At 74.7% G+C, this 57,671-nt stretch carries 43 protein-coding genes (2 of these 43 cut by a window edge); 18 read left to right on the forward strand and 25 right to left on the reverse strand.

Annotated features, from left to right (window positions below; genetic code table 11):
* Window positions 1-1,534: the 3' portion of an alpha-galactosidase gene (locus ACIQOW_RS08970; RefSeq protein WP_401081533.1), read on the forward strand. 521 nt of this gene lie to the left of the window's left edge; the window shows 1,534 of its 2,055 coding nt (coding positions 522-2,055); its start codon lies beyond the left edge, outside the window; it ends in the stop codon at window positions 1,532-1,534.
* Between the two features lie 176 nt (window positions 1,535-1,710).
* Window positions 1,711-2,655, forward strand: coding sequence for an LLM class flavin-dependent oxidoreductase (locus tag ACIQOW_RS08975; RefSeq protein ID WP_401081536.1), 945 nt, complete (start codon window positions 1,711-1,713; stop codon window positions 2,653-2,655).
* Between the two features lie 81 nt (window positions 2,656-2,736).
* Here the strand turns inward: ACIQOW_RS08975 and ACIQOW_RS08980 are convergent, their stop codons facing one another.
* Entirely contained in the window at window positions 2,737-3,180 is a 444-nt protein-coding gene (locus ACIQOW_RS08980; protein ID WP_401081539.1) for a hypothetical protein, read from the reverse strand.
* Window positions 3,181-3,354: 174 nt separating this feature from the next.
* Here ACIQOW_RS08980 and sigJ point away from each other — a divergent pair, with 174 nt between their 5' ends.
* Window positions 3,355-4,278: an RNA polymerase sigma factor SigJ gene (gene sigJ, locus ACIQOW_RS08985; RefSeq protein ID WP_401081541.1), complete on the forward strand. Its 924-nt coding sequence runs from the start codon at window positions 3,355-3,357 to the stop codon at window positions 4,276-4,278.
* 50 nt (window positions 4,279-4,328) lie between these two features.
* Here the strand turns inward: sigJ and ACIQOW_RS08990 are convergent, their stop codons facing one another.
* Together ACIQOW_RS08990 and ACIQOW_RS08995 are read right to left on the reverse strand one after the other, a co-directional pair.
* The gene (locus ACIQOW_RS08990; RefSeq protein WP_401081543.1) at window positions 4,329-5,513 is read right to left on the reverse strand and encodes a saccharopine dehydrogenase family protein; all 1,185 of its coding nucleotides are present in this window, start codon (window positions 5,511-5,513) and stop codon (window positions 4,329-4,331) included.
* A gap of 6 nt (window positions 5,514-5,519) precedes the next feature.
* Window positions 5,520-6,557, reverse strand: a complete 1,038-nt coding sequence (locus tag ACIQOW_RS08995; RefSeq protein ID WP_401082846.1) for an alpha/beta hydrolase family protein — start codon at window positions 6,555-6,557, stop codon at window positions 5,520-5,522.
* Window positions 6,558-6,626: 69 nt separating this feature from the next.
* On the opposite strand from ACIQOW_RS08995, the gene ACIQOW_RS09000 reads away from it, so the two are divergent.
* Together ACIQOW_RS09000 and ACIQOW_RS09005 are read left to right on the forward strand one after the other, a co-directional pair.
* Window positions 6,627-7,475, forward strand: coding sequence for a PaaX family transcriptional regulator C-terminal domain-containing protein (locus ACIQOW_RS09000; RefSeq protein WP_401081546.1), 849 nt, complete (start codon window positions 6,627-6,629; stop codon window positions 7,473-7,475).
* A 165-nt stretch (window positions 7,476-7,640) separates the two neighbouring features.
* Window positions 7,641-8,384, forward strand: a complete 744-nt coding sequence (locus tag ACIQOW_RS09005) for an SOS response-associated peptidase (protein ID WP_401081549.1) — start codon at window positions 7,641-7,643, stop codon at window positions 8,382-8,384.
* Between the two features lie 137 nt (window positions 8,385-8,521).
* Here ACIQOW_RS09005 and ACIQOW_RS09010 read toward each other — a convergent pair whose 3' ends face one another.
* From ACIQOW_RS09010 to ACIQOW_RS09030, 5 genes are all read right to left on the reverse strand, one after another.
* Complete coding sequence (locus ACIQOW_RS09010; RefSeq protein WP_401081552.1) at window positions 8,522-9,433, reverse strand: phytoene/squalene synthase family protein; 912 nt, start codon at window positions 9,431-9,433, stop codon at window positions 8,522-8,524.
* 134 nt (window positions 9,434-9,567) lie between these two features.
* A complete protein-coding gene (locus ACIQOW_RS09015; RefSeq protein WP_401081555.1) occupies window positions 9,568-10,092 on the reverse strand; it encodes a hypothetical protein in 525 nt (174 codons plus the stop codon).
* A gap of 154 nt (window positions 10,093-10,246) precedes the next feature.
* Window positions 10,247-11,485 carry a styrene monooxygenase/indole monooxygenase family protein gene (locus ACIQOW_RS09020; RefSeq protein ID WP_401081558.1) on the reverse strand — a complete coding sequence of 413 codons (1,239 nt, stop codon included), beginning with the start codon at window positions 11,483-11,485 and terminating at the stop codon, window positions 10,247-10,249.
* A 274-nt stretch (window positions 11,486-11,759) separates the two neighbouring features.
* Window positions 11,760-12,410 (reverse strand): helix-turn-helix domain-containing protein, encoded by a 651-nt coding sequence (locus ACIQOW_RS09025; protein ID WP_401081561.1) that lies wholly within the window; start codon window positions 12,408-12,410, stop codon window positions 11,760-11,762.
* 206 nt (window positions 12,411-12,616) lie between these two features.
* Window positions 12,617-14,290: an FAD-binding dehydrogenase gene (locus ACIQOW_RS09030; RefSeq protein WP_401081564.1), complete on the reverse strand. Its 1,674-nt coding sequence runs from the start codon at window positions 14,288-14,290 to the stop codon at window positions 12,617-12,619.
* Window positions 14,291-14,581: 291 nt separating this feature from the next.
* Between ACIQOW_RS09030 and ACIQOW_RS09035 the strand changes: the two genes are divergently transcribed.
* On the forward strand, window positions 14,582-15,169 hold the full coding sequence (locus tag ACIQOW_RS09035; RefSeq protein WP_401081567.1) for a TetR/AcrR family transcriptional regulator: 588 nt from the start codon (window positions 14,582-14,584) through the stop codon (window positions 15,167-15,169).
* Here the strand turns inward: ACIQOW_RS09035 and ACIQOW_RS09040 are convergent.
* Window positions 15,162-15,854, reverse strand: a complete 693-nt coding sequence (locus tag ACIQOW_RS09040) for a TetR family transcriptional regulator (protein WP_401081570.1) — start codon at window positions 15,852-15,854, stop codon at window positions 15,162-15,164. The two genes, ACIQOW_RS09035 and ACIQOW_RS09040, sit on opposite strands and share 8 nt — an antisense overlap.
* A gap of 108 nt (window positions 15,855-15,962) precedes the next feature.
* Here ACIQOW_RS09040 and ACIQOW_RS09045 point away from each other — a divergent pair, with 108 nt between their 5' ends.
* The 3 genes from ACIQOW_RS09045 (at window position 15,963) to ACIQOW_RS09055 (ending at window position 21,112) form a co-directional block, all read left to right on the forward strand.
* The gene (locus tag ACIQOW_RS09045) at window positions 15,963-17,240 is read left to right on the forward strand and encodes an MFS transporter (RefSeq protein ID WP_401081573.1); all 1,278 of its coding nucleotides are present in this window, start codon (window positions 15,963-15,965) and stop codon (window positions 17,238-17,240) included.
* A 67-nt stretch (window positions 17,241-17,307) separates the two neighbouring features.
* A complete protein-coding gene (locus ACIQOW_RS09050) occupies window positions 17,308-19,548 on the forward strand; it encodes a glycoside hydrolase family 3 C-terminal domain-containing protein (protein WP_401081576.1) in 2,241 nt (746 codons plus the stop codon).
* A gap of 199 nt (window positions 19,549-19,747) precedes the next feature.
* The gene (locus tag ACIQOW_RS09055; RefSeq protein WP_401081579.1) at window positions 19,748-21,112 is read left to right on the forward strand and encodes an FAD-dependent oxidoreductase; all 1,365 of its coding nucleotides are present in this window, start codon (window positions 19,748-19,750) and stop codon (window positions 21,110-21,112) included.
* 149 nt (window positions 21,113-21,261) lie between these two features.
* On the opposite strand, the gene ACIQOW_RS09060 is transcribed toward ACIQOW_RS09055, so the two are convergent.
* Window positions 21,262-21,879, reverse strand: coding sequence for a TetR-like C-terminal domain-containing protein (locus tag ACIQOW_RS09060; protein ID WP_188296716.1), 618 nt, complete (start codon window positions 21,877-21,879; stop codon window positions 21,262-21,264).
* A 323-nt stretch (window positions 21,880-22,202) separates the two neighbouring features.
* Between ACIQOW_RS09060 and ACIQOW_RS09065 the strand changes: the two genes are divergently transcribed.
* Window positions 22,203-22,406, forward strand: coding sequence for a hypothetical protein (locus tag ACIQOW_RS09065; protein ID WP_188296715.1), 204 nt, complete (start codon window positions 22,203-22,205; stop codon window positions 22,404-22,406).
* A gap of 137 nt (window positions 22,407-22,543) precedes the next feature.
* On the opposite strand, the gene ACIQOW_RS09070 is transcribed toward ACIQOW_RS09065, so the two are convergent.
* The 6 genes from ACIQOW_RS09070 to ACIQOW_RS09095 form a co-directional block, all read right to left on the reverse strand.
* On the reverse strand, window positions 22,544-24,601 hold the full coding sequence (locus ACIQOW_RS09070; protein ID WP_401081583.1) for a histidine kinase: 2,058 nt from the start codon (window positions 24,599-24,601) through the stop codon (window positions 22,544-22,546).
* A gap of 146 nt (window positions 24,602-24,747) precedes the next feature.
* Window positions 24,748-25,425, reverse strand: a complete 678-nt coding sequence (locus ACIQOW_RS09075) for a response regulator (protein WP_401081586.1) — start codon at window positions 25,423-25,425, stop codon at window positions 24,748-24,750.
* Window positions 25,422-26,768 (reverse strand): sensor histidine kinase, encoded by a 1,347-nt coding sequence (locus ACIQOW_RS09080; RefSeq protein WP_401082849.1) that lies wholly within the window; start codon window positions 26,766-26,768, stop codon window positions 25,422-25,424. Before ACIQOW_RS09080 ends, ACIQOW_RS09075 begins: the two co-directional genes overlap by 4 nt.
* 236 nt (window positions 26,769-27,004) lie before the next feature.
* A complete protein-coding gene (locus ACIQOW_RS09085; RefSeq protein ID WP_401081589.1) occupies window positions 27,005-27,853 on the reverse strand; it encodes an ABC transporter permease in 849 nt (282 codons plus the stop codon).
* Entirely contained in the window at window positions 27,850-28,812 is a 963-nt protein-coding gene (locus ACIQOW_RS09090; RefSeq protein ID WP_401081592.1) for an ATP-binding cassette domain-containing protein, read from the reverse strand. The genes ACIQOW_RS09085 and ACIQOW_RS09090 overlap by 4 nt, the downstream gene beginning before the upstream one ends.
* A 252-nt stretch (window positions 28,813-29,064) precedes the next feature.
* Window positions 29,065-30,441: a hypothetical protein gene (locus ACIQOW_RS09095; protein WP_401081595.1), complete on the reverse strand. Its 1,377-nt coding sequence runs from the start codon at window positions 30,439-30,441 to the stop codon at window positions 29,065-29,067.
* A gap of 136 nt (window positions 30,442-30,577) precedes the next feature.
* On the opposite strand from ACIQOW_RS09095, the gene ACIQOW_RS09100 reads away from it, so the two are divergent.
* The 4 genes from ACIQOW_RS09100 to ACIQOW_RS09115 all read left to right on the forward strand — a co-directional run bounded on the left by ACIQOW_RS09100 (window position 30,578) and on the right by ACIQOW_RS09115 (window position 34,077).
* A complete protein-coding gene (locus tag ACIQOW_RS09100) occupies window positions 30,578-30,970 on the forward strand; it encodes a DUF302 domain-containing protein (protein ID WP_401081598.1) in 393 nt (130 codons plus the stop codon).
* A gap of 10 nt (window positions 30,971-30,980) precedes the next feature.
* Entirely contained in the window at window positions 30,981-31,826 is an 846-nt protein-coding gene (locus tag ACIQOW_RS09105) for a universal stress protein (RefSeq protein ID WP_401081600.1), read from the forward strand.
* 187 nt (window positions 31,827-32,013) lie between these two features.
* Window positions 32,014-32,826 (forward strand): NAD(P)-binding domain-containing protein, encoded by an 813-nt coding sequence (locus ACIQOW_RS09110; RefSeq protein ID WP_401081603.1) that lies wholly within the window; start codon window positions 32,014-32,016, stop codon window positions 32,824-32,826.
* Window positions 32,827-32,988: 162 nt separating this feature from the next.
* Window positions 32,989-34,077 carry a branched-chain amino acid aminotransferase gene (locus ACIQOW_RS09115; protein WP_401081606.1) on the forward strand — a complete coding sequence of 363 codons (1,089 nt, stop codon included), beginning with the start codon at window positions 32,989-32,991 and terminating at the stop codon, window positions 34,075-34,077.
* 39 nt (window positions 34,078-34,116) lie between these two features.
* Here the strand turns inward: ACIQOW_RS09115 and ACIQOW_RS09120 are convergent, their stop codons facing one another.
* Window positions 34,117-34,968, reverse strand: a complete 852-nt coding sequence (locus ACIQOW_RS09120; RefSeq protein WP_401081609.1) for a TetR/AcrR family transcriptional regulator C-terminal domain-containing protein — start codon at window positions 34,966-34,968, stop codon at window positions 34,117-34,119.
* A 208-nt stretch (window positions 34,969-35,176) separates the two neighbouring features.
* Here ACIQOW_RS09120 and ACIQOW_RS09125 point away from each other — a divergent pair, with 208 nt between their 5' ends.
* A complete protein-coding gene (locus ACIQOW_RS09125; protein WP_401081612.1) occupies window positions 35,177-36,775 on the forward strand; it encodes an MFS transporter in 1,599 nt (532 codons plus the stop codon).
* 9 nt (window positions 36,776-36,784) lie between these two features.
* Here ACIQOW_RS09125 and ACIQOW_RS09130 read toward each other — a convergent pair whose 3' ends face one another.
* The 8 genes from ACIQOW_RS09130 to ACIQOW_RS09165 all read right to left on the reverse strand — a co-directional run bounded on the left by ACIQOW_RS09130 (window position 36,785) and on the right by ACIQOW_RS09165 (window position 44,724).
* Window positions 36,785-38,365, reverse strand: a complete 1,581-nt coding sequence (locus ACIQOW_RS09130; protein WP_401081615.1) for a long-chain fatty acid--CoA ligase — start codon at window positions 38,363-38,365, stop codon at window positions 36,785-36,787.
* A 39-nt stretch (window positions 38,366-38,404) separates the two neighbouring features.
* The gene (locus ACIQOW_RS09135) at window positions 38,405-39,400 is read right to left on the reverse strand and encodes an alpha/beta fold hydrolase (protein ID WP_401081618.1); all 996 of its coding nucleotides are present in this window, start codon (window positions 39,398-39,400) and stop codon (window positions 38,405-38,407) included.
* Window positions 39,397-40,362: a beta-ketoacyl-ACP synthase 3 gene (locus ACIQOW_RS09140; protein ID WP_401081621.1), complete on the reverse strand. Its 966-nt coding sequence runs from the start codon at window positions 40,360-40,362 to the stop codon at window positions 39,397-39,399. The genes ACIQOW_RS09135 and ACIQOW_RS09140 overlap by 4 nt, the downstream gene beginning before the upstream one ends.
* Complete coding sequence (fabI, locus tag ACIQOW_RS09145; RefSeq protein ID WP_401081624.1) at window positions 40,359-41,171, reverse strand: enoyl-ACP reductase FabI; 813 nt, start codon at window positions 41,169-41,171, stop codon at window positions 40,359-40,361. The genes ACIQOW_RS09140 and fabI overlap by 4 nt, the downstream gene beginning before the upstream one ends.
* On the reverse strand, window positions 41,171-42,460 hold the full coding sequence (locus tag ACIQOW_RS09150; RefSeq protein WP_401081627.1) for a beta-ketoacyl-[acyl-carrier-protein] synthase family protein: 1,290 nt from the start codon (window positions 42,458-42,460) through the stop codon (window positions 41,171-41,173). The genes fabI and ACIQOW_RS09150 overlap by 1 nt, the downstream gene beginning before the upstream one ends.
* Window positions 42,457-42,711: an acyl carrier protein gene (locus ACIQOW_RS09155; RefSeq protein WP_188301678.1), complete on the reverse strand. Its 255-nt coding sequence runs from the start codon at window positions 42,709-42,711 to the stop codon at window positions 42,457-42,459. Before ACIQOW_RS09155 ends, ACIQOW_RS09150 begins: the two co-directional genes overlap by 4 nt.
* 126 nt (window positions 42,712-42,837) lie before the next feature.
* Complete coding sequence (locus tag ACIQOW_RS09160; protein ID WP_401081631.1) at window positions 42,838-43,956, reverse strand: radical SAM protein; 1,119 nt, start codon at window positions 43,954-43,956, stop codon at window positions 42,838-42,840.
* Between the two features lie 48 nt (window positions 43,957-44,004).
* Window positions 44,005-44,724 (reverse strand): Phenylacetic acid catabolic protein, encoded by a 720-nt coding sequence (locus ACIQOW_RS09165; protein ID WP_401081634.1) that lies wholly within the window; start codon window positions 44,722-44,724, stop codon window positions 44,005-44,007.
* Window positions 44,725-45,102: 378 nt separating this feature from the next.
* Between ACIQOW_RS09165 and ACIQOW_RS09170 the strand changes: the two genes are divergently transcribed.
* The 3 genes from ACIQOW_RS09170 to ACIQOW_RS09180 all read left to right on the forward strand — a co-directional run.
* Window positions 45,103-45,561, forward strand: coding sequence for a PaaI family thioesterase (locus tag ACIQOW_RS09170; RefSeq protein ID WP_401081637.1), 459 nt, complete (start codon window positions 45,103-45,105; stop codon window positions 45,559-45,561).
* Window positions 45,562-45,737: 176 nt separating this feature from the next.
* Window positions 45,738-47,069 (forward strand): MFS transporter, encoded by a 1,332-nt coding sequence (locus ACIQOW_RS09175; RefSeq protein WP_401081640.1) that lies wholly within the window; start codon window positions 45,738-45,740, stop codon window positions 47,067-47,069.
* Between the two features lie 214 nt (window positions 47,070-47,283).
* Window positions 47,284-57,671: the 5' portion of a MupA/Atu3671 family FMN-dependent luciferase-like monooxygenase gene (locus ACIQOW_RS09180; RefSeq protein ID WP_401081643.1), read on the forward strand. 2,800 nt of this gene lie beyond the right edge of the window; 10,388 of the gene's 13,188 nt are visible here — the first part of the coding sequence; it begins with the start codon at window positions 47,284-47,286; its stop codon lies off the right edge, out of view.

Genomic DNA, 57,671 nt, shown 5'->3' on the forward strand with positions numbered 1-57,671 from the left:
CACCTACCTCACCTGCCAGATGCACCCCGGCAGCCTCGGCCACGAGGGCACCGACGCGGCCGACTTCGTCTCCTGGGGCGTCGACTTCGTCAAGTACGACGACTGCCCGTACGGTCCGAAGATCACCGGCCCGGACGGCCACGACTACGGGACGCAGGGCGAGGGCAAGGAGCTGACCCGCTCGATCTACGCCCGGGTGCAGACCTTCCAGCACGCGCTGGACGCCGCCTCCGCCGCCCAGGGCAGGCCCAAGGTCACCCTCAGCGTCTCCGCCCAGCCCGTCCACACCGGTGCCCCGCCCCTGCTCGCCGCCGACGACCCGGCCCGCACCGACCCTGTGGTCCAGGCCGCCGGGACGGCCCCCTTCCACGCCCCCGGCTACGCGCCCACCGGCATCTGGTGCGGCCAGGTCGCCAACCTCTGCCGGATCGGCGGCGACCGGAGCAGCGATCTCGACGCGGTGCTCTGGAACGGGCAGTTGCCGACCGCGCTGGCGTACCCGGGCAACGTCCGCCCGGGCAGCTGGAACGACCTCGACCTGATGTTCACCGGCTGGCACGACGTCCACGGCCTGTGGGGCACCACCGACACCTGCCCCTGCCACAAGCCCTTCACCGACGACGAGTCCCGCACCGAGACCTCGGTCCTCGCCATGCTCGCGGCACCGCTGATCTCCAGCGCCGACCTGCGCACCGCCGCGCAGTCCCGGCGCAGCGAGGACGGCCACACCTGGTCCACCGGGATCGACGAGGCGAGCCTGGCGATCCTGAAGAACCGCGAGGTGATCGCCGTCGACCAGGACAGCCTGGCCAAGCCCGCCACCCTGGTCGGCGCCAAGCCGGCCGACGGGCACGCCCCGGTGGTGCTGAAGCGGCAGCTCGCCAACGGCGACACGGCCGTGCTGCTGGTCAACCAGGACCCCTCGGCCGGGCGTACGGTCGCCACCAGTCTCACCGAGCTGGGTCTCGGCGGCCCCGGCTACCGGGCCAAGGAGCTGTGGACGGGCGCGAGTTCGACCGTCACCGGCCCGCTCGGCGCCGCCCTCCCGCCGCACGGCGCGGCCCTCTACCGGCTCACCGCGACGTCGGCGGGCGGGCCGTCGGGCGTGGTCGACGACGGCGCGTACCACGCGCTGACCATCGGCGGCGGCCTCGCTCTCTCGCTGCTCGGCTCCTGCACCGCGCCGCTCGGCTCGATCACCGACCTGGAGCCGCGGCGCGGCGCCGACCCGGCGCAGCAGTGGACGTTCACCGGCAACCCCGACGGCACCGTCCGGATCAGCGACGACTGCGACACCCCCACTCATCGGCACACCGTGCTCTCCGCCGGAGCCTCCGCCGGTGACAGCGCCTACCTGCTCGACCTCGCGCCCGGAAACCCCTGGCAGGAGTGGAGGCTGACCCAGGACCCGGCCGGTTCCGTCACCGTGGCCAACGTCGCCACCGGCCTCGTCCTCGACGCCGGCCCCGGCACCGCCGGGACCCTCGTCACCACCCGCCCGGCCGCCGGCCAGAGCTGGGCGCTCGGGTCCTGAGCGGCCTCCCGTTCCCGGGGTCCGGCCGTCCGCCGATCGGTGCGGGCGGCCGGCACCTTCAGGTTCAGCCGCGTCGGAATCGGAATCGGAATCGGACTCGGGCCGAGGCGGGGGTAGGGAGGGGCAGGGAGGGGCGGGGCGACCGGCGATCCGCGATCAAGGTACCTTGACCGGTCATGACGGCCTTTCGTGTTGGTGTGATGTTCGACCGCTCCTGGGACCCGGCCGGGCTGCCCGCCTTCGCGCGGGAGGCCGAGGCCCTGGGGGCGGACGACCTGTGGGTCGTCGAGGACCTGGGATGGAACGGTGGGATCTCGGCTGCGGCGGTGGCCCTCGGGGCGACCGGGCGGATGCGCGTCGGCATCGGGATCGCACCCGCGCCCCTGCGCAGTCCCGCGCTGCTGGCGATGGAGGTGGCCACCCTGGCCAGGGTCTTCCCCGGTCGACTGGTGGCCGGGATCGGCCACGGTGTGCGGGAGTGGATGCGGCAGGCCGGTGTGGCCCCGCGGTCGCCGCTGGCGTTGCTGGAGGAGGCCCTCACCGCGGTGCGCGGCCTGCTGCGCGGCGAACGCGTCACCGTGGACGGGCGTGAACTGCGAATCGACGGGGTGGAGTTGGTCCACCCGCCGGCCAAGGACGCGATTCCTCCGGTGATCGCGGGGGTCGTCTCGCCCAAGTCCCTGGAGCTGGCCGGCCGGGCCGCGCAGGGCACGCTCGTGGCCGAGGGACACGGCCCGGAGGACCTGCGTACGGTCCGCGCCGCCGCGGAGCGCGGCGGCGCGGGCGTGGACCACACGATCACCGTCTTCACGTTCCTGGGCGTGGGCGACGCCGCGGCCCCGGCCCTGCGGGACGCCGTCGCCGGGCACGCGCAGTGGCTGGGGCGCGACGAGTCAGCGACGTTCGCGGCCGGCGGAACGGCGGCCGAGGCCGTGGCGGCGCTCGATGCGCTCGGGGAGGCGGGCGCGCAGACGGTGGTGCTGCGGATCTGCGGCCCGGAACCCCTCGTGCAACTGCGCGAGGTGATGCGGGCGCTCGGCAGGAGCGAGGACGTGCGGCACGGCCGGCTCCACGACTCCACCGCCGCGCCCTCACCCGTCGGGCGCCGATCCGCCGGATGATCACGGCGCCGGCGTCCGCCGCCCACCGACCGGATCCTCGACGGTTCGCGACCGGTGGGCCTGCCGGTCCCCGCGGATCTCTCAGCCCCGGGGTCCGGCCGTCCGCCGATCGGTGCGGGCGGCCGGCATCCGTGCCAGCACGGCCAGGCTGAGGCCGAAGATGAGCACGCCCAGCGGGACGTGGACCGACGGGACGTGCGCGACGCCCAGGACGACCTGCGCCGAGGCGAGCACCAGGAAGCCGGAGGCGTACAGGATCGGGCGGGGCGATCCGCCGCCCGGCCGCCAGGCCAGGACGGCGGCGAGCAGGTACAGCATCGCGGCGCCGTACATCACCCGGGCGCCGACGCTGTGCAGCGTCTCGCCGTAGGAGGTGGAGAGCAGCAGGCCGGCCGTGACCGCCTGGAAGAAGACCGCCGCGGTCTGGAGCGCGACGGTGACCCGCAGGTAGCCGCGGGTGCGCTGCTCCACCACCGCCTTCGACGACGCCTCCGGCGCTGCCCCTGCCGTGCTCTGGATGGCCATGGTGTGCCGTCCCCTCTTCTGCCTCGCGGCGGTCGGTCGGTAGTGTCCCGCTGATCCGACGACGCAGGCCCGCGAAGTGTGAGGCGGGGTTCCGCACCGAGCCGATGTCACACACCGGCGGGCCGAGTGGCCGGAGTGGCGACGGACGAGCAGAACCAGGGAGCAGCACCGACCATGGGCACCGAACCGGACCTGAGCGTGATCGTCGGCGAGCGGCGGCAGCTGGTCAACCTCGCGTACCGGCTGCTCGGTTCGCTGGCCGAGGCCGAGGACGCGGTGCAGGAGGCGTACGCCCGCTGGTACGCGATGTCGCGGCGGCAGCGGGAGGCCGTCGCCTCGCCGGGCGCCTGGCTGACCACGGTGGCCACCCGGGTCTGTCTGGACCTGCTCGGCTCGGCACGGGCCAGGCGGGAGCGCTACGTGGGCGAGTGGATCCCCGAGCCGCTGCCCGACCGCGCCGAGTGGATCGGCGGCTCGGCCGGCGGCGGACCGGCCGATCCCGCGGACTGGGTCACCCTGGACGAGTCGGTGGGCATGGCCTTCCTGGTCGTCCTGGAGGCGATGACCCCGGCCGAGCGGGTGGCGTTCGTCCTCCACGACGTCTTCCGCTACCCCTTCCCCGAGGTCGCCGCGATCGTCGGCCGCACCCCGGCGGCCTGCCGCCAGCTGGCCACCTCGGCCCGCCGCCGGATCGGCGCCGCGCCGGCCCCGACGACTCCGACGGGCGAACAAGCCGGTCTGGTGCGGCACTTCAAGGAGGCCTGGGAGGCCAGGGACATCGCGGCCCTGGTCGGCCTGCTCGCCCCCGACGCCACGATGACCACCGACGGCGGCGGCGTGGCGGGCGCGGCCCTGCGCCCGGTGGTGGGCGGCGAGCCGATCGCCCGGTACCTGGTCCACTTCGCCGCGAAGGCCCCCGGGCTGACGCTCCTCGAACGGTCCGTCAACGGCGGCCCCGGCCTGGTCGCCCAGCACACCGGCGTCACCGCGACGGTGGCGGCCTTCGCCCTGGCGGACGGCCGGATCACCCACATCTGGGCGGTGCGCAACCCGGACAAGCTGCGCCCGTGGACGGCGAGCGCCCCGCAGGGCGGCTGACGCCCCCACCGAGGGCCCTCGGTCGGCGGCCCCGCCCCGCACCGACGCGCCTACAGCTCCTCCACCACCTCCACCCCCGGGCACTCCCGGGCCAGCTCCCGGAAGAGCCGGTCCCCGTCGATCACGGCCTCCGGCGGGTGCACCCCCGCCGGCCCCACCGTGCCGTCCAGCAGCTGTGCCAGGCCCAGCCCGGCCGGGACGCCCGTCGCCTCCGCCATGTCGGCCAGCAGCGCGTCCGCCCCGCTCAGGTGGGCGAGGACCACCGCCGGGCGGCCGTCGCGGGTGCCGGTGGCGGTGGCGAAGAACGGCGGGAGGGTGCCGGGGCCGCGGAAGCGGGGGGCGCGGGCGGCGGCGCGCAGGGTGCGGCGCACGGAGGGGTGGTCGAGGTCGGCGGCGGCGCTCTCGTTGGTGAGCCGGCCGTCGTCGAGGTCCTCGCGCAGCACGTCCAGGTAGGCGGCCGTGCCGGCCCTGACCACCATCAGGTCGGCCGCGGCGCCGGCGGGCCGCAGGGTGCGGCGCAGGGTGACCGGTTCCGGGTGGCCGACGGTGTAGGCGGTGCCGCGGCGGCCGCCGGGCAGATCGAGGGTGACCGGGCGCAGCGGGGGCCGCCGGACGAACCGGCCGCTCTCCACCACCGCGACGGTGCCGCTGATCTGCTGCATCCAGTGCACGGCGGCGGCCGAGACCGCCCCGCCCGGGTCCCGGAGGGAGGTGTCGGGCTGAGGGCCGACGTCGACCGGCCAGGCGGTGTACACGTCCGTCAGGGTGTCGAGGCGGGCGGCGGCCCTGGCGGCGAGCAGGTTGCTGATGCCGGGGCTGGCGCCCATGCCGATGACCGCGCGGACTCCGGCGGCGCGGGCCTCCTCGTCCAGGTCCAGCATGGCGACGGTGGGTTCCCAGTCGTCGCAGATGTCCAGGTAGTGGGTCCCGGTGCGGATGGCGGCACGCAGCACGCCGAGGCCGTAGCGGTAGTACGGGCCGACGGTGTTGAGCACGGCGTCGGCGTCCGCGAGGGCGGTGTGCAGTTCCCGCTCGTCCGTGACGTCGGCCCGGGTCGCGCGCACGGGCACCGGTGAGCCGGCGGCGAGTGCGGCGGCGGCGCGGCGGGCGGCGTCGAGGTCGCGGTCGGCGATGACCAGTTCGTGGGCGCCGGGCAGCGCGGCCAGGACCCGGGCCGAGACCCGGGCGGCGATCCGGCCCATCGCGCCGGCTCCGCCGAGGGCGAGCAGCTTCATCGTGGGTCAGCCCTTCCGGTGGTCGAGCGAGGTCAGGAAGTCGCGGATGGAGTCGAGGTAGCCGGGGGTGAACAGGGAGCGCGGGGCGGCGATGGCGAGGACGGTGCTGCGCAGTTCCGAGTGCTCGACGTCCTCGGACACCATGGTGTGGGTGGAGTCCTGGAAGCGCCGCACCCGGAGCAGGCCGGGGGTGGTGATGGTGCGGCGGTAGCCGGCCTCGGTGTCGTCGCTGTCGACGTTGACGTCCCGGCCGCCGAGGATGAGCTGCACCGGGATGCGGAGGGCGGCGAGGTCCTCGGTGGCGTCGGAGGGGTAGTTGCGCTTGTTGAACGCCCACCGTTCGGGGGTGAGGCCCTCGGTGTCGCCGCCGGCGGCCCGGTACTGCTCGAAGGTGGTGCCGGTCCGCAGGGCGGCCTGGTTGCGGTCGCTGCGGGCGACGGCGGCGGCGGTCTCCTCGGGTGAGGCGTGCCGCTGCTTCAGCTCGGCGAGCAGGTTGTAGCGGCCCTGCTGGAGCCAGTTGACGGCGGGGGCGACAGCGATCACGAATGTGACGTCCGGGGACTGCCGGGCGGCCTTGGGCATCACCCAGCCGGCCTGGCTGGCGCCCCAGAGGCCGATCCGGTCCGGGTCGATGCCGGGCTGGGCCTTGGCCCAGCGGATGGCGGCGAGGGTCTCGTCGGCGCGGTCCTGCATGCTCTGGTCGAGCCAGTTGCCGGGGGCGTTGTTCACGCCGGGCTTGTCCCAGGAGAGCGACGCGTAACCGGCCTTCGCCATGGCCTCCCAGACCGGCCGGTAGAAGGTGTCGTGGGTGGCGTCGACCGGTCCGTCGCCGTGGACGAAGACCACCAGTCCGTACGGTCCGTGGCCGCCGGCCGGCCTGGCCAGGACGCCCTGGAGCGGCTGTTTCCCGCCGGTGACGGTGACCCGCTCCTCCGTCAGGTCGTACTCGTTCTGGTACACCACCCAGCCGCCCGCGCCGACCAGCAGCACGACCACGGACAGCAGCGACCCCCAGAGCCACCGGTGCCTGCCGAACATCTTCATATCGCTCACTCACTAGTCGATCGTTCTGAAAACGACCGTATCAGAAATGAACGCACTAGGATGATCGTCATGCAGGAGATCCCGACCCGGGTACTGGTGGACGCGCTGGTCCGCGCCGACGGCACGGTCGACTGCGGCGACCTCTACGCCGTGGCCGGTCGGCTCGGCATGAGCGACCAGCAGGTCCGGCTGACCATCAGGCGCCTCACCGCCGACGGCCGCTTCGTCCAGGAGGGCCGCGGCCGCCGGGCGCTGCTGCGCGCCACCGCCGCGACCCGGCGCGAGATCGAACCGGACGTCGGGTACCTGGCCCTGATGTACGCCCAGGACCGCGGCGAGGCCCCCTGGGACGGCGTCTGGCACCTGGCGGGTTTCGCCGTCCCCGAACGCGACCGCACCGCCCGCGACGGGCTGCGCGAGGCGCTGCTGCGGCTCGGCGGCGCCCCGGTGCAGAACGGGCTGTACGTCTCGCCGCACCCCTGGGAACCGGACGTCCGGGAGGCGGCCGGCGCCCTGGGCGTCCTCGGCAACCTCACCCTGCTGAGCACCCGCGACCTGCACACCGGCGACACCGCGGAGCCCCGGGAGCTGGCCCGCCACTGGTGGCCGCTGGAGGAGATCGCCGAGGGCCACCGGCGGCTGGCCGCCTCCGCTACCGAGAAGCTCACCCGGCTCACCGAAGGCGGCCTCTCGGAGACCGAACTGCTCACCGTGGCCGTCGAGTTGGCCGCCGTCTTCACCGAGGCCACCGAGCCGGACCCGCTGCTGCCCCCGGAGCTGCTGCCGCGGCCCTGGCCCGGCGCCGAGGCCCGCGCGCTGGTCGCCCGTTGCTGGGCCCTGCTGCTCGCCGACCCGTGGCCGGGCGCGCCGCGGCTGTTCGACGCCTACGCTGAGGTGGTCGCGGAGGTCACCTCCTGACCGCAGGGCCGCACCGGTGACGCGGGCGCGACCGGCTGGGCCTCGGCCGGCGCCTTCATCGACGTGTTCCGCCGCGCCTTCGGGCACGCGCCGGGCGGGCACGCGCCGGGCGGGCACGCGCCGCGCTGAACACCGTTGTCCGTGCGCCGTGGCAGGCTGGGGAGCATGTGCGGCCGCTTCGTCTCCACCACCACGCCCCAGGACCTCGTCACGCTGCTCGGAGAGCTCCGGTGGGACCCGGCCGAGACCTTCGCGCCGAGCTGGAACGTCGCCCCGACCGACCCCGTCCCGGCCGTCCTGGAACGCGTCGACCACGAGACCGGCGAGCTGCTGCGCCGGCTCCGGCCGCTGCGCTGGGGCCTGGTCCCGTCCTGGTCCAAGGACCCGTCCGGCGGCGCCCACATGATCAACGCCCGCTCGGAGACCGTCGACACCAAGCCCGCCTTCCGCAAGGCCTTCACCGCCCGCCGCTGCGTGATCCCCGCCGACGGCTACTTCGAGTGGCGTGAAGTCCCCGCCGAGGGCGACCGCGGGAAGTACAAGCAGCCGTACTTCCTCAGCACCGGCGGCGTGATGCTGATGGCCGGCCTCTACGAGTTCTGGCGCGACCGCACCCGCCCCGAGGACGACCCGCTCGCCTGGCTGGCCACCGCCACCGTCATCACCACCGACGCCACCGACTCCGCCGGCCGCGTCCACGACCGGATGCCCCTCACCGTCGCCCCCGACGACCTCGCCACCTGGCTCTCCCCCGCCCACGCCGACCCCGCCGAACTGCACCACCTGCTGCGCCGCCCCGCCGACGGCGACCTGCGCGTGCGCGCCGTCCCCACCACCGTCAACAGCGTCCGCAACAACGGCCCCGAGCTGCTCGACCCGGCCCCGGACCCACTGGGGCTGGCGGACTGACCCCGGCCCCAGGACGACCCCGACGTCGAGGCGATCACCGGGCGTGGTGCTGCCGAGGCCCAAGGCGGCGGTGAGCAGCGGGTTCCGGGTGAGGTGGCCGACCAGAACGGCGGGGGCGTGCTCGATGCCGCCGGCGGTCAGTCGCGGAAGCGGCGGGCCCTGAGGTACTCGCGGGCCAGCAGGCGCAGCGCGCCCGGTTTGCCGGGGCTCGCCGAGCGGCGCAGCAGGGCGCCGAGGTCGGCGCGGGCGGCGGCACTGGTGAGCTCCTCGACGCCGACGATGCAGCGGACCATCGGCCGGTGCGCGGGCGGCACCCGGTCGATGACGGCCCTGCCCTCGGCGAGGGTGCGGTCGGCCCGGTCCAGCAGGGCGCCGAGCAGCGCCCGTACGGCGGGCAGGTCGCGGGCCTGCTCCAGGTCGGCGCGGGTGACGCCGTGCTCGGCGAGGTCCTGCCCGGGAATGTTCAGCCGGCCGTCCGCGAGGTCCTCGGCGAGGTCGTTGACGAAGTCGAGGCGCTGGCTGCCGTCGATGAAGGTGCGGCAGGCCGCCCAGTACTCGCTCTGGTCGCCGTCCGGGCCGATCAGTGCGGCGACCACCATGAAGCCGGGCAGCGAGTACCCGTCGACGTAGGCCTGGTAGTCCTGCTCGGTGGCGAACCCGGTGAAGTCCAGGTCGGCGCCGGTCGCGGCGAGGAAGTCCAGCACCCGGTCCCGCAGGACGGGGTGGGCGTCGATGCTGTGCAGCAGGGGGCGCAGCTCGGGGTCGTCGGTGCGGCCGGTGGCGAGGCTGTCGGTGACCTGCCGCTGCCAGCGGGCGGACGCCGCCCGGCGTTCGGCGAGCGGGCCGCTGTCGAGCAGGGTGTCGGTGCGGTGCATGAACGCGGTGGCCGCGAGCACGTGCGGGACCATCCGCGCGGGCAGCAGCAGGTCGGCGGCGAGCATGGCCTCCCGCCGGTACCGGGCGACCTGCTCGCGCTGCCGGCCGTAGTCGGCCCGCAGTCCGGCCTCCCGCACCCCGGCCGCGTCCAGCGCCCGCTCCCACCTGCCCACTCGGTCCCACCCCATCGCTTGTTCGACGGGGCCGAGCGTAGCCGGTGGGAGCCGGACGGCCTATTCGGGGCCGAGGGCCCGATGTGCACGAACCCGAGGCGTCCAGCCCCGCGCCCTACGGACCCCGGCGCCGGTCAGCCCTGGCGGATGGTGGCGAACCCGCAGGCCGGGGTGCAGAGGGTGACGATGCCGCTGTAGCGGTGGGTGGTGCGGCCCCGGGTGACGCTGTGCGTCGTGTGCTTCTCGCGCAGGTTGGGCTCCCGGCAGCGCGGGCAGGCGGCGCCGACCGGCCCGCCCCAGGGGCGGTTCGGGTTGAGCTTGGCGATCGAGACGGCCATCAGGACGGCGCCCAGGCCCGCGGCACCGAAGCCGATCACCCGCCACACCCCGCTCCCGGACTCCCGACGGTCGATCATCTCGTCGTAGGAGTAGGTGCCCCCGCCGCCCCGGCTGGACCAGATCCGGCACTCGCTGTGCCGGGTCATGGTCTTGCCGTCGCAGGTCGGCGGGGTGTCCGGGTCCGCCTTGCCGACGGCCAGGGCCAGGAAGAAGCCGAGGGCGATCAGCAGGCCGAACAGGACCACGGCGACGGTCCGGCTACGGCCGCTGTGCAGCCTCCTGCGTTCGTTGTACGCCGTGTCGATCACAGTTTGGGCCATGCTGCCCCCGTCGACCGTCAACGCTCTGCTCCTGGTGTCCGTACCGCTCCCGCGGCCCGTCGTCGCGGGCCGGAGGTCTCCCTCGGCGAGGGAGCGAGAAGAACCCACCATGATCGACGGGCTTCCGTACCGGACTTGAGAAGAGTTTGACCATTCAGTGATCTGTCGTGACCGAAGCCAGGTACGCGGCGGCCTTCGCCGGGTCGAGGAACCAGTCGCCGAGGTCCGCCGGGTCGTCGAAGCCGTTGGCGAACCGGTCGGCCACGGCCTGCACCCGCCCTCCCGCGCCGAGGAGTCGGAGGACGTGCGGGGGCGGCGGGGCGAGCATCGCGTTGGTCCAGGTGGTGACGGGGCCGGCGATCCGCCAGAAGTCGTCGAAGGCGGCCTGCTGGAACTCCCGGTCGAAGGGCTTGTCGCCGTGGGCGAGGATCGCCTCCAGGTAGCCGGCCGCGCACTTGGCGGCGCAGTTCGACCCCTGGCCGGTGATCGGGTCGTTGAGCACGACCACGTCCGCGACGCCCAGCACCGCGCCGCCGCCGGGCAGTTCGCCGACCGGGTGACGTACCGCCGGGGTGAACCGCCCGGCCAACGTCGCCCCCGCGTCGGTCAGTTCGACGCCGGAGCGGGTGCGGTCGTACTCCCAGGGGAGGAAGGTCCTCATCAACTCCAGTGTCACCCGCAGGTGTTCGGCCGGGTCGCGGATCCCGTCGAAGGCGTCCACGGGACCACCGGGCTGGGCCTCCCAGAGCAGGATGTCGCACGGCCCGTCCGCGGTCAGCGCCGGCATCACGAAGAACTCCCCGACGCCCGGCACCACGTTGCAGCGCACCGCCCGGAAGTCGTGCTCGGGGCGCGGTCCGAGCCCGTGCACATAGGCGGCGGCCAGCGCGCGCTGCGGCCGCTCGTGCGGGGAGCGCACGAGGTCGCGCTCGAACAGCGAGGCCAGCGTGCCCTTCCCGGAGGCGACCAGCACCAGGTCGTACGAACCGGCCAGGTTCTGGAGGTCGGCGGCGGTCACCCGGCGCAGCTCGACCCGCCCGCCGCGCTCGGCGAACAGCTCCAGCCAGGTGGACATCTTCAGCCGCTGGTCGACGGACTGGGCGTAGCCGTCCAGCCGCCCGACCCAGTCGATCACCCGCTCCGAACCGGGCCCGGCGACCGACACCCCGACGCCCTCGATCCTGGGCGCCCGGTCGGCCCACAGGTCCAGCCCGAGGGCGCGCTCGGTGCGCAGCGCGGAGTCGAACATGCACTGGGAGGACATCACCCGCCCGCCGCGCACCTCCTCCGGGCCGCGATCGGTCAGCACCGTCACGTCGTAGCCGTGGGCCTGGAGCCCCAGGGCCAGTTGGAGTCCGGCCTGTCCGGCGCCGACGATCAGAACTCTGCGCATCGCCCCTGCTCTCCTGGTGGTACGTCCCGGACGGCGGCCCGTGCCACCCTGCCGCCACCGGCCTGCATACCAGGCATCACCGCTCCCGTCCACGGGCCGTGCCGACGGCCCGCCGACGCCGTCACGACCCCCCGCCACCGGGCCCTCCTGCCACCAGCCGATCGCCCAACGCACTACGGCGGTACAGCACATGGCGGCCGTCCCGGGCGCGGGCGAGCAGGCCCGCGGCGTACAGGACGCGCAGGTGCCGGGACGCACGGCGAAGCCGGCCGGCTCACCCCGTGACCAGCCGCCGGCCGCTGATCTCCTCCGGCCGGATCCGCACCCAGCGCGGCCGCTCACCACCGGCCCAGGGGGCGGCGCCGGGCAGGCCGCTCAGGCGGTCGAGCTCGGCGGGGTCGTCCACGTAGTGCGCCGGGCCGAAGACGAGCACGCTCCAGCCGCGGCCGAGGTACTCGTCGATGTGGTCGACCTGGAAGGAGACCGCGGCCCCCTCCTCCGGGGCGGTGGCGTTCTGCTCCCCGGTGCGGTAGGCGAAGGAGCCCCGGTCCACCACGTAGTTGACCGGCAGCACCACGGGACCGGGCTCGACCGGCAGGGCGATCCGGCCGATGCCGTGGGTGCCGACCAGCTGCCAGCACTCCGGCTCGGTGAGGTCGAGCAGCCGGGGCCGCGGGCCCGGGCCGCCCTGGCCGGGCGGGGCGTCGGCCCGGCCGGACAGCAGCTCGCCGCGGGTGCTGTCGAGCGCCGCGGCGATCCGGACGAAGCCCGCCGGGTCGAAGCCGGGCCCGGCGTCCAGCAGGCACCGCAGGTAGGTGGGGGCCATCGCGGCCCGGTTGGCCAGGGCCTCCTCGCTGAGGCCCAGCTGCTCACGCCTCTCCGCGATCCGGCGGGCCACGGCGGCGGGGTCGGGGGTGTCGTTCACGGTGGTGACTCCTCGGCTTGCCGGGGGCCGTCGGGCCGTGTCCGGGCGTTGACCAGGGCGGAGCCATCCAATCGCCCGCCCTGCGCCAAGTCGAGCAACAGCACGGCCCGTGCGTGTCGGTACGACCGGCCGGGCCGCCGCGGAGGCGGCCCCGGCCGGGCCGGAGACCGTACCGGCCCGGCTCGCCTTCGCGGACCACCCCGCGCTCAGGCGGTGGCCGCCGCCGCCGCGCGGCCGGCCACCCGGCCGGAGAACAGGCAGCCGCCGAGGAAGGTGCCCTCCAGCGCGTTGTAGCCGTGCAGGCCGCCGCCGCCGAACCCGGCCGCCTCCCCCGCCGCGTAGAGCCCCGGCACCGGCGTGCCGTCGGCGCCGAGCGCGCGGGAGGAGAGGTCGGTCTGGATGCCGCCGAGCGTCTTGCGGGTGACCACGTGCAGCCTGACGCCGATCAGCGGGCCCGCGGCCGGGTCGAGCAGCCGGTGCGGGGCGGCTGTGCGGCCGAGGCGGTCGCCCAGGTAGCGGCGGGAGTTGTGGATGCCCTGCACCTGGGCGTCCTTGCTGTAGGGGTTGGCCAGTTGCCGGTCGCGGGCCTCGATCTGGCGGCGCACCGCCGCGGCGTCCAGCAGCGGGGTGTCGGTCAGCGCGTTCATCTTCGCGACCAGTTCCTCCACGGTGGCGGCGACCACGAAGTCCTCGCCGTACCGCTTGAACGCCTCGACCGGGGCGGGCGCACCCTTGCCGAGCAGGCGCTCGCGCACGAAGGCGCGGCGGTCCCCGGCGGTGATGTCGGGGTTCTGCTCGGAGCCGGAGAGGGCGAACTCCTTCTCGATGATCTTCTGGGTGAGGACGAACCAGGAGTGGTCGTACCCGGCCAGCCCGGGGGCGGTGCGCAGGTGGCGCAGGGTCCCCAGGGTGTCGTAGCCGGGCAGGCAGGGCTCGGGCAGCCGGCGGCCGAGGGCGTCGAACCACATCGTGGAGGGGCCGGGCAGGATCCGGATGCCGTGACCGGGCCAGACGGGGTTCCAGTTGTGCAGGCCCTCGGTGTAGTGCCACATCCGGTCGCCGTTGACCAGCCGCGCCCCGGCGTCGGCGCTGATGCCGAGCATCCGCCCGTCGACGTGGGCGGGGACTCCGGTGACCAGGTGCCGGGGCGGTGTGCCCAGGCGGGCGGGCCAGTGGGCGCGGACCAGGTCGTGGTTGGCGCCGATGCCGCCGGCGGCCACCACGACGGCCTGCGCGGAGAGTTCGAAGTCCCCGGTCTCCTCTCGGGTGGTGGCCACGCCGCGCGCCGAGTCGTCCGCGGCCAGCACCCGGCCCCGTACGCCGGTCACCGCACCGTCGGTGACGACGAGTTCGTCGACGCGGTGGCGGTGGCGGAAGGTCAGCAGCCCGTCGGCGGCGGCCTGTCGGGCGTACCGGGCGAAGGGCTCGACCACGCCGGTGCCGGTGCCCCAGGTGACGTGGAAGCGGGGGACGGAGTTGCCGTGCCCGTCGGCCCTGAGGTCGCCGCGTTCGGCCCAGCCGACGGTGGGCAGGAAGCGCAGCCCGTGCCCGGCCAGCCAGGAGCGCTTCTCCCCGGCGGCGAACTCGACGTACGCACGCGCCCAGCGCACCGCCCAGAGGTCCTGGTCGTCCCGGCGGTCGAACTGCGCGCTGCCCTGCCAGTCGTTCCAGGCGAGGTCGAGGGAGTCCTTGACGCGCATCCGGCGCTGTTCCGGTGAGTCCACCAGGAACAGGCCGCCGAAGGACCACCAGGCCTGGCCGCCGAGGCTGGCGGCGTTCTCCTGGTCGACCAGGATCACCTTGCGTCCGCGGGAGGTGAGTTCGTGGGCGGCGGCGAGTCCGGCCAGGCCGGCGCCGACGATGATGGTGTCAGTGTCCATGGGTGTCCTCGGGTCGGTGCCGTCCCGGGCTCGGCGCGAGCGCGGGCGGGTGGGCGCGGGCCCGGCCGGCGGCCGTCGGGACGGGGGAGGTCAGGCTGCCGAAGGCGGCCGGCCACGGCGCCCTGCCGCCGTGCCGAAGGCCGTCCCGGCCCTCGTGATGCCGTCCTGGCGGGTGGACCGCGGCTCCGCCGTCGTGCTTCGGGGCGGGCGGGTGACCGGAACAGTACAGCGTTCGGTTTTTCGCGACAAGACCTCCCGAGGGGTCACCGGGCGGGGCCCTAGACTTCCCGGATGGCCAACCGCAGCTCGACGCCCAAGGGACGGGCGCAGCGTGACCGCGCCCTGGCGGCGGCGTTCGAGGTGTTCGCCCGCGAGGGCGAGCGCGGGACGTCCCTGCGGGCCATCGCCCGGGAGAGCGGAGTGAGCCTGACCGGGCTCATGCACCACTTCGCGTCCAAGGACGAGCTGCTCACCGAGGTCCTGCGCAGCACCGACGAGCGGGCGGCGCTGCGTTGGGACGCGCTCGCGGGGGACGCCGATCCCGGCGAGTTCATGGCCCAGGCCATGGCGGCCAACGTGGCCGACCCGGCGCGGGCCCGGCTGTACGTCCACCTCGCCGCCGCCGCGCTGGACCCCGGGCACCCCGCCCACGCGTACTTCCGTGAGCGGTTCGGGCGGTTCCGCGCCGCCGTACGCGGCCACCTGGAGGCCCGGCAGGCGGACGGCGCGGTGGACGCCGGTCTCGACGCGGACTTCACGGCCGCCGCCTTCCTGGCCCTCGTCGAGGGGGCGCAGTTGCAGTGGCTGAACGACCCGTCGGTGGACGTGCCGCAGCTGGTCCGGCGCGGGTGGCGGGCGCTGCTCGGCCCGGTCAGCTGACCGGACGGTCCTCGGGGCGGCCGGCCGGCCGGTCCAGCAGCGCGTCGGCGAGCCGGCGGATGTCGTCGGCCATGTCGATCCGCGGGTCGAGCAGCCACTGGAGCTGGAGCCCGTCCGCCGCGGCGATGAGGATGCGGGCCGCCCACGCCGCCCGTTCCCGCGCCTCGGTGCCCGCTCCTTCGGCGTCCGGCCCTTCGGTACCCACGGCTCCGCTGCCCACGGCTGCGGCATCCGGCCCTTCGGCATTCGGCCCCACGGCGCGCGCCGCTCCGGCGAGCTGCACGGCCAGCTGACGACGGTGACGGTCGTACCGGTCGCCGAAGTAGTCGTGGGCCGGGTGCTCCGGCTCGGCGGCGGCCGCGGCCAGGTCCACGAACAGCTTGACCAGGCCGGGAGTCGAGGCGTTGGCGGCCAGGATGCTCAGGTTCTCCTCGGCGCTGCGCTCCTCCAGCGCGCCGTAGCGCTCCGCGGCGGCCTCGTCCCTGGCGGCGAGGACCGCGGTGAGCAGCGCCTCCCGCCCGCCGAAGTGGTGCAGCACCCCGGCGTCGGTCATCCCGACGCGCTGGGCGATGTCCCGCACCGACACCTTGCGGCTGCCCGCCTCGGCATAGGCGGCGAGGGCCGCGTCGATGATCTGCCGCCGCTTCGCCGAGGTCTTGGCGTAGGGGCCCCTGGGCTTGGTCATGAGCGGATTCTACGAGCGCCCGGCGGGCCCCGGCTCCAAAACATTGAGCATCAAGGTTTCCAAGGCTATGGTGACCGCACCCCCACAGCCACGGCAAAGGAGCCGTCCGTGCGCCCCGCCCCCACCCACCTCCCCCCACCCGCGGACGCGGCCGGGCCACCCGCACCCCCGGCCCCGGCCCCCGCACCCCGTCTCGGCCCACTGCTGGGCATCGCCCACCTCGGCTGGATGCTGCCGGTCACCGCGGGCTGGACCCTGCTCCAGGCGCTGTTCGAACGCATCGACCCGGACACCAAACTCGCCCACTACAGCGCCGCCGCCACGGCCGGCGCCCTCAGTTCCACCCTCGCCGTGGTCGTCTTCGGCTTCCTCTCCGACCACACCCGCTCCCGCCACGGCCGGCGCAACCCGTGGATCCTGGCGGGCGCCGTCGCCTACGCGCTGTCCGTCTCCGCGATGTCCGCCGCCGGCGGCTTCGCCGCGCTCCTCGCACTGACCGTCTGCTTCCAGACCGGCCTCAACGCCATGCTCGCCGCGCTGTACGCGGTGCTGCCGGACCGGGTCCCCGCCGAGCGGCTCGGCTGGGCCTCCTCGTGGGCGGGTCTGGGCCAACTGCTCGGCCAGGGCCTGGGAGCGGTGGCGGGCGGCCTCCTGGTGACCCACCCGGAGCAGGGGCTGCGCTGGCTGCCCTGGCTCGCCGTCCTCGGCGCCCTGGCCTTCGTCCGGTTCGCCCCCGACCGGTCGAGCCTCGACGACGCCCCTGCGGACAGCCCCGCCGGACCGGTCCGCGGCGGCCTGCTGCGCTCGCTGCTGCCGCCCCGGGACGCCGACTGCTTCTGGGCGCTGATCAGCCGGCTGCTGGCGATGCTCGGCATCCACCTCGTACTGGTCTACCAACTGTTCGTACTGACCGACCACTTGGGCCTTTCCACCCGGGAGGCGGGCACGGTCGTCACCATCGGCGGGCTGATCATCGCCGTGGCCGCCGGCACGGCGGTGGCGGTGTCCGGGCCACTGTCGGACCGGGTGCGGCGCCGGAAGCCGTTCGTCCTCGCCGCCGCGGCGCTCGCCGCCGTCGGGCTCGTCCCGCTCACCGTGGCCCCCGCGCTGTGGTCCTTCCTCCTCTTCACCGTCCTGGCCTCGCTGGGCTTCGGCTGCCTCATCGCCGTCGACCAGGCGATCGTCTCCGAGATCCTGCCGAACGCGCACAGCCGCGCCAAGGACCTCGGGTTCCTCAACCTCGCCAACACCGTGCCCCAGGTGCTGGCGCCGATCGTCGCCGGGGCGGTCGTGCCCGCGTTCGGGTACTCCGCCCTGTTCGTGCTCGCCATCGCCGTCACCCTGGGCGGCGGCCTGGCCATCCTGCCCGTACGCCGCGTCCGCTGACGGCGGCCGCCGCCCTCCCCGATCTCCACCCCCACCCCTCATCCCCCAGCGCGAGAACAGGACCACCATGACCTCCGACCGGGTTTCCGCACTGAGCCTCGCCGAACAGGCCTCGCTCACCTCGGGCGCGACCGCCTGGACCACCACCCCGGTACGCGACGCGGTCCGCGCGCTCACCCTCTCCGACGGGCCGCACGGCATCCGCCGCCCCGCCGGGGACGGCCCCGGCGTCTCCTTCCTCGCCGCCAGCCTGCCCGCCACCTGCTTCCCGCCCGCCGTCACCCTCGGCTCCACCTGGGACACCGGCCTCGCGCACCGGGTGGGCGCGGCCCTCGCCCGGGAGGCGTCCGCCTTCGGCGTCGACGTCATCCTCGGGCCCGGCGTCAACATCAAGCGCAGCCCGCTGTGCGGCCGCAACTTCGAGTACCTCTCCGAGGACCCGCACGTGAGCGGAAGGATGGGCGCCGCGGTCGTCACCGGCATCCAGTCCCTCGGGATCGGCGCCTGCGTCAAGCACTTCGCCGTCAACAACCAGGAGACGGACCGGATGCGCGTCAGCGCGGACGTGGACGAGCGGACGCTGCGCGAGCTGTACCTGCCCGCTTTCGAACACATCGTCCGCGAGGCCCGGCCGTACACCGTGATGTGCTCCTACAACCGCGTCAACGGTGTCCACGCGAGCCGCCACCGCGGCCTGCTGACCGGGGTGCTGCGCGAGGAGTGGGGCTTCGACGGCCTGGTGATGTCCGACTGGGGCGCCGTCAACGACCGGGTCGCCGCCCTGGCCGCCGGGCTCGACCTGGAGATGCCGCCGACCGGCACCGACCAGGAGATCGTCACCGCCGTCGAGGAGGGCCGGCTGGCGGCCTCCGCCGTCGCCACCGCCGCCGAGCGCGTGCTGCGGCTGCGCGACCGGGTGGACCGGGCCGAGCACCTCGCCGCCTGGGACGCAAACGCCCACCACGAGCTGGCCCGTGAGGCCGCCCGCGCCGGCGCCGTGCTGCTCAAGAACGACGGCGGGCTGCTGCCGCTCGACCCGCACGCCCGTCAACGGATCGCCGTGCTCGGCGAGTTCGCCCGCACCCCCCGCTACCAGGGCCACGGCAGCTCCCGGGTCACCCCCACCAGGCTCGACACCGCCTGGGACGCGCTCCGGGCCCAGGCCGGCCCCGAGGTCACGCTGGCCTTCGCCCCCGGCTTCACCCTGGACGGCACCCCCGACGCCGCCATGGCCGCGGAGGCGGTGGCCCTCGCCGCCGAGGCCGACACCGCGCTGCTGTTCCTCGGCCTCCCCGACAGCGCCGAGACGGAGGGCCTGGACCGCACCGACCTCGACCTGCCCGCCACGCAGCTCGCACTGCTGCGGCACGTGGCCGCCGTCTGCCCCCGGGTCGCGGTCGTCCTGGCCAACGGCTCGGTGGTGACGGTCGCCGACTGGCAGCACGACGCGACGGCCGTCCTGGAGGCCTGGCTCGGCGGCCAGGCCGGCGGCAGCGCCCTGGCGGACCTGCTGTTCGGCGCGCACAGCCCGTCCGGCAAGCTCACCGAGTCCATCCCGCTCCGCCTCCGGGACACGCCCTCCCACCTGCACTTCCCCGGGCAGGACGGGCACAGCGTGTACGGCGAGGGCCGCTACGTCGGCTACCGCCACTACGACACCCTGGACCTCCCCGTCGCCTACCCCTTCGGGCACGGGCTGAGCTACACCACCTTCCGGTACGACCACCTGGACGTGGAGCAGACCGGGGAGAACGCCTGGACCGTCCGCGCCACCGTCACCAACACCGGCTCCCGCGCCGGCGCCGAAGTGGTCCAGCTCTACCTCGCCTTCGACGAGCCACGGCCGACCCGGCCGCGCCACGAACTGCGCGGCTTCGCCAAACTCCGGCTGGAGCCGGGGCGGTCGGACCGGGCCGAGTTCCGCCTCACCGGCCGCGACCTCGCCCGGTGGTCGACGGCCCGCGGCGGCTGGCGCGTCGATCCCGGCGCCTTCACCGTCGAGGTGGGCGCCTCCTCGCGCGACATCCGGCTGCGCACCCCGCTGTGGACGCCCGGCGACGAGATCCTCGACCCGCTGACCGAGATGTCCTCCCTCGGCGAGTGGCTGGCCCACCCGACCGGTGGCGCCCTCCTCACCGAACACCTGGCCTCGCTCCCGTTCGCCACTACCCTGGCCGACAGCGACGCCCGGCTCCTGGAGGCCGCCGCCCAGGTGCCCCTGCGGAAGTTCACCGGCTTCGGCCTCGGTGTCACCCCGGACCACGTCCGCGCCCTGGTCGCCGCGGCGGCCGAACGCGAGGACCGGTAGCGGCGCCACCCCGCGGGCGCGCGGGCCTCGCTGGCCGTTCCCCCAGGCCGGTCCCGGCAGTCGCGGGGACCGGCCCCGTGGCCATAGGTCATCTCTATGACCCCATAGATCAACGCGACCTACTTCGCAGGTCAGCCGTGCGGTTTGCTACAAAGGTTCAGACCACCTTGCGCCGCGCCCGACCGGAGGACCATCCGTCATGCCCCGCCCGATCCGTGTCGCGATCGTCGGAGCCGGCCCCGCCGGCATCTACGCCGCCGACGCCCTGCTGAAGTCCGACGCCGCCCAGGCGCCCGGCGTCTCGATCGACCTGTTCGAGCGGATGCCCGCCCCGTTCGGTCTGATCCGCTACGGCGTCGCGCCCGACCACCCGCGCATCAAGGGCATCGTCACGGCCCTGCACCAGGTGCTCGACAAGCCCCAGGTCCGGCTCTTCGGCAACGTCGACTACCCGGCCGACCTCGCCCTGGACGACCTGCACCGCTTCTACGACGCCGTGGTGTTCTCGACCGGCGCGATGGCCGACCGCGCGCTGGACATACCCGGCATCCACCTCGACGGCTCCCACGGCGCCGCCGACTTCGTCTCCTGGTACGACGGCCACCCGGACGTGCCCCGCACCTGGCCGCTGGAGGCCGAGAAGGTCGCCGTGCTCGGCGTCGGCAACGTCGCCCTGGACGTCGCCCGGATCCTCGCCAAGACCGCCGACGAGCTGCTGCCCACCGAGATCCCGCCGAACGTGTACGAGGGCCTGCGCCGCAACCGGGCCGTCGAGGTGCACGTCTTCGGCCGCCGCGGCCCGGCCCAGGCCAAGTTCAGCCCGATGGAGCTGCGCGAGCTGGACCACTCCCCCAACGTCGAGGTGATCGTCGCCCCCGAGGACATCGACTACGACGAGGGCTCGATCGCCGAGCGCCGCTCGGTCAAGCACGTCGACCTGGTCGCCGCGACCCTGGAGAAGTGGGCGATCCGCGACGTCGGCGACCGCCCGCACCGGGTGTACCTGCACTTCTTCGAGTCCCCGGTGGAGGTCCTCGGCGAGGACGGCCGGGTGGTCGGCCTGCGCACCGAGCGCACCGAGCTGGACGGCACCGGCAACGTGCGCGGCACCGGCGGCTTCACCGACTGGGACGTGCAGTCGGTCTACCGCGCGGTCGGCTACTACTCCGACGAGCTGCCCAAGCTGCCCTTCGACCCGGCCTCGGGCACCGTCCCGCACCAGGCCGGCCGGGTCCTGGACGGCGACGGCGCGCACCGGACCGCCACCTACGTCACCGGCTGGATCAAGCGCGGCCCGGTCGGCCTGATCGGCCACACCAAGGGCGACGCCAACGAGACCATCGCCTGCCTGCTGGACGACCACGCCGCCGACCGGCTGCCCGGCGCCGTCGAGCCCGACCCGGCCGCGGTCGAGGAGCACCTGCGCGCCCAGGGCGTCCGCTTCACCACCTGGGAGGGCTGGAAGCAGTTGGACGCCCACGAGCGCGCGCTCGGCGAGGCCGAGCAGCGCGAGCGGGTCAAGGTCGTCGAGCGCGAGGAGATGCTCCGCCACAGCGGGGCCTGAGCCGGCACGGCCCGGACTCCCTCCGTCGGCGCGCCGAATCCCGCGGGAATTCCCTCCGGAACCCGACCCGCGGGATTTCGGCCGACGATGACACCGGGAAATCCGGTGGCCGCCGCCGATCGTCCCACCGCACCCCCGGGGTGCCCTCGTCAGGGGCGGACGATCGGCAGCAGCAGCTCGTCCACGATCTCCGCCGGATCGAGCTGCACCGGGTCCCCGCCGCACAGCTTGATCCGGTACAGCATCAGCGCCGGCACCAGGTCGGTCACCAGCGGGGTGACCGCCCCCTGACGGACCTCGCCGCGCGTGGTGCCGCGGTCCAGCACCTCGGCGATCAGCGCCGTCGTCGGCTCGACCACCCGCTCCAGCACGATCTCGACGAAGGCGTGCGCCCGCTGGTTGTCGAGTTCGCTCATGACGGCCCGCACCGCGGCGCCCAGCTCGCTGAACATCGCGCCGCGCAGCCTGGTGACCACCTCCAGCAGGTCCCCGCGCAGGCTGCCGGTGTCGGGGGCCGGGCCGGACGGCGGCAGGCTGGCCCGCAGCGCGTCCTTGACCAGTTCCTCCTTGGAGGACCAGCGGCGGTAGAGCGCGGCCTTGCCGGTCTGCGCGGCGGCGGCCACCCCCTCCATGGTCAGCCGGGCGTAGCCGTCGGTGGTGAGCTGCTGGAGGACCGCCTCGTAGATGGCGCTCTCCAGCGCCTCGCCGCGCCGCCGCAGCGGGGCGCCCGACGCCGGTCCGTGCCCGGCATCCGTCTCAGCGGTCATGGTTGCGCACCTTCTTCCGTCGCCCTTCCTCGATCCCGTCGCGCCACGCATTCGCCCGCGATCTCCGGGAAATCCCGGACCGGGCGCGCGGTGGTGAATGTATTTCCTATCTCACGGACATCGCCGGGGGCCACTTTCGATGTTAGTGAACGAACCCGTTCCGGTTACCGTCCGGGTTCCGCACGATCCGACCCGATCCGGTGTTCGATTCACAACAGGACCGGGACAGGACAATCGCCCCATGCGGCTGGGGCGGCACAGGCGGTGGCATGGAGGAGCAGGTCGAAGCGGAAAGGCCTGCGGAAGCCCTCGTGGAGGATCCCATGACCGACAAAAAGGCCAGTACGGCACTGGCCGCCGCCGGTGCCGCCGCGGCCTTCGCCGCGGTGAGCGCCGGCGCTGCCATCCGGGCGTGCCGATGCCTGCTCGCGGGCGCCGAGGGAGCGCGACCGCTCCCCGAGCCCAGTGCGGGCGTCGCCCCCGCCGAGCTCAGCGCCAGGCGCTGCACACCTCCGGACCGTTGTTGACCCTCTCTCCGCCGCTCCGCTCGGAGCCCCGCCCCGCCCCCGGCCGACGCCCGTCGCGCCGGGGGCCTTTCCTGCCCTGGGGGCCTTCTCACCTTTGGACCGGCTGGGCGGCGCCCCGCGGTTCGGGCGCTGCCCGCTCAGCCGCCCGCGGGCCGGCGCGGCAGCACCGCGTGCACCCGGGTGCCGTGCCCCAGGGCGTCCACGGTGCAGCTGCCGCCGATCTCCGCGGCCCGCTCCGACATCGACCGCAGCCCCACCCCCGGCTGCGCCGGAAGGCCGTGGCCGGCGCCCGTCCCGTCGTCCTCGACGTCGAGTTCCAGCCGCCCGGCGTCCACCCGGACGACCACCGTGGCGCTGCTCGCCCGCGCGTGGCGCAGCACGTTGTTGAGCGCCTCCGCGGTGATCCGGTAGACCGCGACCTCGACGGCGGCGGGCAGCGCAGGCAGCGGGTCGGGCTCCAGCCGGGTGCTGACGACGAGGTCGGGGCCGCTGAAGGTCTCGGCGAGCCGGCCGAGCGCGCGGGACAGCCCGTAGTCGCCCAGCGCGGTGGGCCCGAGCCGGTCGGTGATCCGCCGGACCTCCCGGACGGCCGAGGCGAGGTCGTCCGCGACCCGGTCCAGCACACTGGAGTAGAGCGTCGGGTCGTCCACCGCCGCGGCTCCCTGGAGGCGCAGCCGCAGCCCGGCCAGCATCGGGCCGAGTCCGTCGTGGATGTCGCGGCGCAGCTGGCGGCGCTCCTCCTCGCGGGTCGCGACGATCTGCTCACGGCTGGCCCGCAGGTCCTCCGTCAGCTGGAGCGAGGCGACGGCGGGCGCGGCCTGGTCGGCGAGCGAGCGCAGGATGTCGCGGTCGCTGTGGTCGAGCACCCGCTGGCCCTCGCGCGGGGCGACGGTGAGCCGTCCGATCCGGGCGCCGCGGTGGACCAGGGGGAAGGCCTCGCCGCTGCCCGAGAGCTCCCCGACGGCGGCCAGCGACCGTTCACCGCCCCGGGTGGAGACGGTCAACTCCACACCAGGAAGCCGCAGTTCGTCGCCGACGGTGCGGCACAGCACGCCCGGCACCTCCTGCGGGTCGACGGTCTGGCTGACCCGCCCCGCCAGGCTGCGCAGCACCTGGTACGGCTGGGCGCGCGAGCCGTAGTACCAGCGGTCCACGACGCCGGAGGCCCAGCGCACCCCCCGGGGCAGACCGATCGCGAGCAGGAAGACGGCGGCGACCACCGTCAGCGCCCCGAGGCCGTGGCCCGGCATCAGCATGGTGGACAGCACGCAGGCCACCACCACGAACACCACGGCCAGCCCGGCGGCCACCAGCAGGCCGACCAGCACCCTGCGGGCGGCCCGGTCGAGCCGCCAGGACCCGTCCCTGACCACGACGGCGGCCAGGGTGACCGTCCACAGCGCCGAGGTGAGTGCGAACGCGATGTACGAGACCGTGCTCTGGTCGAAGTAGTCGCCGAACTCGGCCCCGCCCCACAGCAGGTACACCCCGAGGGCGATCAGCACGTTCTGTCGGCGCCGCCCGGACACCCCGCGGATGCGGGCGAGCGGGACGAGCACCACCAGGACGGCCAGCGCGACGAACACGGCGAGCTGGGCGTCGTACAGCCGGTCGTTGAGGGCCCCCAGCCACTTCGCGAAGGCGCTGCCGGCGAACGGGTTGGGCTGCCCGAACACGGTGGGCTCGGAGAAGGAGAAGCAGGCCGGGGCCAGCCGCCACAGGCCCACGGCCCCGATCGCCGGCCACCACCGCCTGCTCGGCAGCGTCCCGTACGGCAGCCACAGCGGCAGCGCGTGCCACAACGGGCCGCTGACGGCGTAGCCCGCCGACACCAGGACCACCATGGCCCCGACCACGCCCGGACTTCCCCCCTCCACCCAGAGCGGGGCCTGGGCGGCGAGCGGGACGATCAGCGCCGTCCCGTACACGAGCAGCACCCAGCCGAGCTGGTTGCCGGGCCGGTGGGCGTGCAGCAGCACCCCGCCGGCGACGGCGGCCAGGCCGTAGCCGAGCACCGGCAGGAGGCGGGCGGGCGAGGAGATCCCGGCGACGCCGAGGTGGCTCACCACGTACCCGGCCCACAGGCCGCCGGCCACCAGGCAGAGGAGGGCGCACAGCCCGGCCGCGGTCAGGTGTCGCTCCGCGGGTCCGGACCGCGGCCGCCACCAGGCTCCTCGCGCGCTCTCCGCAGCCATGTCCGCCCTCTCGTCACCGGGCCAGTCCGGATGGTTGAAGACTGCTCCACCCGTTGTCCCGGACGCATGAGGCAGCGGCCCCGTGACCGGCTCAGGATGCGTGCCGCGGCCCGACGACGGCCCGCGCCCACCGGCCGGCCCGGCCGTCAGACCGGCGGGTTGGGATGGGTCAGGCCGCGGTCGTAGGCGAAGATCACGGCCTGGACGCGGTCCCTGGCGGCGATCTTCGACAGCACCCGGCTGACGTGCGTCTTCACGGTCGACTCCGCCAGCACCAGGCGCTGGGCGATCTCGCTGTTGGACCAGCCGTGGGCGATGGCGACCAGGATCTCCCGCTCGCGGTCGGTCAGGGCGTCCAGCCGCGGGTCCGCGGCGGGCGCGGCACCCGGCGGGCGGACCGGCAGGCGGTGGGCGTAGGCGTCGAGCAGCCGCCGGGTGACCGCGGGGGCGACCACGGCGTCCCCCTCGGAGACCGCGCGGATGCCGGCCAGCAGTTCCTCCGGGCGGACGTCCTTGAGCAGGAAGCCGCTGGCCCCGGTGCGCAGCGCGGCGTGCGCGTACTCGTCGAGGTCGAAGGTGGTCAGCACGAGAATGCGGGAGCGCCCGCCGCTGGCGACGATGTGGCGGGTGGCCTCGATGCCGTCCATGCCGGGCATCCGGATGTCCATCAGGACGACGTCGGGGCGCAGGTCGGCGGTCAGCCGGACGGCCTCGCCGCCGTGGGCCGCCTCGCCGACCACCTCGGTGTCGGGCTGGCTCTCCAGCAGCATGCGGAAGCCGTAGCGCTGCAAGGGCTGGTCGTCCACGATGAGGACGGTGGTCACGTCGGGCCGCCTGTCGGGTCGGGGGTGGAAACCGGGCCGGGGACGGAGTCCGGGCCGGGGGCGGAGTCGAGGCCTGGGTCCGGGCCCGGGGTGAGGTGCAGGACGGCCTCGACGGTCCAACCCGTGCCGGGGGCGGGGCCCGCCGTGACGGTGCCGCCGTACAGGGCCGCGCGTTCGCGCATCCCGGCCAGCCCGTGGCCGTACCCGTCCGTGCGCCCGTGCCAGCGGGAACCCCCGGGCGGGCCGGTGTCCGCGACGCGTACCCGCAGCCGCTCGGCGTCGGCGGTCAGGGTCACGTGTGCCCGGGCCTCGGGGCCCGCGTGCTTGAGGGTGTTGGTGAGCGCCTCCTGGACGATGCGGTAGGCCATCAGCTGGACGCCGCGGTCCAGCCGGTCCAGCGCACCGGAGGCCGTGTACACCACCTGGGGGCCGGCGGCACGGATCCGGGCGCACAGCCCGTCGACGTCGGCGATGCCGGGCTGCGGGGTGTAGTCGGCTGCCTGGCCGCCCTGGTCGTGCAGCACGCCGAGCATCCGCCGCAGTTCGCCGAGCGCCTGCCGGCTGGTGTCACCGATCAGCAGCAGCGCCTCCCGGCCGCGTTCGGGGGCGGCCTGCGCCGCGTACGCGCCGCCGTCGGCCAGGGTGACGATGACGGACAGGTTGTGGCCGATGATGTCGTGCATCTCCCGGGCCACCCGGGTGCGTTCGGTGGCGGCGGCGAGCCGGCTGCGCTGGTCGCGCTCGATCTCCAGCCGGGCGGCCCGCTCCCGCAGCCCGGCCAGCTGGGCGCGCCGGACGCGCACCGCGATGCCCAGGGCCACGGCCGCCGTCGCGGCGCTGAACAGGAAGAACAGCGCGTCGCCGACCGGCAGCCCGCCACCGGAGACGGCCACCGCGACCAGGGCGACGGCCACCGCCATGGCCGCGCAGGACCACGCCAGGTGCCGCAGCCGACCGTGCAGCGCCAGGCTGTAGAGGGCGACCAGCAGGGCGGCGTCGGCGCGCAGGCCGACGTCCAGCGACCACTGCAGGACGAACACGGCCATGATCGCGGCGAAGGCCGCCGTGGGCCGGCGGCGGCGCCACAGCAGCGGCAGCACCAGGCCCGCTTGCAGGGCGAGCGTCTGCGGCAGCGGCAGCCGGGCGAGCACGATCCGGTGCTCGCGCGGCCCGCCCTGGGCGTGGGCGGGGAGGAGGTCGGGCAGGCAGAACAGCAGGAAGGCGACGACCACCACCGCGGCGTCGAGCGCCCAGGGGTGGTCACGGTCCGCCTGCCGCAGCCGCTGGTTGAACCGGGCCAGGCGGGCGAGCAGCGGGTGACCGGACAGGGTGTCGGCGGCCACCGTGTCGACGGCCGCTGGGCCGGCGGGCGCGGTGTCGACGGCGCCTGGGCCGGTGGGCGCTGAGCCTGCGACCGCTGGGCCGGCGGCCGCGAACGGGCTCGGGGTGGCGGTGTGCTCGCTCACCGGTGGCACCTCCCTGGTCGGCCGGGCGTCGTGGTCGTGCGGGCGGCGCCGGTTGCTCCCGGCGCCGCGGCGGATGTCCTCGGTACCGAGTCTCTCAGGCGTCACCGGGTCTCTCAGGCATCGGTGCGCACCAGCCGAACGGCCGCCGCGCCGAGGGCGAGGACCGTCCAGCCGAGGAAGACGGCCAGTCCGGCCGTCGGCGAGAGCGTGGCCGAGTCGTGGTGCAGGGCGAACATCGCCTCGCCCGCGTGGCTGGGCAGGTAGGGGCTGAGGTGGCTCTGCCAGGAGCTGGGCAGCAGCGAAGTCAGCCCGGGGACCAGCATCAGCGTGGCCACCAGCACGGCGATGCCGCCGGCCACCGAGCGCAGCAGCGCGCCGAGCGCGACGCCGATCACGCCGACCAGCGCCAGGTAGAGCCCGGCGCCCGCGAGGCCCCGCACCACCCCGGCGTCGGAGAGGGTCATCGCCGCTCGCGTCCCGGAGAGGACCCCGCTGTCGGCGGTGAAGACCGCGAACGCCCCGACGGTGCCCAGCACCAGCGCGATCAGCCCGTACACGGCGGCCTTGGACCAGAGCACCGGCAGTCGGCGCGGCACGGCCGCCAGGGTGGAGCGGATCATGCCGGTCGAGTACTCCCCGGCGGCGACCAGCACGCCGAGGACGCCGAGCGCCAGCTGGGCGAAGTTGGTGCCGAACAGCGACAGGCTCAGCGTGCTCGCGCCCGCGAAGTCCCGGTCCATCGGGCGGCCCGAGGTCATCCGCGACCTGAACTGGTACGCGGCGATCAGCCCGAAGCCGACCAGGAAGAGCAGGGCCAGCCCGAGCGTGATCCAGGTGGAGCGCAGCGACCACAGCTTCGCCCACTCGGAGCGCAGCACCCGCAGCGCCGTCACCTTGTACGCGGGACGCGCCGGCCTCGGGTCGGCGGACGCGGACGCCCGGCTCGATGCGATGGTGGTCATGCCACGCTCCTCGGGCTCTCGGTACCGACGGCGGTGGCGGCAGCTTCGGCGGTGGTGGTGCCGTGGTACTCGACGGCATCGCGGGTCAGGTCCATGAACGCCTCCTCCAGGGAGACCGTCCGGGGGGTGAGCTCGAAGAGGGCGATGCCCTGCCCGGCGGCCGCCAGACCGATCTCGCGGGCGGTGCGCCCGGCGACCAGCAGTTCCTCCGAGCCCGCCCGGCCGGTGACCTCCACACCCGGGCCGGCCAGCGCGGTGCGCAGCCGGGCCGGATCGGCGCTGACCACCTTGACCACGTCCCCGCCGGCCTGGCGGACCAGCTCCTGCACGGTGGTGTCGGCCAGCAGCCGGCCCCGTCCGACGATGATCAGGTGGTCGGCGACCAGGGCCATCTCGCTCATCAGGTGCGAGGACACGAAGACGGTGCGGCCCTCGGCGGCGAGCGAGGTGAGCAGGTTGCGGATCCACAGCACGCCCTCGGGGTCGAGGCCGTTGACCGGCTCGTCCAGCATCACCGTGGCGGGATCGCCGAGCAGCGCCGAGGCGATGCCGAGCCGCTGGCCCATGCCGAGCGAGAACGCCCCGGCACGCTTGCGGGCCACCGACGACAGTCCGGTCAGCTCGACGACCTCGTCGACCCGGCGGCGCGGGATGCCGTGGGTGTGGGCCTGGACCATCAGGTGGTTGAACGCGGAGCGGCCCGGGTGGATCGACTTGGCCTCCAGCAGGGCGCCGACCTCCTGCAGCGGCGCCTCGTGCTCGGCGTAGCGGCGGCCGTTCACCCGCACCGAACCGCCGGTGGGCGCGTCCAGCCCGACGATCATCCGCATCGTGGTGGACTTGCCCGCGCCGTTCGGCCCGAGGAAGCCCGTCACCGTCCCCGGCCGGACCGTGAAGTCCAGCCGGTCCACGGCGGTCTTCTCTCCGTACCGCTTCGTCAGCTGGTGTGCTTCGATCATCGCTCACCTCGGTGCTCCGGAGCCGGTCCGTCCCGGCCGCCCTCGCCTTACACGCTAAGTGCGGAGGCGACTCCGATCCGTGGTACCGGGGGCTGATCATCGACGCGCCCGTAGTACCGCGGTACCACCCCGGCATGGCACGGCGGCAGGTCCGACGGTCGGGCAGCGCCGGACCTGTCGCCTCCTGCGCCCGGTGGTGATGGCCCAGGCCTCGCGCAGGGCACCGGGGAGGCCGCGCCCCGCTCTGGGCGGTCAGCCGTTCGCCGCCAGGACGGCCTGGACCTCCGCCAGCAGGGTCCGGTGCTCCTCGCCGTACGTCGCCACCGCCGCGTGGACCGCGTCGGCGGCGGCCCGCAGCGGGTCCGGTCCGGCCGCGCCGAGCAGGGCGGGCAGAGCCATGTGCGGCTGCGAGAACCGCTGGAAGGGGTCCGGCGGGCCGCCCAGGTAGGTGAGGGTGCCGAACGCCGAGGTCCCGCCGTCCGTTGGCACGGGGAGTACCGACACCGCGTCCGGTTCGAGGGCCTCGTCGCCGAAGGCCACCGCGTCGAAGACCACCACACCGTGGACCACCGGACCCGGCTTGGGCATCGGCTGCGGGGCCCGGGGGTCCACGTGCGGCGGCCGGAAGGGCTCGCGCTCCGGTGGGACGGCCCGGCGGACGGTCCGGCCGGGGACGCGCGGGTCGGTGGCCAGGGTCCGCCAGAGCCGCGCCGGGTCGTCGAAGGGCGGCGGCAGCGGCCGGCCCTCGTCCAGGGCGGTCAGCCCGGCGGCGACCCAGTCGAGGCCGTCCAGGCCGGCCGCTGTGCAGGCGCGCCGGGCGGCGAACCGCGCCACCGCACGCTGGGCCCGCGGGCCGGCGTCGTCCAGGGCGTGCAGCAGGAGGGCGTCGAAGTCCAGCAGGCCCCGCACGTGGCCGGCCACCCGTCGCAGGGCCTCGCTCGGCCGCCGTCCGCCCCACTCCCACAGCTCGGCGGCCTCCCGGTTCTCCCGCTCCAGCCGCTCCTGGGCGAGGCGGGCGCGGAGCTCCTCCGCCGCCTGCTCCTCGGGAGTGGGGGGCGGCGGCAGTTTCCGGACCTCGTCGTGCCAGTACCCGGCGGTCTCCGAGGTCTGCCGCAGGACGCGGGCCGGCTCGGGCGGGGCGGGCCAGAACTGGAGCAGGTAGTGCTCCGCGTGCGGCTCGTCGGGCATCCGGGTGTCGTGCCCGCGCCCCTCGTCGATGCCCCGGGCGCAGTAGCGCACCCGGTGGTCGGTCTCGGCGAGGTCCAGGTCCCAGGCGCCGCCGCCGCCCCACTCCGTCAGGAAGGTCCGTTCGCCGGACGGACGGAAGGAGACCTCGACCACGTCCTCCCAGTCCGGGCCGGGCGGCGGGGCCTGCTCGTGCACCTCGACGGTGAAGCCGACGCTGCCGGTGTGCAACCCCGTGGTCAGCCAGAGGGCCCCGGGAACGGCCGCGCCGCAGAGTCCCACGCACTGGCCCGCGAACGCCTTCGCCCAGTCGGGTCCCGGGTCGTCGGGATCGCTCTCCACGTAGATCTGCCCGTAGTGGACCCAGACCTCGCCGTCGACCGGCCTGCGCACCTTCACGTCGCCCTCCCCCGCGCCCGCCGCCTCCCTCCCCGGAGGCGGCACGGCCCGATCGTAGGCAGTGCCACCGACAGTGGCGGGGCCGCGCCCCGGGAGGCGGGGGGTGCGGCGCCCGCCGATACTGGGCCTGTCCTCGGGCTCCCGTCGTTCGCCCGGAGGGCGGCGACCTCCTGGAGGAACCATGGAGTACGGTCTCGGCGTGCGGCTCGACCGGCCGTTCGGGCAGGCGGTGGAGGCGGTCACGGCCGCGCTCAAGGAGCAGGGCTTCGGCGTCCTGACCACGATCGACGTCCGGGCGACGCTGCGCGAGAAGATCGGCGCCGAGGTCGAGGACTACCTGATCCTCGGCGCCTGCAACCCCGCCCTCGCCCACCGGGCGCTCCGGGCGGACCGCCGGATCGGGCTGCTGCTGCCGTGCAACGTGGTGGTCAGGGCGGACGGCGACGGCACGGTGGTGGAGGCCGTCGACCCGCAGACGATGGTCACCCTGGCCGGGCCGGGGAACGGGCTGGGCGAGGTCGCGGACGAGGCGGCGCGGCGGCTGACCGCCGCCCTGGACGCACTGCGCGGATGAGGAGCAGACCATGACCGCACCCGTCGTCGCCGGCTTCGACGGCTCGCCCGAGAGCCTCGCCGCCACCGAGTGGGCCGCCCACGAGGCCCGGCGCCGTGGCTGCCCGCTCGACCTGCTCGAAGCCTGGCCCTGGCCGCACCGGGACGTGGTCGGCAGCGAGGAGACGTACCGGCACGCCCTGGACCGGCTGGAGCTCCGGGCACAGGAGCTGCGCCCGCTGGCCGGAGCGGGGCCGGTCACCTCGGCCATCGTGTCGACCGACCCGGCCGAGGCGCTGGAGGCCGCCGGGAGCTCGGCCTCGCTGATCGTGCTCGGCTCGCGCGGCCTGGGGGCGGTGCGCGGCTTCCTGGTCGGGTCGGTCAGCCAGGAGGTACTGCGCCGGGCGGGCTGCCCGGTGGTGCTGGTCAGGGCCGAGCCGGTCGAGTCCGACGGCCCGGTGCTGGTGGGCCTCGACCTGGCCCATCCGATGGACGACGTGCTGGCCTACGCCTTCGACGCGGCCGCCCGGCGCGGGGCACCGCTGCGGGTGGTGCACGTCTGGTCGCCGCCGGTCGCCAGCGAGTACATGGCGCTCCAGGCCATCGGCGGGTTGGAGGGCGAGCTGTCCGCCGTCGAGCGGAAGCGTTTCGCGGAACTGCTGGACCCCTGGCGCGAGCGCCGTCCCGAGGTGACGGTGACCGCCGATCTGATCCGCGGCAGCGCGTCCGTCGCCCTGGTGGACGCGGCGGCCGGGGCCCGGCTGCTGGTGGTCGGCCGCCGCATCCGCCGCACCCTGATCGGCGCCCACCTCGGCCCGGTCGCGCACGCCACGATCCACCACGTGCACTGCCCGGTCGCCCTCGTCCCGCACGGCTGACCGGAGCGGCCCGGCGCCGGTGAGCGCTCGGGGCCGGCGCCCGGCGTCGCGATCATCGACTTCCCCCGTTCGGCCCCCGGGGCGGGTGGTGCGGGGCGTACGGTCCGGTGAGGACCGTGACGGGCGTGACAGCCGGCCCCGTCCGTCCACCACCCGGATCACCCAGGTACCCACGGAGGCAGTCACAGTGAAGCGCATCGGCATCATCGGCGTGGGCGAGATCGGCCGGGCCATCGTGACGGGCCTGCGACACGGGGGCGACACCGGGTCCGAGGTGTACCTCTCCCCCCGGGGTGCCCGGACCGCCGCCGAGCTGGCCGAACGCCACGAGGACGTCCGGGTGTGCGGCGACAACCAGGAGGTGGTGGACCGCTCCGACCTGGTGATCCTCGCCCTGCGCCGGCGGGACTGGCGCGAGGCCGTGGCCGGTCTCCGGGTGCCCGCGGACCGGATCGTGGTCAACGTGATCCCCGGCGTGGGCACCGAGGAGCTGCGCCGCGCGCTCGGCACCGACGCGCCGATCACCCACGCCATCCCGCTGCCCCCCATCCGTGAGCGCGGCTCCGTCACGGTGGTGTACCCCTCGCACCCGGACGCGGACGCCTTCTTCGAGCGGCTGGGCGGGGCGCTTCCGGTCGCGGACGAGGCCGCGCTCAACATCATGTCCGCCCTGACCTCGACGCTGACCAGCCACTACGCGTTCCTGAGCACGCTCACCGCGTGGGCCGCCGGCCACGGCATCCCCGCCGAGGACGCCGACCGCTTCGTCCGCGGCGTCTTCCAGGGCGTCGGCCGTTCCCTGGGCGACGAGAGCAGCTCGCTGGAGCGCCTCGCCGCCGACCACGAGACCCCGGGCGGGAGCAACGAGCGCATCCGCACCACCTGGTTCGACCAGGCCAACAGCGCGGCGCTGCGCGGGGCCCTCGACGGACTCCTCGCCGACCTCGGAACCGGCCCCGAAAGCGACACCGGAACCGGGCCCGGGACCGACCGCCGCTGACCCTGAACACCGGAGCCGTCGACCGCCACCGGCGGCGCCGGCTCCGAGATCGGCCTGGTGGAGCCGTATCACGTCCGGCTGACGACCGTTAGCATGACGGGTATGACGCCGATGGTTGGCGTCGGTTCGCACAGATTCCACCGCGGTGTCAAGGAGTTGACGATGAGTCGCGCTTTCCCTCTGTCCCGGACGACCGGTCCCGTATCCGAGGAGGAGCGACGCACCATCCTCGCCGCGCCGGGGTTCGGCAAGTTCTTCACCGACCACATGGCCTCGGCCACCTGGACGCCCGCCGAGGGCTGGCACGACCGCGGGGTCGGCCCGCTGACGCCGTACTCGATGCACCCGAGCGCCGCCGTGCTGCACTACGCCCAGGAGATCTTCGAGGGGCTGAAGGCGTACCGCCACGCCGACGGCGGCGTCTGGCTGTTCCGCCCGGAGTTCAACGCCCGCCGTTTCGCCCGCTCCGCCGAGCGGCTCGCCCTGCCGGTGCTGTCGGAGGAGGACTTCCTCACCAGCGTCGAGGAGCTGGTCCGCGCGGACGAGGCGTGGGTGCCCGATTCCGGTGACGAGAAGAGCCTCTACCTGCGGCCGTTCATGTTCGCCTCGGAGGCCTTCCTCGGCGTCCGGCCCGCCGAGCAGGTCGCCTACTCGGTCATCGCCAGCCCGGCCGGCCCGTACTTCGCCGGCGGGGTCACCGGCATCACGCTGTGGGTCAGCAGCAACTACACCCGCGCCGGGCGGGGCGGCACCGGCGCCGCCAAGTGCGGCGGCAACTACGCCTCCAGCCTGGCCGCCCAGCTGGAGTCCAGGAAGCACGGCTGCGACCAGGTGCTGTTCCTGGACGACACCGGCGGCGAGGGCGACCTGGAGGAGTCCGGCACGATGAACCTGTGCCTGGTCACCTCGGCCGGCGAACTGGTCACCCCCGCCCTCGGCAACATTCTCGACGGGGTGACCAGGGACTCGATCCTGGCCCTGGCCGGGGAGTTCGGGCTGACCTCGGTGGAGCGCCCGGTCACCCTCGCCGAGCTGCGGGCCGGCGCCGCCGACGGCACGGTCACCGAGGTCTTCGCCGCCGGGACGGCCGCGGTGGTCACCCCGATCGTCGGGTTCAAGGGCGAGGGCTACGAGTTCACCATCGGCAACGGCACGCCCGGCAAGCAGACCCTCGCGATCCGCGAGCACATGCTGGACATCCAGTACGGGCGCGCCGAGGACGTCCACGGCTGGATGCGCCGGGTGGTCTGACCGCCCCGGGGGCGGCCCTGCCGGGCCGCCCCACCCCGGTCAGGGCTCGATGCCCCGTCGCGCGAGATCGGCCGCGATGCCGTCCAGGACACCGGCGAGACCCGAGGCGAACAGGGCGTCGAGGTCCCAGGGATCGGCGCCCGCGCGCATCGCGCGGGCGAGCCGGGGGTAGGCCCCGGGTTCGTACAGCGGGTCCTGGACACGGTCCGCCGCCCTCGCCTCCCGCGGCCCGGCCGCCTCCGACTGCCGGGCCGCCTCCGCGTCGCTGACGAGGGTCACCGCCACGCCTTGCACGTACGAGGCGAACATGAACATGTAGCGGAAGGCGTCGGCCGGTTCGAGGTCGAGGCCGTCGAACGAGGCGAAGGCGCTCTCGCTGTCCGCCGCGAGCGCCGGGCTGAAGTACGCGCGGGTCGTCACCATGACCCTCGGCAGGATCCACGGGTGACGGTGGTACAGCTCCCAGTCCCGGTGCGCGGCCCGTTCGAGGCCGTGCCGCCAGTTCCGCGCCGGTGAGCCGGGCAGCGGCACGTCGGCCATCGCCGCCTCCACCATCAGGGTCACCAGGTCGTCCTTGGAGGCCACGTGCCGGTACAGGGACATCGTGCCGGTGCCGAGTTCCGTGGCGACCCTGCGCATCGACAGCGCGTCCAGCCCCGCCGCGTCCGCGACGACGATCCCGGCCCGCACGATGCGCTCGACGGTGAGGTGCGGCGCGCCGTCGTCGCTCCCCCGCACCTCGACCGGGCCCTCCACCCTGCGCGCCCGGTAGGCCCTCGCCTGGCACGCGCGGGAGCAGTAGAGCCTGGGCCGCCCCCGGTCCGCGGGCTCCAGCGTCTTTCCGCAGGACGCGCATGACACGCATGACGCGCCGGTCGGCTGCACGGACATCGGTGAACTCCTTTTCGTCACACTCCAGGCGTGTGTCGAAATCCTAGCCCGTCGACGCGAGCGCGTGCGCGATTCAGGGTGAATTCGCAGGTCAAAAATGCCGTTGTGCCATTCGAGCACATGCGCCTAACCTACCCGTGTCGTTGCGTACAAAGTACGCATCGAGGGTGGTCACATCCGCCCGGACCAACACGGCTCAGGAGAGGGCATGGCTGGAGAAGAGACACGGGCCGGATCCAGGGAGTGGGTCGGCCTCGCCGTCCTGGTGCTGCCCTGCGTCCTGGCGTCCATGGACATGGCCGTCATGTTCATCACGCTTCCGTCCCTGGCGGCCGACCTCGGCCCGAGCAGTTCCGAGCAGCTGTGGATCATGGACGCCTACGGCTTCCTCCTCGCCGGCCTGCTCATCACGATGGGCACGCTCGGTGACCGCTTCGGGCGCCGGCGGGTGCTGCTCACAGGTGCCGCGGCCTTCGGCGTCGCGTCGGTCCTGGCGGCCTGCGCGAGCAGCCCGGGAACACTCGTCGCGGCCCGCGTGCTCCTGGGCATCGCCGGCGCCACGCTGGCACCGTCCACCCTCTCCCTGATCCGGAGCATGTTCCACGACACCGCGCAGCGGGCCACCGCGGTCGGCATCTGGACGACGGGCTTCGCGGGCGGCGCCGTGCTCGGCCCGATCATCGGCGGCCTGCTCCTGGAGCACTTCTGGTGGGGATCGGTCTTCCTGGTCAACGTGCCGGTGATGGTCCTGCTGCTGATCCTCGGCCCGCTGCTGCTCGCCGAGGACCGCGACCCCGCGCCCGGCCGTTTCGACCTGCTCGGCGCCGCCATGTCCCTGGTGGCCGTGCTCGGCGTCATCTACGGCGTCAAGGCCACCGCGGAGCACGGCTTCGGGCCGATCCCCCTGACGTGCTGCGCCGTCGGACTCGCCGTGGGAGCGGCGTTCCTGCGCCGCCAGCACAGGTCCGCGAACCCGATGCTCGACATGGCGCTGTTCCGCACCCGCCGGTTCACCGTCCCCCTGCTCATCGACGCGCTGGCGACGTTCGGGCTGGTCGGCTTCAGCCTGTTCAACTGGCAGTTCATGCAACTCGTCCTGGGCATGGGTCCGCTGGAGTCGGCGCTGTGGTCCCTGCCGACCTTCCTGGTGATGCCCGTGGGCATCGCCCTGGCCACCGCGCTCGCCCCGCGCGTCGGCAAGCACAACGCGGTCGCCGGCGGGCTGCTGGTGGCCACCGCCGGCTACGTCGTGCTGACCCTGCTCCGGGCCGACTCGGGAATCGTCCACCTCGTCGGCGGCATGACCGTCGTCTCGATCGGCATCGGCGCCGTCGCCGCGGTCGTCACCGAGGTGATCCTGTCCGCCGCACCACCGGAGCGGGCCGGAGCGGCCTCCGCCACGGCCGAGACCTCCGCCGAGTTCGGCGGGGCGCTGGGCATCGCGCTCCTGGGCAGCATCGGCACCGCCGTCTACCGTTCCGACCTGGCGGACAAGGCTCCCGACGTCCTCACCTCCGAGCAGCTGGAGGCGGCGAGGAGCACCCTCGGCGGCGCCGTCGAGACCGCCGCCACCCTCCCGGGCGGCACGGCCGACTCCCTGCGGCAGGTGGCCTTCGACGCCTTCGCCCGGGAGGCCCGGATCGCGGCGGTGGTCAGCGCCGTCCTGATGGCGGGCGCGGCGGTCCTGATCGCCACCCTGCTCCGCGGCGCGGGCACCCGGCCCGAGCCCGGGGCCCCCCGATCCGCGGCGGAGCGGGACGGCGGGACCCCTGCGGGCGACCGGCGTTCCCGGGCCGCCTCGTCCTGAGCGACACGCTCAGGCCGGGGTCGGCCCCGGGCCGACGTGCCCGGACGGCAGGTCGGCCCCCTCGGGGACGACGACCTCGCGCTTGAGGATCTTCCCGGTCGGCCCCTTGGGCAGCGCGTCGGCCGTCCAGACCAGCCGCGGGTACTTGTACGGGGCCACCCGCTCCCGGACGAAGTCGCGGATCTCCTCGGGGGTGGCCGTCGCGCCCGCGCGCAGCACCACGGCGGCGGCCACCTCCTGGCCCCGGGTGGGGTGGGGGACACCGATCACCGTGGCCTCGGCCACGGCCGGGTGCTCGTACAGCACGTCCTCCACCTCCCTCGGGTAGACGTTGAAGCCGCCCCGGATGATGACGTCCTTGCGGCGGTCCACGATGCGGAAGTCGCCGCGCTCGTCGCGGGTGCCGAGGTCTCCGGTGTGCAGCCAGCCGTCCCGGACGGTCTGCTCGGTGGTGTCCGGCCGGCGCCAGTAGCCCTTCATCACGTTGTGGCCCTTGATCACCACCTCGCCGACGGTGCCGTCCGGCACCTCCTTGCCGGACTCGTCGACGATCCGCATCCGCACCCCCTCGATCGGGATGCCGATGGTGCCGGCGACCCGCTCCCGGTCGCTGCGGTTGATGCAGGCCAGTGGCGAGGACTCGGACAGCCCGTAGCCCTCCAGCACGACGCAGCCGAAGTTCGCCTCGAAGCCGCGCAGCACCTCCGGCGGCGTCGGCGCGCCGCCGCACAGGCCCACCCGGAGCGAGGAGACGTCGTACTCGACGCGCCGCGGGTGGTCGAGCATCAGGGTGTACATGGTCGGGACGCCGAGGAAGACGCTCACCCCGTCGCGCTGGATCACCGCGAGCGCGGCGAGCGGGTCGAAGCGCGGCACCAGGGTCAGGCAGGCCCCGACGGAGACCGCGCAGTTGAGGCCGATCACCTGGCCGAAGGAGTGGAACAACGGCAGTCCGCCGAAGATCACGTCCCGCTCGGCCAGGCCCAGCACCCGCGCGCCGGCCCGGACGTTGGACACGATGTTGCGGTGGGTCAGCTCGGCGCCCTTGGGCGCCCCGGTGGTGCCGGAGGTGTAGAGGATGACCGCGGTGTCCGCTCCCCCGCGTCCCGCGGTGCGCGGCGGGCGGGCCGGCCGGCCGGCGAGCGCCGCGGCGAGGGCGGCCGGCTCGACGGCGACCAGCCGGGTCCCGGTGCGCCGCGCGCCCTCGACCGCCTGCTCGGCGCCCGCGTGCCAGGCGAGCAGCACGGCGGCCTCGGCGTCGGCGAGGCAGTGCTCGATCTCGCGGGCCTTCAGCAGCGGGTTCATCGGCACGACCACGGCCCCGGCCCGCAGGATGCCGTAGTACAGCACCGCGAAGTCCGGCACGTTGGGCAGCAGCAGGGCCACCCGGTCGCCGGGCGCGACGCCGAGGGAGGCCAGCCAGTGCGCGGCCCGGGCGCTGCGGGCGTCCAGGGCGGCGAAGGTCAGCACCTCCTCGTCGAGCCGGAGGGCGGGGCGCTCCGGGCACCGCGCGGCCGTCGCGGTGAGCAGGTCGGGGACACCGTACGGCAGGTCGGTGCTGCTGCCGGGCGGGGCGGGGACGACGGACATGCGGGCGCTCCTCGGTCTGGTCCCTGAACGGTCGAGTCCCTATGCGGTCGGGCGGACGCCGCCGTACGGAGCGGTGTCCGCCCCTGCTCCGGCGGCCGTGGCCTCGCCCGCGGCCGTGGCTGTGGCCGTGGCTGTGGCCGTGGCTGTGCCTGTGGCCGTGGCTGTGCCTGTGGCCGTGGCGAGCAGCCAGGGGGCGATCCGCGCCACCAGCCCACGGTTGTGCCGGATCCAGCGGAAGTGGTCCAGCGGGCGGCCGTCCGCCTGCTCGGCGGTGTAGCTCCAGCGTTCCACTCGCGCCGAGGACAGCTTGGCGCACAGGTGCTCGACGGCGCGCGGCGGCGCGAGCTCGTCGCCCTGCACGTCCACCGCCAGCACCGGCAGGTCCACCTCGGCCAGCGCCCGTTCGTAGTCGGTGACCGCGCCGCGCACCCGGTAGCGGCCGGTGCGCATCTGCCGCGCCCAGTCCCGCATCAGCCGGGGCGCCTCGCGGCCGCCGAAGCCGAACCGCTCGCCCGGCCAGTGGCCGACCGCCGCCGAGGCCACCACCGAGAACTGGCTCAGCGCCAGCCGCCGCAGGCCCGCCCGCACCCCGAACGTCCGGTACCAGGCCGACCCGCTGGCCACCAGCACCACCCCGGCGACCCGGGGCCGGAACACCCCGCAGTGCACCAGGCCCAGCTGCCCGCCGAGGCTGTGCCCGAGCAGCAGGCGCGGCGCGCCGGGGAAGGCCCCGGCCACCGCGTCGAGCACCGCCCCGAAGTCGTGCTCGACCAGCTCGCGGAAGCCGAAGGAGACCCCGCGCCCGGGTACCGGCCCGCTCTCGCCGTGGCCGCGCAGGTCACAGGTGGCCACGCTGAGGCCGGCCGCGTGCAGCGCGCGGACCAGCGGGGTGTAGTGCCGGGCGGCCGTCCCCATCGCCGGCAGGACGACCACCACCGGGGCGGCCGGCTCGGGCCTGGCCAGCGCCCGTACGGTGATCCCGGCACCGTCCGGCGCGGCGATCTCGGCGATCACCGGGAACCGCGCGGTCCTCACCGCTCCTCCGCCGGTCCGGCCCCGGCGCCCGGCCGCCAGCCGATCACCCCGGCGCCCCAGGTGATGCCCGCGCCGAACGCGGCGAGCCCGAGCAGCTTCGGGCCGTCCAGCAGGCCCTCCTCGCGGGCGTGGGTCAGGCCCAGCGGGATCGAGGCCGCGGAGGTGTTGGCGACCCGGTGGACGTTCAGGTACAGCCGCTCCGGCGGCAGCCCCACCTCCTTGCCGACCGCCCGGACGATCCGGGCGTTGGCCTGGTGGGCGACGAACAGGTCGAGGTCCTCGCAGGTCAGGCCGCGCCGGGCGAGCACCTCGCGGGTGGCGTCGGACATCTTCTCCACCGCGTGGTCGAACACCTCCCGGCCGTCCATCCGCAGCTTGCGGTCGTCCCGGTCCGCGTAGAGCAGCGGGATCTGCTCGCCGTCGCTGCCGAGCGAGAAGCACGGCTCCGGCGCGCCGGGCACGTCGGCGACCACCGCGGCGCCGGCGCCGTCGGCCAGCAGCACGGCGGTGCCGCGGTCCTCGTGGTCGGTGATCCTGGTCAGCGCGTCGGCGCCGCAGACCAGGACCGCACCGGCCCGGCCGGTCTCGATCAGCGCGGCGGCGTGGTCCAGCCCGTAGACGAAGCCGGCGCAGGCCGCGTGCAGGTCGAAGGCGGCGGCCTGCGGCATGCCGAGCCTGGCGGCGACCTCCACCGACACCCCGGGCGTGACCCGGTCCGGTGTGATGGTGGCGACCAGCACGTGCCGGATGCTCGCGGCGGAGCGCCCCGAAGCCCGCAGCGCCTGCTCGGCGGCGGCCACCACGAGGTCGGCGAGCCGGCCCTCCGGTGGCAGGAAGCGGCGCTCCTGGATGCCGGTCCGCTTGACGATCCACTCCGGGGAGGCGCCGATCCGCTCGAAGTACTCGTTGGGGACGACGCGTTCGGGCAGGGCCGCGCCCACGCCGACGATGGCCGCCGTCATGCCGGGCCCCCTTCGGCGAAGGCCGGGCCGGTGCCCATCCGGACGGCGTGCATCCCGCCGTCGGCGTGCAGGATCTCCCCGCTGACGGTCACCGCCAGGTCGGAGAGCAGGAACAGCACGGGACCGACCACCACCGCGGGGTCGGTGCGGTCCCAGCCGAGCGGGGCCTCGGCCTGCCAGCGGTCGGCGATCCGGTCGAAGGTGCTGATCGCCTGACCGGCGACGGTCTCCACCGGGCCGGCCGCCACCAGGTTGACCCGGATGCCGGACGGGCCGAGGTACATCGCCAGGTACCGGCAGACCGCTCCGAGGGCCGCCTTGCTGACGCCCATCCAGTCGTAGCCGGCCCAGGCGCCGGTGGCGTCGAAGTCCAGTCCGACGACGCTGCCGCGCCGCCCGCCCGCGCTCAGCAGCGGGGCCAGCGCGGTGGCCAGCGAGTGCAGCGAGACGGCGGCGGTGTGCAGGGCGGTTCCGGCGGCCTCCGGCGGGGTGGTGAGGAAGTGGCCGCTCAGCGCGGTCTGCGGGGCGGCGGCGACCGCGTGCAGCACGCCGTCGACCCCGCCCCAGCGCTGTTCCAGTTCCTCGACCAGCCGGGCGAAGTCCTCGGGCCTGGTGACGTCCAGCTCCAGCACCTCGGCCGGCCCGGGCAGCACGCTCGCCGCCTTCTCGGTGATCCGCCGGGCCCGGCCGAAGCCGGTCAGCAGCACCTCGGCGCCCGCCTCCTGGAGCGCCCTGGCGGTGTGCCAGGCGATGGAGTCCTCGTTGAGCACCCCGGTGATCAGATAGCGGCGTCCGTGGAAGCCGAGCATCACTCCTGGCCTTTCGTCGTACCGGGACTCGTACCGGAGTTCGTGTCGGAACTCGTACCCGAGCTCATACCGGCACCGGCGGCCGCCGCCAGCACCAGGGCCGCGTTGTGCCCGCCGAACCCGAAGGAGGTGGAGAGCCCGACCCGGCGGCCGCCGGGCAGGGTGGCGGGGGCGAGCGGGGTGGCGCCGCGGATCAGGTTCAGCCGACCGAGCTTCTCGTCCGGCTCGCGCAGCCCGACGGTGGGCGGCGCGGTGGCGTGGCGCAGCGCCTGCACCGTGGCGATGGCCTCCACCGCGCCGGCCGCACCGAAGAGGTGGCCGGTGCAGGACTTGGTGGAGGACAGCGGGACCTCCTCCAGGACCGGTCCGAGGGCCAGCCGCAGCGCCTCGCACTCCGACCGGTCGTTGAGGACGGTGCCGGTGCCGTGCGCGTTGAGGTAGCCGAGCTGCCCCGGGGTGACGCCGGCCGCTTCGAGCGCCAGGGTGACGGCCCGGGCGGCGGGTTCGCCGCTCGGGTGGGGGGCGGTGAGGTGGTGGGCGTCGCAGGTGGCGCCGTAGCCGAGCACCTCGCCGAGCACGGTGGCGCCCCTGGCGGCGGCGCCGGCCTCCGTCTCCAGGACCAGGATCCCGGCGCCCTCGCCGATCAGCAGGCCGTCGCGGTCGCGGTCGAAGGGCACCGACCGGCCGCTCTCGGAGAGCGCCCCCGCCGTCCTGAAGGCCGCCCGCACCAGTGCGGAGGTGGAGGCCTCGGCGCCGCCGACCACCACCGCGTCGGCCGCGCCGGCCGCGAGCAGCAGCAGCGCGGTGCCGATCGCCTGGGTCGCGCTGCTGCACGCCGAGGCCAGGCAGAGCGCCTCGCCCCGGAAGCCGTACTGCTGGGCGATCTGCGAGGCCGCGGCGTTGGCCATCATCGCGGGCACCATGAGCGGGGAGACGAACTCCCCGCCCTGCTCCCGCAGCACCTCGGCCTGGCTCTCGAAGCTCGCCGTCCCGCCGAGCGCGCAGCCCACCACGCAGGCGATCCGCTCGGCGGGGTAGGGCGCCTGGCCGTCCGTCCACCCCGCCTGGGCCAGGGCCTCGGCGGCGGCCACCAGCGCGAGCTGGGTGAAGCGGTCGGTGCGGCGGACCTGCTGGCGCGACAGGTGGTCGGCCGGCCGGAAGTCCCGGCACAGCCCGAGCCCGTCGGCGAGCCCGCTCTCGCCGGCCACCGCCCGCCGGTGCAGCGCCTCGGCGCCCACGCCCAGCGGGGTCACCGCGCCCAGGCCCGTGACGACGGCCCTGGGCCTCACTCCAGCCCGGCCTTGCGGCGGCACAGGGCGAGCACCTCGCCGACGGTGTAGAGCTGGTCGAAGTCCTTCGGCTTCACCGGGATGCCGAGCTGCTTGCGGATGGACTGGCTGAGTTCGACCATGTCGAGCGAGTCGATCTCCAGCTCGTCCAGGGCGGCGTCGTCGACGATGCCCTCGCGTTCGACGCCGAGGTCCACCAGGGCGTCGACGACGAAGTTCTCGATGGCGGTGCGGTCCAGTGTGTCGGGCATGACTCTCCTCCACCGCGCGGGGCGGCGCTGCGTCAGGGGCGGTGCGTCAGGTGCGGTGCGCAAGGTGCGGTGCGTCAGGGGCACTGCGGCACGGGCGGTCTGCGGGCGGCCTCGGGGCCGGCGGGCTCAGGCCGTGGTGCCGGCCTTGGCGGCGTGGTACGGCGCCCAGTGCCACTGCCGCCAGTAGCTCTCGGCGATGTCCAGCCACTGCTCCAGCCGGGCGGCGTCGTCCAGGAAGCGGTTGGCGCTGACCACCAGCCAGCTGTAGACCGCCTGGCTGTCGCGGCAGCCGCCGCAGTCGCCCGAGGTGCAGCAGAACTGGAGCGACTCGTAGTCGGCGCCCCAGACGTTGAAGCCGGGGATCACCGGGTTGCCGTTGGCGACGCGGTCCTCGTGCTCGGGGGCGTCGACGCTGAGGCTGGGGCAGACGTCGTAGCCGAACCGGCCGCCCCAGTGCGTCCGGCCGGTCACCAGGGTCCGGATGAAGTACGGGTGGCTCACCACCGTGTCCGGGTACAGCTCCTTGACCCGCAGCGCCTCGTCCAGCACCCGCTGCTCGTTGGCGATCTTCAGCGGGGTCTCGGTGCCGTGCTCGCTGTAGAAGTTGAAGGTGACGATGTTGCCGTTCTCGGCGATCTTCCGCACGGTGGGCTCGATGTGCTGGACCCCGGCCTCGGCGAGCGCGTAGATGAACAGCACCCGCTGGTCGTCCTTGTAGTGCGAGAGCGCGGTGTCGAACAGGCCGGTGAACTTGGAACCGTTGACCCGGATCGCGCGCAGGTCGTCGTCGAGCGTGCCGCCGCCGAAGATGCTGACCGCGATGGCGATCTTCTCGAAGCCCTGCTTGGGCATCGGGCGCAGGCCGTTGGTGGAGATGGTGATGTGCGGCAGCTGTTCGACGAAGGCCTCGACCCGGCGCGGGACGAGGGTGGGCTCGCCGCCGATCAGGGTCGCCTGGTTGACGCCGTCGTCGGCCAGCTTGCGGGCGAAGGCCCGGATCCGGTCAAGGTCCGACAGTTCCTTGACGGCCGTGTCGAAGCCGCCCTCGAAGTACCAGCAGCCCTTGCAGCGGATGTTGCAGGTGTTGGTGAGGTGCACCTCGCAGGAGCGGACCTCGCGCCCCAGCCGGCGCAGCCGGTGCAGGCGTTCGGCCAGGTCGGGCCGGTCCGCGATGAGTTCGGCGGTGCGGGCCTTGGCCTCGCGCCGGCTCAGCGGGCGCTGTTCTATGCTGACGGGTGTTGCCATGGCGGTGGGCTCCTCGGGAGTCGCGGGATCGGCGTGCTGCTGCTCCCGCTACTCCGGGAGGCGCAGGCCCAGGTTCTTGACGCGCGGCGTGACCTTCTCGCGCCACAGATCGCAGGCCTCTCCGTTGGTGGTCTGGCGCAGCCCGAAGCGGACGGCCAGCTTGGCGCGTTCGGAGCGCGGGCTGCCGAAGATCCGGACGAAGGTCGGCCACAGCCGGTCCAGGGCCTCCTGGAGCTGCTCGCGGCCGTCGTCGGTGGCGGCGAGGTTGCGGCAGACCCGGGCGCCGTGGGCGATGTGCACCTTCTCGTCGAGAATGATCGTGCGCACCGCGTCCGCCCAGGGCCGGTAACTGCTCTGCGCGAATTCGGAGATCATCACCATGGCGGTCTCCTCTCCGATGTAGGAGAAGATTCCGCGCTCGGCCCAGGTGGTGCAGTTGTGGAACTCCTGGGCGCGGAACAGGTTCCGCTCGGCCAGGGTCTGCGACTCCATGTAGGTGGTGTCCACGCCGATCTCGGCGAGGACCCGCTTTCCGATCTTGTAGTGGTCGTACTCCTCGGCGGCGCGCTCGGCGCACACCTGCCGCTCCTCGGCGTCGGGAGCCAGCGGCAGGAAGACCTGCACGTAGTCGTCCCCGCCGGAGAGTTCCCCCTCGGTGTTGACGACCATGCCGCGGATCGCGATCTCCCGGTACTCCTCCGGCATCGCCAGGAACTCGCCGGGAGTACGGACCACCACCGCCTCGTCGTCCAGGATGGAAATCCCCATGACGCAACACCCCGTTTCCGAAGCAGGAATCGATAGAAACGTGAACGACCGGGGGCCGCTCCGCCGCGGCCCTCCGTGACGACCACAGGAATGGGACGCCGCCCCCGGCGGCCTGCGGAGTCCGGCACTCCGCGAACTTCCTCGGAGCGTAGGGGCTGGTTTTTGCGAGGAACAAGGTCCCTGGCGAATCATGCCGCCCCGATTCGGCCATCGAACGCTTCCGGCCGCCCGGTGACGATCTTCCCGACATCCTCCGGACATGCGCAATTATCCTTCCCGTAACGGATCTTGACGGCTGACCAGGGGAATCGAAGCTGGCCGGATCCAGGCCTGGACCGCGCCCGGCGCACCGCCGGACCGACCGTTACGCTGAGGCCCATGACCACCGACTCGAACACGGCGGTCGCCACCGTCGACGTCCTGCTGGGCCCCGATCAGCTCAATGACCTGATCATCGGTCAGTTTCCCGACTACACCGCCTGCCGGGTCGTGGAGGCGGACGGCCGCACCCTGACCATGGCGGTGGACGGCGACCTCCTGCGCACCCGCCCGGGCGGCACCGTCTCGGGCCCGGAGCAGGCCGGCCTGTGCGACCTGGCCGCGTTCCTCCTGATCAACTCCCGGCTCGGGCCCACCCTGATGGCGCTGACCAGTTCCCTTCAGATCAGCTTCCTCAGCCGGCCGCGGCCGGGAACGCTGCGGGTGCACGCCAGGACGGCCAAGTTCGGGCGCCGGCTGTGCGTGGTGCTGGCCGAACTGCTGGACGCCGACGAGGCCTTGGTGGCCACCGCCACGCTGACCTACGCGATCCCGCCGGCCCGCACCGGGACGGCCTGACGGCGCCTCTCACACGTCACCCCGTCCTGGGTCGCCAATCGGCCAGGTTGGCGTGAAACATGACAGCGAGTCGGCCGGACGGTGGCCTTTCGGACAGTAAGCGATCTCGGCATTGATCTCCCCTCCACTCCCCCTCTACATTTCGGCGCAATATCACACGGAACTGCCATGACAGCGTGCCGAGGGGATTGACGGTGCAGGACACCACAGTTGAAGCACCGCACCGGGTCGAGAACAAGCTCCCCCGGGTGTTCTACCGGCTGGCGGCGGGCGATGCCCTGTCCACCTACGGGAGCCAGCTCAACATGGTCGCCCTGAGCCTGTTCGCGTACGAGGCCTCGGGAAACGCGCTCGGCACCGCCGGGTTCCTGGTCCTGCGGCTGACCGGCGGCTTCAGCGGCGGGCTGGTCGCCGGGCGCCTGGTGTCCCGGCTGGAGCGCCGGCGGCTGATGACGGCATGCTCCCTGGCCCAGGCGGTGGCGCTGGTCGTGGTGGCCCTCGCCCCCACCTCGGCGCGCATCCCGGTGCTCTACCCGCTCGCCCTGGTCCTCGGCGGCGCGGCCGCGGTGAACGCCGTCGCGCTGCGGACCAGCATCCCCGAGATGGTCGGCTCCGGACGCCGGGCCCACGCCAACAGCCTGATGGCGACCTGCCGTTCGACCGCGATGGTGATGGGCTTCGCCTCCGCCGGCGTGGTGGTGGCCTGGTCCGGGTTCCGCGCGGCGCTGCTCATCGACGCGACCAGCTTCGTGCTGTACGCGGCGCTGGTGATCCGGCTGCCGCTGCCCACCCGGGCCGCGCCCGCCGAGGTCGCGGAACCGGACGGATCCGCGGCCAAGCCGGAAGGGCCCGCGGCCGCGCCGAAGCGTTTCGGACAACGGTGGCAGGCCCTGGTCGTCCTGCGGGCCGCGCCCGTGGTGGGCGCCATGGCCGGAATCAGGCTGCTGGACGCCTTCGGCTCGGCCGCCCACAACATCAGCCTGCCGGTCTTCGCCAACGAGTCCTCCCCCGGCAACCCGGCCGCCCTGCTCGGCACCTTCTGGGCCACCTGGGCGATCGGCAACCTGAGCGCCCAGCAGCTGGTCACCCGGCTCATGCTGCGCCGGGGCATCGAGCCCGGCGAACGCGGCTTCGCGCTGGGCACCATCCTGATGTCCGCCTCCTTCATCCTGGTCTTCACCGACCTCCCGCTGCCGCTCTTCCTGCTGGTCGCGATCTGCGCCGGACTCGGCGACGGCTTCACCGAGATCTCGTACACCACCCGCATCCAGGCCCTGACCGACGACCGGCGCGGCCAGGCCTTCGGCATCCTCACCTCCGCCGAGAACGTCGGCATGGGCACCGGGATGCTGCTGAGCGGATCGCTGCTGGCGCTGCTCAGCCCGCTCACCGTGGTCGGCGTCTCGCACGCCGTCCCGATCGTGCTGGCGCTCGCCTTCCTGGTGCTGATCGCCCGGACCCGCCGCTCCCTGGGCTCCCCGGCGCCGAACGCCACCGCGTCCGACTGAACGGCCCGGCACCGGACGCCACCGCGTCCGGCCGCCCCCGTTCCGAACGAGTCACCGAACAAGTCACCGCCCGAGTCACCGCCCGAGTCACCGAACGGCCCGCACCACTTCGCGGTACCCCCGCGCCGTACACGACACCCCTCCGCTCCCACCTCCCTGCCCCGGGGCGGCCCTCTCCCGCGCCCCTGCACCGATCCGAAAGGTGCCGAACCTCATGAGCCCCACCGGTCCCGACCACGGCCGGCTGCGCGCCCTGGAAGCCCGGCTGCTGCTCCATCCCGAGATCGCCGACTGCGCGCTGCTGCCCCTCCACCGCGACAGCGGCCGTCCCGGCCTGCTCGCCTACCTGGTGCCCGCCGCCGACGGCGATCCCGAGGCCCTGCGCCGCCGGGCCGCCGCCGTGCTGCTGGACGCCGACCCGAGCGCCGAGCTGCACCTCCTGGACGGCATCGTCCGCACCCCCGAGGGCGAGCCCGACCCGGCCGCCCTGGCCGCCGCGCTCGCCCGGCCGCCCGCCGGCCCCGGCCCCGCCCTCCGCCACCTGAGCGAACTCACCGAGCACTGGCGGCCGTTCGGGGAGGCGTCGGCACCGCCCGGAGCCGCCCCCGAGCAGCCCGCCGCCGCGCCCGCGGGCCCCGGCGTCGAGGCCGTCGGCATCCCGCTGCCCGCGCCCGCACCGGACGCGCCCCGGACCCTGCCCGAGGCACTGCTGCGCGCCGCCGAGCTGCACCCCGACCGCGGCCTGCACCTGGTCAGGGCGGACGGCGGCACGACCCGTGTGACGTACCGCCTGCTGCTCGCCCGCTCCCGGGAGATCCTGGCCACCCTGGCCGCCGCCGGGCTGCGGGCCGGGGACCGGGTGATCCTCCAGCTGCCGGACCCGGAGTTCTACTTCCCGACCCTGTGGGCCTGCCTGCTGGGCGGGATGCAGCCGGTCACGGTGGCCCGCCCGCCGGACTACCACGAGCGCAACCCCGTCCTGGAGAAGCTCTGGGCCGCCTGGCAGACCCTGGAGGAGCCGCCGGTACTCGCCTGCGGTCCCGCGGTGGACGGCCTCGGGCGGCTCGGGGAGCTGTACCCGGCGCCCGGCCTGCGGGTGATCGCGGTCGACCGGCCCGCCGAGAGCGACCTGGCACCCACCCCCGACCAGGCGCCCGCCGCCCGGGAGCACGCCGCCGCCCCCGCCGACGTCGCGATCCTCCAGCTGTCCTCCGGCAGCACCGGACGCTCCAAGGCGGTGCAGATCACCCACCGCGGCATCCTGGAGTACGTGGCCGGCGCCGTCGCCCACGGCTGCGACCCGGCCGACACCACCGTCAACTGGCTGCCCCTGGACCACGTCGCCGGGCTGCTGATGTTCCACCTGCGCGACGTGGTGCTGGCCGCCGACCAGGTGCAGGTGCCCACCGAGCTGGTGCTCGCCGACCCGCTGATCTGGCTGGACGCGCTGGAGCGCCACCGGGCGGCGCACTCCTGGTCGCCCAACTTCGGCTTCCGGCTGGTCGCCGAGGCGGTCAGGGCCGCCGGGCCCGGCCGCCACTGGGACCTGTCCGCGCTCAAGTCGCTGATCAACGCCGGGGAGCAGTGCACCGAGGCGGTGCTGGACGAGTTCCTGGCCACCACCGCCCCGTTCGGCGTCCGCCCCGAACACCTGCTGCTCGGCTGGGGCATGGCCGAGACCTGCACGGTGATCACCTACAAGCGCTACCACGAGGACGGCGCCCGCCGCCTGGTGCGCACCGACTCGCTGACCGGCCGGCTGGAGCCCGCCGACCCGGACTCGGCCGAGCGCGGAACCGGCTTCCTCAGCATGGGACGGCCCGCGCCCGGCTCCCGGATGCGGGTGGCCGACGACGAGGGACGGGCGCTGCCCGAGCACTGGGTCGGCCGGCTCCAGGTGCACTCGGGCCGGGTGACCCCCGGCTACCTGAACAACCCGGCCGCCAACCAGGAGGCCTTCGTCGGCGACGACTGGTTCGACACCGGGGACCTGGCCTTCCTGGCCGACGGCGAGGTGATCCTCACCGGCCGTCGCAAGGAGATCATCATCGTCAACGGCGTCCACTACTTCTGCCACGAGCTGGAGGACGTGGTCGCCTCGGTGGCGGGGGTGCGCTCCGGGCACGTCGCGGCCTTCGGGGTGCCGGACGAACGCACCGGCACCGAGCAGCTGGTGATCGCCTACGTCCCCGCCGACCCGGACGCCCCCGCGGCGCCCGTCGCCGCCGAGGTGCGGCAGCTGCTGGCGGCCCGCCGGCAGCCCGCGCCCGCCCTGGTGCTCCCCGTCCCGGCGGCCGACTTCCCACGCACCACCAGCGGCAAGATCCAGCGCACCGCGCTGCGCCTCCGGCTGCTGGGCGGCGAACTCGACGAGCACATCGTGGCGTTGGACCTGGCCGAGGCCAACTCCAGGACCCTGCCCGACTGCGTGCGGCAGCTCGCCTGGGAGCCGCGCCCGGTTCCCGGGGCCCCGGCGGCCCCACTGGCCGAGGAATCGATCCTGCTGCTCGGGCCCACCGGCCCCGGCACCCTCACCGGGGCCCTGGCCGCCGCCCTGCCGAACGCCTCGGTGCTGGACCAGCCGCCGACCGCCGACCCCGAGGACTGGCTGCGAGTCCTCGGCGAGCGGACGGCCGACCGGCTGGTCTACCTGTGGAGCGCGACCGCCGACGAGGCGGCCACCCCGGCCCACGAGGCGCTGCTCGCCCTGCTGCGGACGCTCCCGACCCTGACGCCCGTCCGCGAACTGGTCACCGTCAGCACCGGACTGCACGCCGTGCTCCCCGGTGAACTCCCCCGGCCGCGGGCGGCCCTGACCGCCGCGCTGACCGCCGGAGCACGCGCCGAGCACCTGGTGCCCGAGGCCCGGCACGTCGACCTCCCGGACGGCGCACCGGCCGCCGACCAGGCCGCCGCACTGCTCGCCCTGCTGGCCGCACCGCGCCCCGAGCCGGAGTGCGCCTGGCGTGCCGGCCGCCCCTGGGTCCCCCGGCTGGCACCGGCCGAGAACGGCCCCGGACCGGACGGGGCCGGCTGCTCCGTACTCAGCCCCGGCGCCCGCTACCTGGTCACCGGCGGCCTCGGCGGGATCGCCGCCGAGCTGCTGCCCGGACTGCTCCGCGACCACGGCTGCCGGCTGCTGATCGTCGGCCGCAGCGACCTGGACGCCCCGACCGCCGAGGCGGCCGAGCGCCGCGCCGCACTGCGCCGGCTGGCCGCCCAGGGCGGCCGGGTCAGCTATCGCCAGGCCGATGTGACGGACAGCCGGCAGCTCGCCGAGGCGGTCGCCGAGGCCGAGCGGGAGTGGCAGGCGCCGCTGGACGGCGTGCTCCACCTGGCCGGCGCCTACCGGCTCGGGCTGCTCTCCGACACCGGCACCGAGGACTGGCGCGACGCCGTCCGGACCAAGACCGAGGGCACCGACCACCTCGTCGAGCTGGTCCGGCAACGGCCCGGCGCGCAGCTCGTCGCCTTCTCCTCGATGATCGGCATCCAGGAGGCGGTCGGCTCCACCGCGTACGCCGCCGCCAACCGGTACCTGGAGAGCGCCGTCGAACGGCTGCGCCGGGAGACCGGCGCTCCGGCCTGGACGATCTCCTGGGGCCTGTGGACCGGGGTCGGCATGAACCGCGACACCGAGAACGAGCGGGCCGCCGCCGGTCGGGGCATCGCGGTGCTGAGCGCCGCGCACGGCCGCCGGATTGCCACCCTGCTGCTGGCCGGCGCCCCCGGCCACCGGTACGCCGGGCCCGACCCGGTCTCGCCCGCCGCCCGGCGCCGCCTGCTCGCCACCGCGCCGCGCCCGGTCGTCGCCGCCGCCGCACCTTCCGCGTCGGCATCCTCCACCACGGCGTCTTCCACCACGGCGTCTTCCATCACGGCGTCTTCCATCACGGCGCCGGGGACCGGGCCCGCCGTACGGCCCGTCGCCGCACCGGCCGGCGGCCCCGTCGACCCCGGGCTGCGCAGGCTGGTCCTGGACGCCTTCGAATCGGTCCTCGACACCCCGCTCGACCCGGGCCGTCCGCTCGCCGAACTCGGCATCGGCTCCCTCCAGTTGATGCGGGTGCACGGAGCCCTCGCCGCCGCGCTGCCGACACCCCCCGCGCCCACCGAGCTGTTCCGCCACCCCACCGTGGACGCCCTGGTCGCGTACCTGGCCGCCGGGCCCGTCACCGCCGCCGCCCCCCTCGCCCCCGCGGCCGCGGGCCCCGGCGACGACCGCCGGGTGGCGATCGTCGGCCTGGCCCTGCGCCTGCCCGGCGCCGACACCCCCGAGCAGTACTGGCGGAACATCGTCGAGGGCGTCCGCAGCACCACCCGGTTCACCGAGGAGGAGCTGGCCGATGCCGGACTGCGCCCCGAGGAGTACCGCCACCCGGACTTCGTCCCGGTCACCGGGGCGCTCACCGGCATCGACCACTTCGACGCCGAGGCGTTCGGCATCAGCGGCACCGAGGCCGCCCTGATGGACCCGCAGCAGCGCCTGCTGCTGGAGATCTGCCGGCAGGCGCTGGAGGACGGCGGGTACGACGCGCCCGACACGGACCGCAGGATCGGGGTCTTCGCCGGCACCGGGATGACCCTGTACGCGCTGCGCAACTACTACCAGCACACCCTGGCCGCCACCGCCGACCCGGCCGAACCGGTGGCCGCCCTCCAGACCGCGATCGGCAACCAGGCGGACTTCGCCGCCACCCGGGTCGCGTACCGGCTGGGCCTGACCGGCCCGGCGATCGGCGTGCAGACGGCCTGCTCCACCTCGCTGGTCGCGGTGCACCTGGCGGTGCAGTCGCTGCTGGCCGGCGACTGCGAGCTGGCCCTGGCCGGCGCCGCCGCCCTGCACGTCCCGCAGGCCGCCGGCTACCGCTACGAGGAGGGCTCGATCCTCTCCCCCGACGGCGCCTGCCGGGCCTTCGACGCCGAGGCCGGCGGCACCGTCGGCGGCAACGGCGTCGCGGCCGTCCTGCTCAAGCGCCTGGACCGGGCACTCGCGGACGGCGACACCGTGCACGGGGTCATCCTCGGGTCGGCCGTCAACAACGACGGCGGACGCAAGGTCGGCTACACCGCGCCCAGCGTGGACGGACAGGCGGCCGTGGTCGGCCGGGCCCTGGACCTGGCGGGCGTGCCCGCCGAGAGCATCGGCTACGTCGAGGCACACGGCACCGGCACCCCGCTAGGCGACCCGATCGAGTTCCGGGGCCTGGCCCAGGCGTACCGCGCCAGGACCGAGGCCGCCGGGTTCTGCTCGCTCGGCTCGGTGAAGCCCAACATCGGCCACCTGGACACCTGCGCCGGGATGGCGGGCCTGATCAAGGCGCTGCTGGTACTGCGGCACGGCACCATCCCGCCGCTGGTGAACTTCAGCCGGCCCAACCCCGCCCTGGAACTGGCCGACAGCCCGTTCCTGCTCGCCGCCGAACGCCGGGACTGGCCCGCCGGGCCCACCCCGCGCAGGGCCGGGGTCAGCGCGCTGGGCGTCGGCGGCACCAACGCCCACCTGGTGCTGGAGCAGGCCCCGGCCGCCGCGGAGGCGGTGCCCGCCTCACGCCCCGCCCCGACCGTGCTGCCGCTGTCGGCCCGCACCGAGCACGGCCTGCGCGAGCTGGCCGCCCTGCTCCGCGACCGCCTCGACGCCGAACCCGCCCTCGCCCCCGGCGACCTGCCGCTCACCCTCGGCGCCGGCCGGCGCGCGCTGCGCCACCGGCTGGCCGTCACCGGACCGGACCCGGCCGCCCTGCGCAAGGCCCTGGACGCCTACCTCGCGGGCCGGCCCACCGCCGGCGCGGCCCACCGCGAGACGGGGCGCGCCGAGGTCCTGCCGGTGCTGCTCTTCACCGGCCAGGGCGCCCAGTACCGCGGCATGGCGGCCGAACTCCACCGCTCCTTCCCGGTCTTCCGCGCCGTCCTGGACGAGTGCGACCGGCTGCACCGCGAGGCCTGGGGCGAGCCGCTGCTGCCGCTGCTGCTCGACGCCGCGCCGCAGGGCACGGAGGACGTCTGGACCACCGAGGCGGCGCAGCCCGCCCTGTTCGCCCTCCAGGCGGCCTACCTGCGGCTCTGGCAGGAGCTCGGGATCCGGCCCGCCGCGGTCGCCGGGCACAGCGCCGGGGAGTACGCGGCCTTCCACGCGGCCGGCGCGCTCGACCTGGCCGACGGGATGTTCCTGACCGCGCTGCGCGGCCGGCTGATGCACCGGCTGACCGAGCCGGGCGCCATGACGGTCGTCTCGGCCGGGCTCGACCGGCTCAGCGGGCTCGGCGACCGGCTGCCCGGGGTGGAGCTCGCCGTGGTCAACGGCCGGGGCCAGTGCGTGCTGGCCGGCCCGCCGCGCGAGATCGCCGCCGCCGAGGCGGTGCTGGCCGCCGACGGGATCTCCACCGAGCGGCTGGCCACCGACCGGGCCTTCCACTCCCGCCTGCTCGACCCGGTGCTCGACCCCTTCCGCGACCAGCTGGCCCGGCTGCGCCTGCGGCCGCTGGCCGTACCGCTGGTCAGCAACCTCGGCGGCGAGGTGCTGGCGCCGGGGACCGTCCCGACGCCCGAGTACTTCGTCCGGCAGACCCGGGAGACCGCCAGGTTCGACCAGGTGCTCGCCGCCCTGGACGGGCTCGGCCACGAGCTCTTCCTGGAGATCGGCCCGCACCCGACGCTGACCGGCATGGGCCGCCGGGAGCTGCCGGAGCGCCACTTCGTCGCCGGCGGCCGGCGCGGCGCCTCGCCGGAGCAGCAGTTCGACGCCGCCGCGGCCGCGCTGTGGTCGCACGGCGTCCCGCTCGACTGGGCGGGCTTCGCCGCCGCCCGGGACTGGCCGGACGGGCCGGCCCGCCGCGTCCCCCTGCCGACCACCGTCTTCCAACGCCGCCGCCACTGGTTCACCGCCCCTGCCAGGACCACCCCCGAGGACCCCGCCATGCGCCAGGACCCACCCCAGCAGAACGATCCGGCCGCAGCGCCGGTCGCCGAGCCGGCCGCCGAGCCGACGTCGGGGCCGAGCCCCGAGGAGCTGGCCGAGCAGGCCGTCCTGCGGCAGGTCGTCGAGCAGACGGCCCACCAGCTCGGCTTCGACGAGGACTCGGTCGGGACGGACGAGCCGTTCTTCGACCTGGGCGCCGACTCGCTCTCGATGATCAACATGATCCGGGACCTGGAGCGCGCGTTCCGGGTGCGGGTGTCGATGCGCGAGCTGTTCGAGGCGGCGGACACCCCGGCCCGGCTGGCCGGGCTGATCGCCTCCCGGCTGGAGCCGGCGGTGCTGGCCACGCTGCTGCCGGCCGCCGAGCCGGAGCCCGTGGCCGTCCCCGAGCCCGTGGCCGCGCCCGCCCCGGTGCCGGTCGTGGCCGAGGCGCAGGCTCCGGTCCCGGTCGCCCAGGTCACCCCGGTGGCCCCGGTGGCCCCGGTTCCGGCCCCGGCCCTCCAGCTGCCCGCCCCGGCGCCCCAGCCCGTACTGCCGGTGCCCGCCGCCCCGGCGGCCGCCACCGCGCTCCCGCCGGTGACCGACGGCACCGGCCTGATCGAGCGCCAGCTCGCACTGCTCGGCCAGTTCTCCGACCTGATGCGCGACCAGCTCGGCCTGCTGGCCGGCGGTGCGCCCGTCCTCCCCGCGGCCCCGGTGCCCGCGGCGCTGCCCCCGGCGGCCGTCCAGGCCGCCGCCCCGGCCCCGACGCCCGTCGCCGCCCCCGCCGCCGAGGCGCCCGCCGCCGCTCCGGCCCCGGCCGCCCCGCAGGTGCACGGCCCCCGGGTGACGGTCTCCCGCGAGTCCGGCATGGCCTCCGGCGGCCTGACCGACCAGCAGCGCACCCACGTGGACGAGCTGGTCGCCCGCTTCACCGCCCGCACCTCCGCCTCCAAGGCGATCACCCGCCGCCACCGCCGCACCCTCGCGGACAGCCGCGCCGTGGTCGGCTTCCGCTCCGGCACCAAGGAGATGCTCTACCCGCTGGCCGCCCGCCAGGCCAGGGGCTCCCGGCTGGAGGACGTCGACGGCAACCCGTACGTCGACATCACCATGGGCTTCGGTGTGCTGCTCTTCGGCCACGAGCCCGAGTTCGTCAACGAGGCCGTCCGCGAGCACCTGTCCTCCGGCCTGCGGCTGGGCCCGCGCGGCCCGGAGACCGGCGAGGCCGCCGAGCTGCTGGCCGAGCTGACCGGCACCGAGCGGGTCGCCTTCGCCAACTCCGGCACCGAGGCGAACGCCGGGGCGATCCGGCTGGCCCGCGCGTACACCGGCCGGGACAAGATCGTCATGTTCGAGGGCTCCTACCACGGCCACTTCGACCACACCCTGGGCCGCACCCTGGGCCGCGGCGCCGACCGGGAGACCGTCCCGGTGTCGATCGGCATCCCCGGCAGCGCCGTCGCCGACCTGCTGGTGCTGCGGTACGGCGATCCGGAGAGCCTCAAGGTCATCGAGGAGCACGGCGACCGGATCGCCGCCGTCCTGGTCGAGCCGGTGCAGAGCCGCCACCCCGGCCGCCAGCCTGCCGACTTCGTCCGCTCGCTGCGCGAACTCACCGCCAAGCTCGGCATCGTGCTGGTCTTCGACCAGATGCTCACCGGCTTCCGCCCCCACCTGCGCGGCGCCGAGGGCTTCTGGGGCGTCACCCCGGACATGTCCACCTACGGCAAGGTGCTGGGCGGTGGCTACCCGATCGGCGCGATCGCCGGCCGGGCCGACATCCTGGACGGGATCGACGGCGGGCACTGGGACTACGGGGACGACAGCTACCCGCCCAAGGACACCACCTTCTTCGGCGGCACCTACATCCAGCACCCGCTGGCGATGACCGCCGCGGGCGCGGTGCTGCGCCACCTCAAGGCGGCGGGCCCCGGCCTCCAGGAGCGGCTGAACGCCCGCACCGACATGCTGGCCACGACGCTGAACGGCTTCTTCGAGGAGGAGGAGTTCCCGCTGCGGCTGGCCCACTTCGGCTCGCTCTTCCGGTTCGAGCCCAGGGCCGACATGGAGCTGCTCTTCCCGCACCTGCTGACCCGCGGGGTCTACGTGTGGGAGTGGCGCAACTTCTTCCTCTCCACCGCCCACACCGACGGCGACGTGGAGTTCGTGATCGACGCGGTCCGCGAGTCGCTGCGCGACCTGCGGCGCGGCGGCTTCTTCCCGGCCTCCCCCGGCGTGCGGCTGCCCGCCCCGCGCCCGGCCGCCGAACTCCCGGCGACCGCCGAAGCCGTCCGCACCGAGACCGTCGCGACCACGTACCAGCCGGTCAGCGACCCGCAGCGGCCGGTCGACTTCAGCCTCTACTTCTTCGGCGACTACCCGCTGGACTCCCCCGAGGACGAGAAGTACCGCATCGTCCTGGAGAGCGCCCGGTTCGCCGACCGGCACGACTTCCACTCCGTCTGGCTGCCCGAACGGCACTTCCACTCCTTCGGCGGCATCTTCCCCAACCCCTCGGTGCTGGCCGCCGCGCTCGCCCGGGAGACCAGCCGGATCCGGCTGAACGCGGGCTGCGCCGTGCTGCCGCTGCACCACCCGGTGCGGGTCGCCGAGGAGTGGTCGGTGGTCGACAACCTGTCCGGCGGCCGGGTCGGCCTGGGCTGCGCCAGCGGCTGGCACCCCAACGACTTCCTGTTCTTCCCCGACCGCTACGGCAGCCACAAGGAGCTGATGCACCGGCAGATCGACACCGTCCGGGCGCTGTGGCGCGGCGAGCCGTACCAGGGCCGCAACGGCAACGGCGAGCCGATCGAGGTGACCCTGCACCCCCGCCCGCTCCAGGACCTGCCGCCGATGTTCACCGCGATCGTCGGCAACCCGGACAGCTTCCGCGAGGCGGCCAGGCACGACCTCGGCGTCATCACCAACCTGATGACCCAGGACATCGCGCAGCTGGCCGAGAACGTCGCGATCTACCGGCGCACCCGGGCCGAGCACGGGCTCGACCCGGAGGCGGGCCGGGTGGTCGTCCTGGTCCACACCTACCTGGGCACCGACCTGGCCACCGCGCGCGAGCAGGCCTACCGGCCGTTCTGCCACTACCTGCGCTCCTCGCTGTCGCTGTTCGGGCAGATGGCCAACAGCCTCGGCCTGACCCTGGACTTCGAGAACGCCCGTGAGGACGACCTGGAGTTCGTGCTGGAGCGCGCGTACGAGCGCTACTGCGCCTCCCGCGCGCTGATCGGCACGCCCGAGAGCGTCCAGGGCGTGCTGTCCGAGCTGCGGGCGGCCGGCGCCGACGAGATCGCCGCCTTCGTGGACTTCGGGCTCTCCCCGGACCTGGTGGCGTCCGGCCTGCCGCAGCTCGACGCCCTGCGCCGGGACACCCTGCGCGGCGCCCAGCTGTCCTACGCCCAGCAGCGGATGTGGTTCCTGCACCGGATGCTGCCCGACGGCGGACAGTACAACGAGATCAAGGCGATCGCCCTGGACGGTCCGCTCGACCCGCGGGCCCTGGACACCGCGCTGCGCGGGCTGATCCAGCGCCACGTCGCGCTGCGCACCGTCTTCCGGGAGCAGGACGGTCAGCCGTTCCAGCAGGTGCTGGCGCCGCCCGCGGGGCCGGTGCTGGAGCGGGTCACGGCCGACGGCGCCTCGCCGGACCCGGTGGCCGACCTGGTCACCGCCGAGGGCGAGCACCG

This window comes from Kitasatospora sp. NPDC091335 (assembly GCF_044757205.1).
GTDB lineage: Bacteria > Actinomycetota > Actinomycetes > Streptomycetales > Streptomycetaceae > Kitasatospora.

Excerpts from the sequence above, each read along its gene's own strand:
- ACIQOW_RS09115 (WP_401081606.1), top strand. The coding sequence starts at position 32,989 with ATGAGTCGCGCTTTCCCTCTGTCCCGGACGACCGGTCCCGTATCCGAG.
- ACIQOW_RS09105 (WP_401081600.1), top strand. The coding sequence starts at position 30,981 with ATGACCGCACCCGTCGTCGCCGGCTTCGACGGCTCGCCCGAGAGCCTC.
- ACIQOW_RS09140 (WP_401081621.1), bottom strand. The coding sequence starts at position 40,362 with ATGACGGCGGCCATCGTCGGCGTGGGCGCGGCCCTGCCCGAACGCGTC.
- ACIQOW_RS09020 (WP_401081558.1), bottom strand. The coding sequence starts at position 11,485 with ATGCGCAGAGTTCTGATCGTCGGCGCCGGACAGGCCGGACTCCAACTG.
- ACIQOW_RS09130 (WP_401081615.1), bottom strand. The coding sequence starts at position 38,365 with ATGTCCGTCGTCCCCGCCCCGCCCGGCAGCAGCACCGACCTGCCGTAC.
- fabI (WP_401081624.1), bottom strand. The coding sequence starts at position 41,171 with ATGCTCGGCTTCCACGGACGCCGCTATCTGATCACCGGGGTGCTCAAC.
- sigJ (WP_401081541.1), top strand. The coding sequence starts at position 3,355 with ATGGGCACCGAACCGGACCTGAGCGTGATCGTCGGCGAGCGGCGGCAG.
- ACIQOW_RS09015 (WP_401081555.1), bottom strand. The coding sequence starts at position 10,092 with ATGGCCCAAACTGTGATCGACACGGCGTACAACGAACGCAGGAGGCTG.
- ACIQOW_RS09170 (WP_401081637.1), top strand. The coding sequence starts at position 45,103 with ATGACCACCGACTCGAACACGGCGGTCGCCACCGTCGACGTCCTGCTG.
- ACIQOW_RS09160 (WP_401081631.1), bottom strand. The coding sequence starts at position 43,956 with ATGGCAACACCCGTCAGCATAGAACAGCGCCCGCTGAGCCGGCGCGAG.
- ACIQOW_RS09070 (WP_401081583.1), bottom strand. The coding sequence starts at position 24,601 with ATGGCTGCGGAGAGCGCGCGAGGAGCCTGGTGGCGGCCGCGGTCCGGA.
- ACIQOW_RS09125 (WP_401081612.1), top strand. The coding sequence starts at position 35,177 with ATGGCTGGAGAAGAGACACGGGCCGGATCCAGGGAGTGGGTCGGCCTC.
- ACIQOW_RS09155 (WP_188301678.1), bottom strand. The coding sequence starts at position 42,711 with ATGCCCGACACACTGGACCGCACCGCCATCGAGAACTTCGTCGTCGAC.
- ACIQOW_RS09090 (WP_401081592.1), bottom strand. The coding sequence starts at position 28,812 with ATGATCGAAGCACACCAGCTGACGAAGCGGTACGGAGAGAAGACCGCC.
- ACIQOW_RS09085 (WP_401081589.1), bottom strand. The coding sequence starts at position 27,853 with ATGACCACCATCGCATCGAGCCGGGCGTCCGCGTCCGCCGACCCGAGG.
- ACIQOW_RS09040 (WP_401081570.1), bottom strand. The coding sequence starts at position 15,854 with ATGACCAAGCCCAGGGGCCCCTACGCCAAGACCTCGGCGAAGCGGCGG.
- ACIQOW_RS08975 (WP_401081536.1), top strand. The coding sequence starts at position 1,711 with ATGACGGCCTTTCGTGTTGGTGTGATGTTCGACCGCTCCTGGGACCCG.
- ACIQOW_RS09050 (WP_401081576.1), top strand. The coding sequence starts at position 17,308 with ATGACCTCCGACCGGGTTTCCGCACTGAGCCTCGCCGAACAGGCCTCG.
- ACIQOW_RS09165 (WP_401081634.1), bottom strand. The coding sequence starts at position 44,724 with ATGGGGATTTCCATCCTGGACGACGAGGCGGTGGTGGTCCGTACTCCC.
- ACIQOW_RS09005 (WP_401081549.1), top strand. The coding sequence starts at position 7,641 with ATGTGCGGCCGCTTCGTCTCCACCACCACGCCCCAGGACCTCGTCACG.
- ACIQOW_RS09100 (WP_401081598.1), top strand. The coding sequence starts at position 30,578 with ATGGAGTACGGTCTCGGCGTGCGGCTCGACCGGCCGTTCGGGCAGGCG.
- ACIQOW_RS08990 (WP_401081543.1), bottom strand. The coding sequence starts at position 5,513 with ATGAAGCTGCTCGCCCTCGGCGGAGCCGGCGCGATGGGCCGGATCGCC.
- ACIQOW_RS09065 (WP_188296715.1), top strand. The coding sequence starts at position 22,203 with ATGACCGACAAAAAGGCCAGTACGGCACTGGCCGCCGCCGGTGCCGCC.
- ACIQOW_RS09060 (WP_188296716.1), bottom strand. The coding sequence starts at position 21,879 with ATGACCGCTGAGACGGATGCCGGGCACGGACCGGCGTCGGGCGCCCCG.
- ACIQOW_RS09030 (WP_401081564.1), bottom strand. The coding sequence starts at position 14,290 with ATGGACACTGACACCATCATCGTCGGCGCCGGCCTGGCCGGACTCGCC.
- ACIQOW_RS08995 (WP_401082846.1), bottom strand. The coding sequence starts at position 6,557 with ATGAAGATGTTCGGCAGGCACCGGTGGCTCTGGGGGTCGCTGCTGTCC.
- ACIQOW_RS09120 (WP_401081609.1), bottom strand. The coding sequence starts at position 34,968 with ATGTCCGTGCAGCCGACCGGCGCGTCATGCGTGTCATGCGCGTCCTGC.
- ACIQOW_RS09035 (WP_401081567.1), top strand. The coding sequence starts at position 14,582 with ATGGCCAACCGCAGCTCGACGCCCAAGGGACGGGCGCAGCGTGACCGC.
- ACIQOW_RS09055 (WP_401081579.1), top strand. The coding sequence starts at position 19,748 with ATGCCCCGCCCGATCCGTGTCGCGATCGTCGGAGCCGGCCCCGCCGGC.
- ACIQOW_RS09000 (WP_401081546.1), top strand. The coding sequence starts at position 6,627 with ATGCAGGAGATCCCGACCCGGGTACTGGTGGACGCGCTGGTCCGCGCC.
- ACIQOW_RS08980 (WP_401081539.1), bottom strand. The coding sequence starts at position 3,180 with ATGGCCATCCAGAGCACGGCAGGGGCAGCGCCGGAGGCGTCGTCGAAG.